This window comes from Dactylosporangium sp. NPDC005572, assembly GCF_040605515.1.
GTDB lineage: Bacteria > Actinomycetota > Actinomycetes > Mycobacteriales > Micromonosporaceae > Dactylosporangium.
On the sequence record NZ_JBEXCY010000040.1, the window covers coordinates 1 to 57,671 of the forward strand.

The 57,671-nt window shown below is 73.6% G+C and carries 35 protein-coding genes, 1 pseudogene and 1 riboswitch (1 of these 37 running past the window's edge); of the genes and pseudogenes, 17 read left to right on the forward strand and 19 right to left on the reverse strand.

All coding sequences use genetic code 11. The features are described from left to right. Window positions 1-199: discoidin domain-containing protein (locus ABZS66_RS21000; RefSeq protein WP_354760035.1), on the forward strand; the 199-nt coding region annotated here is incomplete at its 5' end. Here ABZS66_RS21000 and ABZS66_RS21005 read toward each other — a convergent pair. The 5 genes from ABZS66_RS21005 to ABZS66_RS21025 form a co-directional block, all read right to left on the reverse strand. Next, window positions 187-3,090, reverse strand: coding sequence for an AAA family ATPase (locus ABZS66_RS21005; protein ID WP_354760036.1), 2,904 nt, complete (start codon window positions 3,088-3,090; stop codon window positions 187-189). The two genes, ABZS66_RS21000 and ABZS66_RS21005, sit on opposite strands and share 13 nt — an antisense overlap. 204 nt (window positions 3,091-3,294) lie before the next feature. Next, a complete protein-coding gene (locus tag ABZS66_RS21010; protein WP_354760038.1) occupies window positions 3,295-3,906 on the reverse strand; it encodes an alpha/beta hydrolase fold domain-containing protein in 612 nt (203 codons plus the stop codon). A gap of 147 nt (window positions 3,907-4,053) precedes the next feature. Further along, the gene (locus ABZS66_RS21015; RefSeq protein ID WP_354760040.1) at window positions 4,054-7,080 is read right to left on the reverse strand and encodes a BTAD domain-containing putative transcriptional regulator; all 3,027 of its coding nucleotides are present in this window, start codon (window positions 7,078-7,080) and stop codon (window positions 4,054-4,056) included. 100 nt (window positions 7,081-7,180) lie between these two features. Beyond that, on the reverse strand, window positions 7,181-14,560 hold the full coding sequence (locus ABZS66_RS21020; RefSeq protein WP_354760042.1) for a SpvB/TcaC N-terminal domain-containing protein: 7,380 nt from the start codon (window positions 14,558-14,560) through the stop codon (window positions 7,181-7,183). Between the two features lie 88 nt (window positions 14,561-14,648). Further along, a complete protein-coding gene (locus ABZS66_RS21025; RefSeq protein WP_354760044.1) occupies window positions 14,649-24,398 on the reverse strand; it encodes a neuraminidase-like domain-containing protein in 9,750 nt (3,249 codons plus the stop codon). Window positions 24,399-24,684: 286 nt separating this feature from the next. Here ABZS66_RS21025 and ABZS66_RS21030 point away from each other — a divergent pair, with 286 nt between their 5' ends. From ABZS66_RS21030 to ABZS66_RS21050, 5 genes and pseudogenes are all read left to right on the forward strand, one after another. Continuing rightward, window positions 24,685-27,126 (forward strand): PQQ-dependent sugar dehydrogenase, encoded by a 2,442-nt coding sequence (locus tag ABZS66_RS21030; protein WP_354760046.1) that lies wholly within the window; start codon window positions 24,685-24,687, stop codon window positions 27,124-27,126. A gap of 143 nt (window positions 27,127-27,269) precedes the next feature. After that, a pseudogene (locus ABZS66_RS21035) lies at window positions 27,270-27,519 on the forward strand (cellulase family glycosylhydrolase); the annotation flags it as partial. A gap of 216 nt (window positions 27,520-27,735) precedes the next feature. Further along, window positions 27,736-28,293: an NAD(P)H-dependent oxidoreductase gene (locus ABZS66_RS21040; protein ID WP_354760048.1), complete on the forward strand. Its 558-nt coding sequence runs from the start codon at window positions 27,736-27,738 to the stop codon at window positions 28,291-28,293. A gap of 39 nt (window positions 28,294-28,332) precedes the next feature. After that, entirely contained in the window at window positions 28,333-29,346 is a 1,014-nt protein-coding gene (locus ABZS66_RS21045; RefSeq protein ID WP_354760050.1) for an ATP-binding cassette domain-containing protein, read from the forward strand. Continuing rightward, complete coding sequence (locus ABZS66_RS21050; RefSeq protein WP_354760052.1) at window positions 29,343-30,197, forward strand: ABC transporter permease; 855 nt, start codon at window positions 29,343-29,345, stop codon at window positions 30,195-30,197. Before ABZS66_RS21045 ends, ABZS66_RS21050 begins: the two co-directional genes overlap by 4 nt. Before the next feature lies 1 nt (window position 30,198). On the opposite strand, the gene ABZS66_RS21055 is transcribed toward ABZS66_RS21050, so the two are convergent. The 5 genes from ABZS66_RS21055 to ABZS66_RS21075 all read right to left on the reverse strand — a co-directional run bounded on the left by ABZS66_RS21055 (window position 30,199) and on the right by ABZS66_RS21075 (window position 37,544). After that, a complete protein-coding gene (locus tag ABZS66_RS21055; RefSeq protein WP_354760054.1) occupies window positions 30,199-33,438 on the reverse strand; it encodes an AAA family ATPase in 3,240 nt (1,079 codons plus the stop codon). 105 nt (window positions 33,439-33,543) lie between these two features. Then, window positions 33,544-34,665: a glycoside hydrolase family 19 protein gene (locus ABZS66_RS21060; RefSeq protein WP_354760056.1), complete on the reverse strand. Its 1,122-nt coding sequence runs from the start codon at window positions 34,663-34,665 to the stop codon at window positions 33,544-33,546. 181 nt (window positions 34,666-34,846) lie between these two features. Beyond that, window positions 34,847-35,335 carry a response regulator transcription factor gene (locus ABZS66_RS21065; protein WP_354760058.1) on the reverse strand — a complete coding sequence of 163 codons (489 nt, stop codon included), beginning with the start codon at window positions 35,333-35,335 and terminating at the stop codon, window positions 34,847-34,849. Further along, on the reverse strand, window positions 35,332-35,496 hold the full coding sequence (locus tag ABZS66_RS21070) for a hypothetical protein (protein ID WP_354760060.1): 165 nt from the start codon (window positions 35,494-35,496) through the stop codon (window positions 35,332-35,334). Before ABZS66_RS21070 ends, ABZS66_RS21065 begins: the two co-directional genes overlap by 4 nt. Next, on the reverse strand, window positions 35,493-37,544 hold the full coding sequence (locus ABZS66_RS21075; protein WP_354760062.1) for a histidine kinase: 2,052 nt from the start codon (window positions 37,542-37,544) through the stop codon (window positions 35,493-35,495). Before ABZS66_RS21075 ends, ABZS66_RS21070 begins: the two co-directional genes overlap by 4 nt. A gap of 153 nt (window positions 37,545-37,697) precedes the next feature. On the opposite strand from ABZS66_RS21075, the gene ABZS66_RS21080 reads away from it, so the two are divergent. Continuing rightward, a complete protein-coding gene (locus ABZS66_RS21080) occupies window positions 37,698-38,285 on the forward strand; it encodes a hypothetical protein (protein ID WP_354760064.1) in 588 nt (195 codons plus the stop codon). A 170-nt stretch (window positions 38,286-38,455) separates the two neighbouring features. On the opposite strand, the gene ABZS66_RS21085 is transcribed toward ABZS66_RS21080, so the two are convergent. The 6 genes from ABZS66_RS21085 to ABZS66_RS21110 all read right to left on the reverse strand — a co-directional run bounded on the left by ABZS66_RS21085 (window position 38,456) and on the right by ABZS66_RS21110 (window position 45,733). After that, window positions 38,456-40,027: a bifunctional 3-(3-hydroxy-phenyl)propionate/3-hydroxycinnamic acid hydroxylase gene (locus tag ABZS66_RS21085; RefSeq protein ID WP_354760066.1), complete on the reverse strand. Its 1,572-nt coding sequence runs from the start codon at window positions 40,025-40,027 to the stop codon at window positions 38,456-38,458. Between the two features lie 5 nt (window positions 40,028-40,032). Continuing rightward, window positions 40,033-43,113 (reverse strand): BTAD domain-containing putative transcriptional regulator, encoded by a 3,081-nt coding sequence (locus ABZS66_RS21090; protein WP_354760068.1) that lies wholly within the window; start codon window positions 43,111-43,113, stop codon window positions 40,033-40,035. A gap of 95 nt (window positions 43,114-43,208) precedes the next feature. Next, on the reverse strand, window positions 43,209-43,781 hold the full coding sequence (locus tag ABZS66_RS21095) for a hypothetical protein (protein ID WP_354760070.1): 573 nt from the start codon (window positions 43,779-43,781) through the stop codon (window positions 43,209-43,211). Then, window positions 43,778-44,695 (reverse strand): zinc metalloprotease HtpX, encoded by a 918-nt coding sequence (gene htpX / locus ABZS66_RS21100; protein WP_354760072.1) that lies wholly within the window; start codon window positions 44,693-44,695, stop codon window positions 43,778-43,780. The genes ABZS66_RS21095 and htpX overlap by 4 nt, the downstream gene beginning before the upstream one ends. A 10-nt stretch (window positions 44,696-44,705) precedes the next feature. Then, a complete protein-coding gene (locus tag ABZS66_RS21105; protein WP_354760074.1) occupies window positions 44,706-44,987 on the reverse strand; it encodes a hypothetical protein in 282 nt (93 codons plus the stop codon). Next, window positions 44,984-45,733 (reverse strand): PspA/IM30 family protein, encoded by a 750-nt coding sequence (locus ABZS66_RS21110; RefSeq protein ID WP_354760076.1) that lies wholly within the window; start codon window positions 45,731-45,733, stop codon window positions 44,984-44,986. The genes ABZS66_RS21105 and ABZS66_RS21110 overlap by 4 nt, the downstream gene beginning before the upstream one ends. A 245-nt stretch (window positions 45,734-45,978) precedes the next feature. On the opposite strand from ABZS66_RS21110, the gene ABZS66_RS21115 reads away from it, so the two are divergent. The 4 genes from ABZS66_RS21115 (at window position 45,979) to ABZS66_RS21130 (ending at window position 49,576) form a co-directional block, all read left to right on the forward strand. Further along, window positions 45,979-48,477 carry a DUF4118 domain-containing protein gene (locus tag ABZS66_RS21115; protein WP_354760078.1) on the forward strand — a complete coding sequence of 833 codons (2,499 nt, stop codon included), beginning with the start codon at window positions 45,979-45,981 and terminating at the stop codon, window positions 48,475-48,477. A gap of 91 nt (window positions 48,478-48,568) precedes the next feature. Beyond that, window positions 48,569-48,895 carry a PadR family transcriptional regulator gene (locus tag ABZS66_RS21120; protein WP_354760080.1) on the forward strand — a complete coding sequence of 109 codons (327 nt, stop codon included), beginning with the start codon at window positions 48,569-48,571 and terminating at the stop codon, window positions 48,893-48,895. Next, window positions 48,892-49,248, forward strand: a complete 357-nt coding sequence (locus tag ABZS66_RS21125; RefSeq protein WP_354760082.1) for a DUF1048 domain-containing protein — start codon at window positions 48,892-48,894, stop codon at window positions 49,246-49,248. Before ABZS66_RS21120 ends, ABZS66_RS21125 begins: the two co-directional genes overlap by 4 nt. A gap of 1 nt (window position 49,249) precedes the next feature. Beyond that, on the forward strand, window positions 49,250-49,576 hold the full coding sequence (locus ABZS66_RS21130) for a DUF1048 domain-containing protein (protein WP_354760084.1): 327 nt from the start codon (window positions 49,250-49,252) through the stop codon (window positions 49,574-49,576). An 87-nt stretch (window positions 49,577-49,663) separates the two neighbouring features. Here ABZS66_RS21130 and ABZS66_RS21135 read toward each other — a convergent pair whose 3' ends face one another. Next, complete coding sequence (locus tag ABZS66_RS21135) at window positions 49,664-49,867, reverse strand: cold-shock protein (protein ID WP_354760086.1); 204 nt, start codon at window positions 49,865-49,867, stop codon at window positions 49,664-49,666. A gap of 151 nt (window positions 49,868-50,018) precedes the next feature. Between ABZS66_RS21135 and ABZS66_RS21140 the strand changes: the two genes are divergently transcribed. Together ABZS66_RS21140 and ABZS66_RS21145 are read left to right on the forward strand one after the other, a co-directional pair. Then, window positions 50,019-50,702 (forward strand): 50S ribosomal protein L11 methyltransferase, encoded by a 684-nt coding sequence (locus ABZS66_RS21140; RefSeq protein WP_354760121.1) that lies wholly within the window; start codon window positions 50,019-50,021, stop codon window positions 50,700-50,702. A 67-nt stretch (window positions 50,703-50,769) separates the two neighbouring features. Continuing rightward, a riboswitch (TPP riboswitch) is annotated at window positions 50,770-50,896 on the forward strand. Window positions 50,897-50,946: 50 nt separating this feature from the next. After that, complete coding sequence (locus ABZS66_RS21145) at window positions 50,947-51,375, forward strand: archease (RefSeq protein ID WP_354760088.1); 429 nt, start codon at window positions 50,947-50,949, stop codon at window positions 51,373-51,375. 21 nt (window positions 51,376-51,396) lie between these two features. Here ABZS66_RS21145 and ABZS66_RS21150 read toward each other — a convergent pair whose 3' ends face one another. Together ABZS66_RS21150 and ABZS66_RS21155 are read right to left on the reverse strand one after the other, a co-directional pair. Continuing rightward, window positions 51,397-52,818 (reverse strand): RtcB family protein, encoded by a 1,422-nt coding sequence (locus ABZS66_RS21150; protein WP_354760090.1) that lies wholly within the window; start codon window positions 52,816-52,818, stop codon window positions 51,397-51,399. Between the two features lie 174 nt (window positions 52,819-52,992). Beyond that, a complete protein-coding gene (locus ABZS66_RS21155; protein WP_354760092.1) occupies window positions 52,993-53,805 on the reverse strand; it encodes a hypothetical protein in 813 nt (270 codons plus the stop codon). Between the two features lie 138 nt (window positions 53,806-53,943). On the opposite strand from ABZS66_RS21155, the gene ABZS66_RS21160 reads away from it, so the two are divergent. From ABZS66_RS21160 to ABZS66_RS21175, 4 genes are all read left to right on the forward strand, one after another. Beyond that, complete coding sequence (locus ABZS66_RS21160; protein ID WP_354760094.1) at window positions 53,944-54,126, forward strand: antitoxin; 183 nt, start codon at window positions 53,944-53,946, stop codon at window positions 54,124-54,126. Between the two features lie 34 nt (window positions 54,127-54,160). After that, window positions 54,161-55,498 carry a glutamine synthetase gene (locus ABZS66_RS21165; RefSeq protein ID WP_354760096.1) on the forward strand — a complete coding sequence of 446 codons (1,338 nt, stop codon included), beginning with the start codon at window positions 54,161-54,163 and terminating at the stop codon, window positions 55,496-55,498. Further along, entirely contained in the window at window positions 55,486-56,595 is a 1,110-nt protein-coding gene (locus ABZS66_RS21170; RefSeq protein ID WP_354760098.1) for an amidohydrolase family protein, read from the forward strand. Before ABZS66_RS21165 ends, ABZS66_RS21170 begins: the two co-directional genes overlap by 13 nt. Before the next feature lie 199 nt (window positions 56,596-56,794). Then, on the forward strand, window positions 56,795-57,671 hold the 5' portion of the coding sequence (locus ABZS66_RS21175) for a hypothetical protein (protein ID WP_354760100.1). The gene runs 338 nt beyond the window's last position; 877 of the gene's 1,215 nt are visible here — the first part of the coding sequence; the start codon lies at window positions 56,795-56,797; its stop codon lies off the right edge, out of view.

A 57,671-nucleotide genomic window follows, 5' to 3' on the forward strand; every position in this document is an offset into this window, starting at 1 on the left:
CTACGGACGGGCGTACCAGATCCAGACCTCGCCCGACAACAGCACCTGGACCACGGTCTACTCCACCACGACCGGTGACGGCGGGGTCGACGACCTGAACGTCACCGGCACCGGCCGCTACGTACGCGTCTACGGCACCCAGCGCGGCCTCACCCAGTACGGCTACTCGCTGTGGGAGCTCGACATCTACGGCAGCTGAGTTTGCGAGCTGCGCTCCTGGATGACACGCCGCCCGGCCGGAAGGCCGGGCGGCGTGCCCGCGTCCGGGGTCTCCAGCGCGTCGCGGAGGGCGGCGCGTGAGGTGATGCCGAGCTTCGGGAAGATCCGGTGCAGGTGGCCGCCGACGGTGCGATGGGACAGGTGCAGCTGCTGGCCGATCTGTTTGTTGGTCAGGCCGGTGGCGGCCAACGTGGCGATCTGTCGTTCCTGCGCGGTGAGTGCGGTGCCGGTGTCCGGTGCGGTGGCGGTGGCGATCCCGGTGGCGCGGAGCTCGTTGTGGGCCCGCGTCGCCCAGGGCCGGGCGCCGAGCCGGTCGAGGGTGCCCAGGGCGGCGCGGAGGTGCACGCGGGCGCGGGTGGTCTCCCGGGTGCGGCGGAGCAGTTGTCCGTAGGCGAGCTGGATGCGGGCCTGCTCGAAGGGCCACCGGTCCGCCTCGGGCAGGGACAGCGCGGCCTCGAACAGCGGGCCGGCCCGGTCGTCGTCGGCGGCCAGGGCCGCGGCCCCGGCGGTGATCAACGCGGTGCGGGTGGAGATGCGGTCGATGCCGGCCTGTTGGGCGGCCCGGACGTGCGCGCGGGCCTGGTCCGTCCGCCCGGTACGGACGGCCGCCTCGACCAGGTCCAGCATCGTCCAGCGGCCCGGGACGCCGGAGTTGGGCGCGCCGGGCGGGTTGACCCGCGACGCGTGCGCGTGCGCCGCTTCGTAGTCACCCTGGCCCAACGCCATGAGGGTGCGGGTGTGCCCGGCGGACGCCTGCGTCATCCCGACGCGGCGCGGCGCCGCCCAGGTCATGATCTCGTCGAGGGTCCGGGCGAGCTCCACGTTCCCACGCCCGGCCGCCAGGTATGCCAGATGCACTCGGTGCTGCCCCTCGAGCAGGTGGTAGCCGTGCGCCGCGGCCAGGTCCAGCCCCTCCCGCGCCAGCTCCTCGGCCTCGCCCCACTGCCCGCGGTGGTACGAGTCGATGCAGAGCAGCAGCAACCCGGCAACGACCATGGTGATCGCACCGCCGTCGCGTTCCTGGTCGACCATGCGCTGGACCAGGTACCGGTAGCCGGACATGGCATCCACCGCGACGGCCGCGTAGGCCAGCGGCATGACCTGCCAGGGCGCCGCGTCGGCGGGCAGCGCCGCGAAGGCGCCGGCGAGGCCCTCCCGGACCGTGTCGGCGGTGCGGGCGGGGTCCACGAACGCGTCGTAGCACAGCCGGAAGGGGGTCACGGCCTGCGGGTCGAACCGTGCCAGCGCGGACTTGAGGAGTTCCCACGGCTCGGGCCGGGCCCCGTAGACGCCGACGAGCAGCAGCGTGAACAGGATCCCGTAGGCGTCCCAGTCGTCGGCTCCGGCGGCGTCGCCGACGGAGTCGAGCGCCCGGGCCAGCAGCCCCTGGGCGGCATCGACATCGCCCTCAACAGCGGTCAGGAGGTAGGCCGTGACGGCGAAGACCAGCCCGGTCGGCGTGTCCGGTGCCTGTCCGGCGTCGGCCAGCAACCGGGGCACCTGGTCGAACTGACCCGTCATGTTGGCGAGGAACGCGGCCTCGACCAGCCGGCGGCACCGATCGGCCGGGTGCGGGCTGAGCTCACCGGCGCGGACCAGCGCGGCCACCGCGGCGGACGCGCCGCTCCTGCGGTCGGAGACGGTCGCCTTGTCCAATGCTCGCATCGCCGCGTTGGACGGCGCGCCGTGCCGCCAGGCGGCCAGGGCGGCCTCTTCCAGCGCGCGGGCCACGACCTCGTCCGGTCCGGTCGCGGCCTCGGCCAGATGCCACGCCCGGCGGCGCGGGTCGCCGGTCGATGCGGCGGCCAGTGCCCGGTGCGCCGCCCGGCGCTCCCGCTGCGACGACAGTTGCACGACCGCCGAGCGGATCAGCGGATAGCGAAACGACATGACGCCGGCGTCCAGGTCCACGCGGATGAGGTCCGCCTGGTGTGCCGGGGTCAGGCCATCGACGTCCAGGCGGCCCTGCGCGGCGGTCCGGATGGTGGCCAGCCTGACGTCGGCCTCCAGCGCGGCCAGCAGCAGGAGCTTCCTGGTCGGCCCGGGCAGTGCCCGCAGCTCGGCGGCGAAGATCGCCTTCAGCCGCCTGTTCAGGGGCAGGTACGCGGGGAGCGGGTCCTGGCCGCGGCGCAGCCGGTCGGTCAGCGACGCGGGCAGCTCCCGCAGCGCGAGCGGGATGCCGGCCGCCTCGGCCAGCAACCGCCGGCGTACCGGAGGCGCCAGGTCCGGGTACCGCGCGTCCAACAGCGTGGCCGCCGGCTGCTCGGCCAGCGGCCCGATCTCCCGCTCGGGCAGCCCGACCTGGTCGAACAGGCAGTCGGCATCGGTGCGGGCGGCGACGAGCAACCTGATCGGAGCATCGCCGATGCGGCGGACGCCGAACCCCAGGACCGTGGCGCTGGCGCGGTCGATCCAGGGCACGTCGTCGACCAGCACCAGGAGCGGGCGCTCGGCGGCCGCTTCGCGCAGCAGGGCGCACACGGCCGTCGCGATGACCAACGGGTCCGGCGACGGTCCCGCCGCGAGGCCGAGGATCCGGTGCAGGACATCGCGATGATGGCCGGCGAGCCGATCGACCCGGTCGCTCAGCGGGTAGATCAGCTGGTGCAGCGCCGAGAAGCCGATCCCGGTCTCGAACTCCACTCCGGAGGCGCGCAGCACCCGCATCCCGGCCGCCTCCGCCCGCGCCGCGGCCACGTCCAGCAGCGCGGTCTTGCCCACCCCGGGGTCGCCGCGCAGGAGCAGGCCCGGGCCGACACCGCTGCGCCCGGCGAGCAGTGCGTCGATCAGCTCCAGCTCGGCTGCGCGGCCCGGCAGATGTCTGGCGGCGAGGCGCTGTTCGACTGGCCAGGAAGCGTCTGCACCGATCACCGCGAGGACCCCATGTTCTTGCGGCACCTGGCGTTCCTGAGCAGCTCATGCTCCAGCTGCCGGCGCCTGCGATCGTCGTCCCGCGTCCCTGCCGGGCCGGCGGGACCAGCAATACCGTGATGAGAAGTCTGCCACTCCCGGTGGCCGGAACCGTGTGAGCTGGTGGTGGGTTTGACTGCCGGGCACGGTCGAAACAGCCCGGGCTCAGGCGGCCAGCGCCGCCCGGAGCGCCGCCGTCGCCTGCGATGACCCCCGCACGTGCGCGACCAGCCGCACATCGCCGCGCATCTTCGCCATGAGCATCACCTCGTTGCCCAGGTCGGCTCCGGACGGGTCGGAGGTGAGGGCGATCCGGCGGGCGTCGAGACCGTACTCGTCGCCGTGCTCGGCGACCCACACGGCGGCGACGTAGGTTTCCTCGGCCGCCGCCGGGAAGCCCCCGCTCGGTGCCAGGGTGGCGTCGACGACGACGACCGCCGCGTGCACGTCCGTCGCCAACCGGTACGCCTGCAGGTGCGTGGCGAGGTCGCTGAACGGCGCGTCGTCGCCGCGCACGTAGATGACCACGGGCAGCGGTCCGCTCGCGCCGGCCGGCCGGTACAGCCGGATCCACGTCTCACCGGCAGGGCCACGGGGAGTGACGACATTCTGGATGCGCGGCAGTAGGCGGCGGCACGCCGCTCGCGCCCGGCCGGCCGGCTTCCTGAGTACCGCGTGCGGGAGACCGGGCAGCGATCGCGGCTTCCGCGCGACGGGCGCGGACGTGTCCGGGGTACGCATGCTCGCTGGTCCGATGGTCGTCGACAGGGTGGTCACGGTGACTCCAAATCCTCTGCCCGCCGATCTTCTACGGGGGGCTTGCTGGTCTGATACAGACAGCGTGCAGCCTCCGGACGTCCCGGGACATGAGCCATTTGACCCGGATCGGCGCCCGCCGGCGGCCGGCGCACCGGTCATCAGGTGTCACTCCTTGACCAGGAGTTGCACCGTTCGTCCCGCAGTCCCGCGGGAGCGGGCCGGGCGGCCCTGGTGCAGCCGCTCGTAGAGCGCCGTCGTCGCGGCGGCGGGCCGCACGCCGAGCTCGTCACCGAGCACGGTGACCAGTTCGGTGTACTGCCGCTGGACCCGGCCGGGCTCACCCAGCGCGGCATAGCAGTCCATGAGCGAGCGATGCGCCGCCTCGACGAGCGGGTCCAGGTCGAGCAGACGCCGGTAGGTGTGCACCGCCCGCCCGGGGTCGCCGCCGTCGAACAGCAACCCGCCGAGGCGCATCAGGCTCTCCTCGGCGCGCCTGCGCAGCTCGGTGCGGCGGGCGACGATCCACGGTCCGCCGCCGAGGTCGGCCAGGAAGTCGCCCCGGTAGTGCTCCAGCGCCTGTTCCAGCAGCGGCACCGCACCGGCGGCCGACTCCTCCGCGGCCGCCTTCTCCAGGCCCGCCTCGAACGCGTCGACGTCGTACAGGTGCGGAAGCGCCCGGTTGAACACGTACCGGCCGTTGCCGAACCGCACCCATTCGGCGCCGCCCAGTGCCCGGCGGGCGTGCCGGACCGCGGTGTGGAAGGTGTTGCGCAGCCCGGTGCCGCCGGTGTCGGGCCACAGCGCCTGTCCCACGTGCTCCTTGCTGCCGCCCGGATGTGACAGCAGATAGTGCACCAGCTCCCGGGGCTTCTGGTACGTCCAGTCGGCCGGCCCGAGCAGCCGCTGCCCCGCGTACTCCCGTACCTGCCCCAGCGCGAGGATCCGCACCTGCGCGGGGAGCCGGTCCCCGGTCCGCGCGGAGTCGGCCCGCACCGCGACCGGCGCAACCGGCACCGGCGCCACGACCAAAGCCACGGACGAGGCCACGGACGACGCCACGGCGGCGACGATGTCACCGAGCGGGACGGCCGCCGCGGCCGCCCACGCGCCGGCCGTGAGGGGCGATCGGCGCAGGGAAGCGGCCAGCCCGGCGACGTCGGCGTCCTCGACGGGCGGGCGGGGCGTGCCCAGCGTCGTGCGGACGACGTCGGCGGCACCCAGCAGCCGCGCCGCGAAGGCCGGGTCCCGGTGTGCGGCGGCCAGCGCCTCCAGGCCGCTGGCGGTCCGCCACAGGTCGCCGACGGCGTACTGCGCGGCGACGCTCTCCGCCAGCAGGCTGGCCGCACGCGCCCGGTCGCCGGCGCGCAGGGCGACGCGGCCGAGCAGTTCCAGCGCCCAGGCGGTCCCCTCGGCGAACCGGACCGACCGGGCCAGGTCGAGCGCCTCGGTCAGGACCCGCGCGGCGGTGTCGCCGTCGCCGGCGTAGAGCGCCGCCGCGCCCGCGTTGATGAGGCAGGCGGCGGTGCGGCGCCGGTCGCCGACGCCGCGGAAGTACGCCACCGGCCCGGCCGCGAGCCCGGCCGCCCGGCCCGGGTCACCGCGCAGCCAGGCCAGGAACGCGAGCTGGTTGCGGGTGACGGCGGACCCGGCGGTGTCACCGGTCTCCTCCCGGCGGCGCAGGCACTCCAGCAGCAGGCGTTCGGCGTCGTCGTAGCGGCCGCGTTCCCGGGCGATGCCGCCGAGGACCGACAGGACCGACGCGTGCCCGGCCGCGTCGTCGAGCTCCCGGTACAGCGGCGCCGCCCGGTCCAGCTGGTCGGTGGCCAGGTCGTACCGGCAGTGCAGCATCGCCAGCGACCCCGCCGCGGAGTGGCCGGCCGCACGCAGCCGCTGCGGCCCGGCGCCGGTCTCCAGCGCCGCGGTGAGCCACCGCAGCCCTTCGGCGTACGTGCCGCGCAGTGTCCACCACGGATACAGCGCGACCGACAGGCGCAGCAGCCGCTCGGCCGACGGGGCGCGGTCCGCGCTCGCGTGGCACCAGGCCAGCGCGGCGACCAGGTCGGCGCGCTCCGCGTCCAGCCGGCCGGCCCACGCCGCGCTGTCCGATGCGGAGCCGCCGTGGTCGCCGGATTCGGCCAGCTCGGTCACCAGGGCCGCGTGCCGGTCGCGGACGGCCTGCTCCTCGCCGGCCGCGGTGAGCTTTCGCGCGGCGTACCGGCGGACGGTCTCGAGCATGCAGTAGCGGACCGTGCCGCCGCTGCCGCGGACCTGGACCAGGGACTTGTCCACCAGCGACGGCAGGAGCCACAGGATGCCGGGAGTGTCGTCGCACAGTGCCTCCGCGGCGGCGAGGGTGAACGTCCCGGCGAAGACCGCCAGCCGGCGCAGGACGACCTGTTCGTCCGGCTCCAGCAGGGCATGGCTCCAGTCCATGGTGGACCGCAGGGTCCGCTGCCGGGCGACGCTGCCGCGGCGGCCGGTGTCGAGCAGCCCGAACACCACGTCGAGCCGGTCGGCGAGGTCCTCGATGGGCAGGGCCGCGACCCGGGCGGCGGCCAGTTCGATCGCCAGCGGCAGCCCGTCGAGGTGGGCGCAGATCGTGGCGACGGCGCGGGCGTTGCGCTCGTGGAGCACGAAGGCGGGGTTGACGGCGACGGCCCGGCGCACGAACAGCTCGATGGCGGGCCAGGACGCGAGCTCGTCCAGCGGGGGCAGCGCCGAGGGGTCGCAGACCGGCAGCGGTGGCACCGGCCGGGACCACTCCCCCGTGATCCGCAACCGTTCCCGGCTGGTGGCCAGGACCCGCAGCCCCGGGCAGCCGTCGACGAGCCGGTCGGTGAGGTCGGCGGTCTCGGCGATGACGTGTTCGCAGTTGTCGAGCACCAGCAGGAGGTGCTCGTCACTCAGCCGGCGGACCAGGGACTCGCCGAGTGGTACACCGGCCGTGTCGCGGATCTCGAGGGCGGCGGCCAGGGCGGCGGCGACCGCGCCGGGCCCGGACACCGGGGCCAGCTCCACCCACCGGACGGAGCCGTCGATGCTCGCCGCGACGGCCCGCGCGAGGCTGGTCTTGCCACTGCCGCCCGGCCCGGTGAGCGTGACGACGCGGTGCTCGTCGAGCGCCCGCACGACGTCGGCCACGTCGCCGGCCCGGCCGACGAGCGTGGTGCGTGCGGTCACTGCGACGGTCATCGGGCGGGCCGCTCCTCGCATCGTGGTGAAGGTATGTGCCCAAATCACCACGATGCGAGGCGCGACCGGAACCGGTGAGTCGGTTTCGCGACGCTATGTATCAGAACAGGAACTTGATCCACCCGCGCACGGTCGGATGCTGCCACGCCGTCCCGTTGGCCGGGTCGTGGTAGTTGATCCGGTAGGCGGGCTCGGAGACGACCTCGATCCCCTCGTCGAGGTGCTCGCCGATCGCGGACTCCAGGATCGGGGTGCGCAGCTTGTTCCCGCCCGGTTGCAGCCGGACGCTGAAGTGCTTGGTGCCGATCAGTTCGGGGGTGACCTCGACGTGCAGCGCGTGCAGGCCGCGGTTCGCCCAGTCGACGGTTCCCAGGTAGGGACCGGGCTCCAGGTGTGCCCGGCCGAAGAACGACTCGGCCCGGATGTCACGGACGATCCGGCCCTGGGCCTTCAGCCCGGCGAACCCCGCGTTGAGGAACGACGCGGCATCGTCCAGGCTGGTGATCTTGCCGGTCACCTCACCGACCGGGCGGCCGGCCGCCTTGACGAACTCCTCGTTGGTGACCGGCGTCGTCTCGCCCGGCGCGAGGTGCAGGTTCGCCTGGTGCGCCCCGACGTCGGCGACACAGTGGTCGTTGAGGCGGTTCGGGTTCGTCACCGATCCCTGGTTGTCCTTGCTGCTGCCGATGTGCCGGCCGGCCGTCCCGCGCCGGCCGACCCGCGCGACCGCGGACCGGACCACCTTGCCGGCCACCGCCAGCGTCGCACCGACGGTGGCGCCGCCGACCGCGGCCTCGATCGTCTCCGTGGCGTACTCGCCGACGCTGGTGCTCGTCCCCTGGGCCACGTCCGACACCGCGCGGTTGAGCGGGGCGGCGACCGCGGCGCTCACGGCGCCGTCCGCGGCCGCCGCGGCCACCTTGGACCGGGTCGCCGAGAACGCCGCCGACGCGGCCCGGTTGCCGACCCCGGCGCCCGCGTTGATCGCCACGTGCGCGGCGTACTCCCCCGGTGTGATGCTCGGCGTGGCCTGCGCCGCCTCCTGCGCGTTGCGCGGGGCGTTGGCCGCGCTGTTGACGGTGAGCGCCGTGATGACGACCGCCGCGGCGACCACCAGCCAGGCGATGCGGCCGTCGGGGTCGTGCGCGACCGTCGGCCGGTTCCCGACGTACACGTACGGCTGGTCGGGCCGGGCTCTCCCGGAACCGCGGTCGCCCAGCATCGCCGGGTCGGCGGCGGTCCAGCGGGCCAGCCACGGCGCGTAGTAGCGGGCGCCGTGGTAGGACAGGCCGGTCTCCGCGTCGCGCTCCTTGCCCGTGTAGCGGTACCGCTTCGGCGTCTCGGTCTGCGACCGCACCGCGCGGTACGCGCAGCTGCCGTACGGGTGGTACTCCTCGTAGGAGATGACCTGCGCCGCGGAGTCCAGCTCCAGGACGGCCGAGCCGAGCGGGTCCTGGTACTGGTAGCGCACCAGCTGCGCCGCGCCCGGATCGGTGCCGGCCGTCCGCGTCTCCACCAGCGCCACCCGGGTCCGGTCGTCGGTGACGTGCCGGTGCTCGCGTTCCACGGTCACCGTGGTCCCGTCGCCGGCGAAGCTGCGGTGCACCTCGAACCCGCCGAGATACCGGCGTTCGGCGGCCCGGGTGGGTGAAGCTGCACCGGTGGGTGAAGCCGCGCCGGTGGCTGACCGCTCGGTGACTGCGCGCACCCGTTCCCCGGCGGCGTCGTAGACGTAGTACGTCGTCTCCGGCGTGCCGTCGGTGACCACCTGCCGGGCGACGGCGCGCAGCCGGTCGGCGTGGTCCCACGCCATCAGCGGCAGGTGCGGCATCCGGGTCATGTTGCCGTGCGCGTCATGCTCGTAGGTCTGTTCCGGGCCGGACCCGACGCTGGTGGCGACGAGCCGGTTGCTGTGTTCGGTGTACGTGTGCCGGCGGGTCCACCCGGCACCGGGCTGGGCCGACTGGTGCACCAGCTCGAGCAGGTTCCCGACCGGGTCGTAGCGGTACCGCTCGGTGTAGCGGCCGACCGCGGCCCCGTCGCCGGGGTGGATCGCTGGCCCGGGCAGGTCCGGCCCGGTGCCCGGTGCGCCGGCGAGCTGTTCGCGCCCGCCGGCCTCGACGAGGCGGTACAGCGCGTCGTAGGTGTACTCCGCGCCGGGCTGCACGACCTGGCCCGCGAAGAAGGCGGTCTGCTGGGCCGCGTCCCGTACCGCCGTGATGTTGCCGACCGGGTCGAAGGTGTGGCGGAGGTCCTGCAGCACCTCGGCGGCGCGGCGGGTCAGCAGGCGGCGCAGGCGGCTGGTGGCGGGATCGTAGGTGTACGTGGTGACCGTTGCGTTGCCGTGCACGACGCGGGTGCGCCGGCCGGCGGCGTCGTGGTCGAGCTCGGTGACCGCGTGCAGGTCCGCGCCGCCCGGGTCCAGCAGGCCGGTGGGCACCGGCCTGCGGGTCCACACGTCGAGCCGGGTGAGCCGGCCGCTGATGTCGTAGCCGGGCCGCACCACGTCGGTGCGGTCACCGCCGTACGGGCCGGCCTGCTGGATGGGCCGGTTCAGCGCGTCGTAGCTCGTGTGCGTCGTGTACGTCTCGGTGTCCAGCGGCGGGTCGGCCGACCAGTCCGGGACGTCGCGGTAACCGGCGGTGAACCGGCGGGTCGCGGTGAGCGGGTTGCCCTTGAAGTCCCGGCGTTCGGTGGTGCTGCGCCCGGCGCTGTCGTAGACCGCGTGCACGGTGCCGCGCAGGTTGCGGTCCTCGGCGTCGGGCAGCGTCTCGCCGTGCACGGTCCGGCCGATGACGCGTTCGGGTTCCGTACCGGCGAGCAGGTGCACCTCGACCGGGCGGCGCAACGCGTCGTACATGGTGCGCACCCGGTGCCCGCGGTCGTCCCAGGTGGCCCGCAGCTGCCCGGCGACGTCGGTGAGCACCCGCCGGACACCGGTGTCCATCCCGGCCTGGCGCAGCAGCCGGCCGCCGAACCCCCGGTCGGTGCGCAGGACCAGACGGTCGAGCCCGTCGCGGACCTCGAGCTCGTTGCCGTCGACGTCCAGCGTCAGCCGGGTCAGTTCGGCGGGCTCCGTCCCGCCGGCCTCGGTCCGGGTGCGGAACGGCCGGCCCAGGCTGTCCAGGTGCGTGACCGTGGGCGTGGCGGCGTGCGCGGCCGCCTTGACCGCCGCGTCGCGTTCCTCGGCGCCGAGCCCGCCGTCGACCCGTTGCGCGTACCAGGTCGGCAGGTAGTCCCCGGCCGGGAGCAGCGCGGCGAACACGGCCAGGTCCGGGTCGGTGCGCGGGTCCAGCAGGACGGTGTCGTTGCCGTCCCAGGTCTCCTGCCGCCACGGGTCGAAGACCACCTTGTCCCAGCTGTGGTCGGGCCGCAGCACGGCCACGACCCGCTGTACCGCGTCGTGGCACCGGGTCGCGCTCACCCCGGCGGTACGGTCGGCCTCGAAGCGGTGGGTGCCGGTGAAGAACGGCTCGTACTCGCGGACCGGGCTGCCCTTGGCGTTGAAGACGGTCCAGCCGGTGGCGATCCAGCGCGGCGCGACGACCGGGCCGCCGTCGGTGACCGGGCCGGGCGCGGCCGCCGTCTTCGTCTGCACGATCCGGCCGAATCCGTCGGAGTACGTCACGGTGTGCTGGACCCGGACCGGTTCCCCGGCCGGCTGGTCGGCGGCGTGGGTCTCCCGGACCAGGGTGTGCACGACCGGGCCCTGCGGCTGGGTGTCGCCGCGGGAGCGGTGGTAGGCGAACAGATCGTGGACCAGCCGGGTGGTGGCGCCGCCGAGCAGCCCGTGGAGCCCGGCCGGGTCGGTGACCTCGCCCGCGAGCACGTCCTCGGGCAGGTCGGCGGTGAACCCGTCGAGCGAGTCGCCCACCGGTTCACCCGGCTTGCCGCGCACGGCGGTGCCGACGACGACGCCGTGCACGTCGAACGCGACCTCGCTGCGGTTGCGGTTGGCGTCGGTGACCAGCCGCGGTTGCAGCACCCGGTAGTCGAAGCCGCCCGCGACGAGCTGCCCGGCCGCGTCGCGTTCACCGACCGTGGTGCGGTTGCCGAGCGCGTCGCGGACGTCGACGACGGCCAGGTCGTACGGGTCGTACCCGGCGATCGTGGTGGCGCCGAACGGGTCGGTGAACCGGACCGGGAGGAAGAAGTGCGCCCGGGCCGCCGCCAGCTCGGCCTGCGGGGTGCCGCCGGCCGCGAAGTGCACCCGCCCGGACGGCACCCACCAGCCGGCGTCACCACTGTGGACGTACCCGGCGTCGGCCAGCACCGCGTCGTCGACCCGGTCGCCGTACGCCTGCGTGACCATCTCCGGTGTCAGCGCCAGCGTGTACGACTCGTACGGCAGCGCCAGCGACTCCAGCGCGCCCAGCGGCAGCGGCCCGGTCAGGTCGTCCCGCCGGTACAGGGTGCGGCGGTGCTCCAGCAGCCGGCGCGCCCCGTCGGCGGCGACGCGCAGCTCCTCGGCGGTGAACAGCCGGCCCGGCTGGGCGGGCGGGCCGAGCAGTTCGAAGCGGCGCTGCTCGGCCGGCAGTGGGGTGCGGTAGGCGAGCGGGCCGGTCACCGCCCCGGTCATCCGGTGGTCGGCGGTGGACAGGTACAGCCGGTGCTGTGCCGCCCGGTCGGCCGCGCTCAGGGCCGGGTCGGGATCGGGGTGCCGGCGGCCGTAGGTGACGCTCACGGCGCGCAGCACGTTGCCGAAGCCGTCGACGTCCAGGGTCACGCCGTGGCTGACCCGCGGGTCGGGGACCGTCTGGTCACCGGAGTGGTAGGTGGCGCGGTCGTACGCCGCGTCGACCGTCTCGTGCTCGTGCACGAGGAACACCGGATGGTCGTTGCGCCCGCGCGGCTGCACCAGCCGGAGCGCGGGGCGGTGTTCGGTCACCGTGTACGGCAGCCCTTCCCGGTCGGTGCCGTCCTGCGCGTACACCTCCTGGCGCAGCATCATGCCCCGCAGGGCGCGCAGCGCGTCCCGGCGGTCGGCGTCGGACAGCCCCTCCGGCAGCGTGGTCGCGGGCAGCCGCACGGTCGGGTCGCCGTCCCAGTACTCCTGCCGCAGTCGGCTGGCTGTCGCACCGCCCGGGTCGTGCAGGCCGGTGTGGAACCAGGTGCGGGTCAGCACCGGCGGCGTGGTCAGCACGTCCGCGTCGGTGCCCACGGTCTCCGCGTCGGTCTGCTCGACCAGGCCGAAACCCCGGAACTCCCGCTCCACGCCGTCGTAGGCGCCGTGATGGTAGGTGTACCGGGCGACGAACCGGCTGTGGCTGACGTGGTCGAGGGTCTGTACCTCGGTGACGACGTGCACCGGGAACGGCAGCCGGGTCGCCCACGACCGCCCGGCGGCCCGGTCGGCGAGGAAGAAGCGGGTCGACGAGGCGTACCCGACCCGGGTCTCGGCACCGAGGTTGTTGCGCACGCCGACGAGCAGGTACGGCTTGACCCCGCCCATCAGGTCCAGGTAGCGCAGCCGGTCACCGGCGGTCCCGTGTCGCGGCGCCGGCCACACCAGGCAGGCGGTGCCGTTGCCGAGCAGGTCGGTGACGGTGACCTCGGTCGCGGTGCCGGTCGGCGGGACGTGCGCGATGTGGTGCGGCGCGGCGAAGCCGTTGCCGGACTGGTTCAGCCACACCCGCACGCCGTCGCCGTCGAGGTAGAGCAGGTCGGCCACGCCGGTACCGTCGACGTCGGCGAGCCGGACCCGCCGCTGGTCGAAGGACTCCGGCGGGGCCAGGACCGGGGCGCCGGCCATCGGCACCCGGGCGCCGAAGCGGCCGTGGCCGAGGTTCGGCCAGTACGAGACGTCGCCGTTGCGGACCCGCACCACGTCCGGCAGCCCGTCCCCGGACATGTCGGCCAGGTACACCGATCCGGTCCGGTCGGCGAGCACCAGGCGCGGCCCGGTCTCGTCGTCCAGCGGGTGCGGGTGGCGGCGGGCGTCACCGAACCCGGCGGCGCCCAGCGACGGGTACCACGTGATCGCATCGGTGTCGGTGAGCAGCAGGTCCGCGTGCCCGTCACCGTCGAGGTCGACGAGCCGGGCGTCGGCGCGCTCCACGTCCGCGGGCAGCCGCTCGAACGTCCGGAACGGTCGCCAGCCGTCACCGTCGCGCTCGGTGAACCCGGGGACCGGGCCGCCGAACGCGACGACGTCGAGGGTGCCGTTGCCGGTCAGGTCCAGCAGCTGCCGCCGCGTCCCGCCGAGGGCGTCCAGGGCATCCAGAGCATCCAGGGCACGCGGGACCGGCTGGGCGGCGACCGCGACGGCCGGTGCCAGCCGGCCGTCGCCGTCGTTGCGGTGGTAGCGCCAGCTGCCGCCGGACTCCACCAGCGCACCGCGGATCCCGTCGCCGTCGAGGTCGACCCAGGCCGCCGGTCCGGCGGGAGCGTCGGGCCCGGCCTCGCGCACGTCCCCGGCGAAGGTCGCCGCGCTGTAGTCGCACTCCACCGGTGGCATCGACCGGCGCAGGTAGCCGGTGCTACCCGACCGGCGGTACGCGTGGACGGTGGCCGACGCCAGCAGGCTCACGACGGGCTGCCCGCGCCCGGGGTCGCCGTGGTACCGCAGCTCGGTCGCCCGGACCAGGCAGTCCGCGCCCACACCGGGCTCGTCCGGGAAGTGGTGGAACATCAGCACCCGCCGGCACAGCCGGTACAGGCGCAGGTCGAACCCGGGCCGGTGGTCGGAGAACGGGTCCAGGCGGGCCGGCCACGGCCGGTCGGGCTGCGGCGCCGGGTGTTGCGGGTCGTGGTCGCCGTAGTCGAACACCACCTCGAACGCCCAGTCGGGTGCGGCCGGCTGCGGGTCGGCGAGCCGGGAGACCAGGTTGCCGTAGCGGATGCGTTTGAGGTACCGGTGGGCACCGCGCCCGGCCGGGGTGCGGTTGAGCTCGGCCGGTGCGCCGGTGTCCACGCCGAGGCTGTCCTCGCCCCGGTACTCGAACTCCATCGCGTTGCCCCGGTCGTCGTACCGGCGGCAGACGAGCCAGCTGAACACCCGTTGCGGCGCGGCCGGGTCGGCGATGCGCGACTGCGGAGTCTCCCCGTAGACGGTCGTGGTGCCGTCACCGCCGGCGGTCCGCCAGTGCACGTCGCCGTCGGCGTGGCGGGTCCACCGCTCGACCCGCGCGAACGCGCCCTCCACCCGGGGGCGGTACCGGTCGATGCGGTGGCCCGGCGCGTGTTCCGGCCGGTCCAGCACCACCGGGGCGCCGGCGCCGTCGAGCTCGGGCACCAGGTCCTCCGCCCCGGCCAGGACGAACACGTCGTCCCGGCCGTAGGCCGGCAACCGCCGGTCGGTCGAGCGGGCCACCGCGGGAAGGCCGAGGCTCCAGCCGAGGCCGAACGCGCCGTTGCCGGTCCCGGAGTCGTACCGCAGCGTCAGCGCCGGCCCGAACCCGCCCCGCCCCGGGCTCACCGGGATCGGCACGCTGAGCGAGCCGGTACCGGTGGCCGGGTTGATCGCGAACGTCTCGTCCATCCCGCGGATCGCGCCGCCGCCGGTCGGCACCGTGACCGCCGGTGGATCGGCGAAGCCGCGCGGCCGAGGTGCTGCCTGCGGTACGGCCTCAGAACGTGTAGCCGAAGACGACGCCGACATCAGCGAGCACTCCTTCCTTGAATCGGGTCACGGTCGTGCCGCCGACGGTCACGGTCTCGGCCAGCGCGGCCGGGATCGAGCGGACCTCCAGCCGCCACGGGGACTCGGCGGACACCGGCACCCCCTGGGCGAACGCCGTCCCGGCCGCGGGCAGGCCACCGAGCTCGGCCGGTGACACGGCCAGCGACAGCTCGGCGGGCGGGCCGGCCGGGCCGGTGAGCCGCAGCTCGATCGGGTCGGCCGGGTCGTACGTGAGGCCGGCGGCGAGCCGGACGAACACCGCCGCCGCGTTCACCTTCAGCGCCCGGTCCCGCACGTGTGCCGGGAACCGGTCGCGGCCCAGCGGCACCGTCAGAATGTGCGGCGCGGCCCCGTCGGGGTGCAGGAACCGCGGCCAGCCGTCGCCGAGGTCGGTCCGGCCCGACACCATCCGGTACAGCCCGGCGGCGCCTTCACCGACCGGCATGCTCGTGATGGCGGCCGCCAGGTCGGCCTTCGCGGCGGAGCGCAGCTGCCCGCCGCCGTCGCGGGCGGTGTAGCGCACGTGCAGGATCACGTCGCTGATCGACTCGTAGTCGAACTGCCGGAACGTGTCGGGCAGTTCGATGCGCCACGCCCCGATCGCGCCGGCGCCCTCGAACGGCAGGTACCGCTCGTCGTCGAAGTTGGTCTGGAACATGCCGGCGTCCTCGTGACCGGTGCTGGTCACGATCGACTGGACGCCGCCGGAGTCGCTGCGGAACCGCTGGTCCTCCGGCCCGGTCCAGGCGTAGCCGGGACTGACGGCCGCGCTCACCCGGGTCCGGTTGGCCAGCAGGGTGAGCCGGGCGGTCACGTTGGTGTACGGCCCGGTGGTGCACGGGATGGTCACGCTGACCGACTTGATCCGCCGCATGTGGTGCCCGGGCTGGTCGAGGTCGAACAGCGCCTCCGGCAGCTCCAGGTAGCAGCTGCCCTGGCGGCGCAGCGCCAGCAGCCCCTCGGGGTGCAGGTTCGCCAGCGAGATGTGCTTGGTCATCTCGTGCTCGCGCCGGTTGAGGTCCAGATAGGACACCTGCATCCGCTGGAGGTCGCGGTGCAGCGCCTCACCGGCGAGCAGCCCCTTGCGCAGGCTGTCCCAGTAGCTGTACTGCACGAACGAGCTGCCGTCGACGCCGAGCTCGAAGCGGTACGCCCGCTCGGCGCGCTTGGCCACGTCGAAGGCGAGCTGGTACCCGGCGAAGTAGGCCTGCGCGGTGCGGCCGATCATCCAGTTGTACAGCTCGGCGTTGGTGTACTTGCTGTGCAGGAACTCCTCGGTACCGCGCGCCTGCTCGATCTGGGACCGGTGCGCGGCCAGCTCGTCGGTGGCGATGCGCACGCGCACGGCCGCCTCGGCGAGCTGCTTGTCGATCTGCATGAGCTCCTTGCCGGCGAGGTTCTGCTGGAGCACCATCTCCGTCTCGCGGTGCACCAGACCGGCCACGATGGCGGCCCGGGCCGAGCCGTCGGCGTGCTTGCTCGCACCGGCCCGTTCCCGGCTGGCCATCGCCTGCAGGGCCGGGCCGAGCGCGGAGCCGGAGATGCCGAGCTTGACGCTGCCGCCGACGCCCCAGGGCAGCGTGGCGATGCTCAGGTCGGGGATGTAGTACGACAGGATCGCGGCCGCCTCCCAGCCGTGCGCACTGTCCTGGAAGCGGTGCGCGGTGGCCAGCTCGTCGAGCTGCTGCTGCTCGGACGCGATCATCTTGGTGCCCTCGCCGTTGACGACGGCGGCCTTCGTCGGCGCGGCCACCTCCTGGATCTCCTCGCCCTCGCCCGGCCGATGCAGCTGCGTGACGCCCTGCAGCCGCTGGTAGTGCACGTACCGGACCATCGCCTGGTCCCGCGCGGCGCGCAGGGTCTCCAGCTGCCGGGTGGCGGCCTCGACCTGCTGGACGCGGATCTGCTCCATCGTGCGCAGCAGCGTGGTCTCCTGCCCGGCGCGCAGCGCCGCGAGGTCCTCCGCGTCGCGCTTCTCCAGCACCTGGGTCAGGCTCGCACCGAGCTGCTGGACGTGCTGGGTGAGCTCGGCCGCCTTCGCCGCCAGGGCACGGAACCGGTAGACCGGCTGTGGTGCCGCCGCGTCGGCGATGGCGCCGGCGATGTCGGCACCGGCCGCGCTCGCCTGCACCAGCAGCGCCGGGTCGATCGGCGGTTCGAACAGCGGCAACCGGCGTTCGATCCCGTCGACGTTCATGCAGTGGCGGATCTTGAACAGCCGGTCGGCGACCTTGTCCCAGTAGCCGAGGAGCTTGTCGTTGGCCGGGACGCCGAAATACAGCGTCTTCGGCAGCGGCACCGGCGGGGTGTTCGGGTTGACCACGACCGTGTCCGGCCGGACCGAGCCGAACAGGTACTCGATGTCGACCAGCTCGTTGGAGAGCGTGCCGAGGTCGAGTTCCAGCGTGGAGTACGTCTGCACCTGCGGGACGGCCCGGGGCGGGATCAGCGCCGGGCGCGGGCCCAGGATCTGGGCGGCCAGCACGTACAGCTGGGTGGCCTCGTTGACCGACTCCAGGGTGTCGCGGCGGAACAGCTGGTCGCCCCACGCGATGAGGTTGTCCAGGTAGCGCATCACGACGTTCTTGGCGTACGCGGTCGGCCGCAGCCGGGCGATCGCGTGCGGGTCGAACGGGCTGTCGCGCCACTGGTCGACCTCGTCGAGCAGGTCGTCCGGCGGGTTCCCGCCGGCCAGCATCTTGAGGATCTTGTCGATGCGGTCGTTGAGGATGGTGGTGTTGCTCAGCTTGTGCAGCGGCTTGGTCTGCCAGTACTTCTGCGGTGCCTTCAGGGTCGAGCTGTCGGTCGGGTCGAAGACGAGGTGCAGCCAGCGCTGTGCCTCCTCGAACCGCTGGTTCGCGCTGAGCCGGTCGGCGATCAGCAGCGGCAGGTGGAAGAAGAGCTCCCAGTTGTACAGCGCGTACCCGCCACCGTAGGTGAAGTCGATGTCCTCGACGGGGTACGGCGCGTCCACGACCGTGGTCGGGTCGTACCGGGTGTCGAAGGTGTCGGTCTCGCCGAGCTGGATCGTGCGGCTCAGCGCGTTCGTCGGGCCGCCGCTGCTCATCCCCTGGACCAGGTTGGCGATCCGGCCGTGGAAGTGCGGCTGGAACAGGTACCGCCGCTGCTGGGTGGCCGCGACCACCAGCTGCTGCGGCGCGTCCAGGCGTCCGTCGTCGACGGTGTGCCCGGCCGGGTCCGGCACCGTTGCGCCGTCGACGTCATCGTCCAGGCCCCGGTAGTAGTGCCGCCTTGCGCGATCGATCGCGGCCGGGTCGACGCGGGCCGGGTCGGCGGCCGGGGCGAAGTTCACCGTGACGGTCCGCGAGGTGACGTAGAAGGTGCGCTCGTCGTCGCTGAAGAAGAACGGCCGGTCCGGCCGCAGGCCGTGGTACTGGTGCGGGTAGGACAGCGTGTACCGGCCGGGTGTCTCCTTGAACGCCAGGGTGTACGTCGCGTCCGGGTACGCGGCGTCGTCCTTCGGCAGGTACAGGTTGTCCCAGCCGTTCGGCTCGGCCAGCTGGACGAAGTCGGTGCCGTCCTCGTGCGTGTTGGCCGGCGGGTACACCCGGATCGGCTCGTGTTCGATCGGCTGGACGAAGCCCTCCGGGCCGGAGAACCGCCAGCCGTCCCGCTGGGTTCCGGCGATCTTGCTGTCGAACCAGATCTGCAGGTCCGTCGACCCCTTCTCGGTCCAGAACAGGTGGTCGCCGCGCGGGCCGACCGCGCCGAGGTCCGACCGCACCCGCTGCGTGGTGATGCGCCGGGGCTGCCACTTGCCGTCGACGTACTCGCTCCAGGCCAGCTGCATGTCCAGCTCGTTCGGCGACGGGTCCGCGACCGGCCCGGCACCGCCGTACACCGGCACGGGTGTCTCGGTGTACACCGGCCAGAACAGGAACAGCCGGTCCCTCCACACCACGGGCAGGATGTGCCGCTCGGTGATGTCCAGGTCGACGGGCTCCCACGCGGTCCAGCGCCCGGCGAGGAACCGGCGGTGGTAGAACAGCGGCGTCGGCGTCCCCGGCACCCGGCCGAAGACGTGGATGTCCGACGAGCCGACCCGGTAGATGCCGGCGACCTCCAGCCGGGCGATCATGCTGAGCTTGTGGATGTAGCCGGCGACGACCCGTTCGGCGGCCTCGGAGGTGACGTCGTCCTGCCCCAGTTCGGCCTCGGCGGCCCGGAACAGCGGTGACCGGTCGGCCCGCAGCTCCGGTGCGATCCAGTTCTCCGGGAACAGGAACACCTTCCGGGCTGCCTCCCAGACGCGGTACTGCTTCATCCACGGCCAGTCCCGCCAGCCGGAGCTCGTCATCTTCGGCCCGGTCTCCAGGCCGAGCAGGCAGCGCTGCACGAACTGCTGTGCCGAGCTGATCGCCTGCTTGAGCCTCGACGTGGTGGCGCAGGCGCTCATCTCGGTGTCGATGAGGAAGTGCCCGTACAGCCCGTTCGCGTCCCGCCAGTGCTGCCCCCTGGCCGGGTCGGGGTTCGTGACGAGGTAGCTGACGAGGGCCTTGCGCTGAAGCTCGCGCAGCGTGTCCCGCAGCGGGCGGGCGACCCGCGGCCACTCGTCCACCGTCGATCGGGCGCGGACGAGCTGGACGGCGGCCCGCGCGTCGGCCGCGGTCAGCGACGGCGCGGTGAACGCCACGGTCTGCGCCACGCTCGCGCCGAGCCGGGTGATCCGGCCGATCGCCGGTACCAGCCGGGCCAGCGCGGTCTCGTCGGCGAACCGGTCGACCGCGGTCAGGTCGAGCACGGCCTTGGCGGCCAGCGCCGTGAGGTCCGCCGGGGCCCAGCCGGTCCGGGTGGCCAGCCCGCCGAGCACGGTCGCGGTCGTGGCGCCGGCTGCCCCGGCGTCGGCGAACATGCGCTCGACCGTGTCCGCGCCGCCGGGGACCCGGTCGCGCGCGGCAGCCAGGTCGACCAGCCGCAGCCAGGCCGCGAACCGGGCCGGTGACGGGTCCACCGGTTCGGTGACCGCCAGCTCGTCCGGGTGCAGCCAGCCGGTCGACACCGGCGTGACGCTGAGCCAGGGCGCCGGGCGGACCGGTACCCCGGGCATGCCGAGCCAGTGCAGCTGGCCGGGCTGCAGGCGCAGCAGGCCGGTCAGCCGGTGCGTCTTGGCGAGCCGGCGGACGGTGGCGAACTGGTGCGGGAACCCGGCAGCGGTGATCGTGATCTCCGGCTCGCTGTCGAGGTAGGCCGGTTCGAGCAGGTCGGCGATCGCGAACTGCCCGGGTGCGGTCCCGGCGTGCAGCGTGCCGGTCAGCAGCGCCCGGACCGTGTGCGTCGGCACCGCGAGGGCCTCGGCGAGGTGCTGGACGACGATCTCGGTGCCCTGCTCGACGCGGACGAACGTCAGCACCCGGGCGAGCACGATCGCGTACCGCTGCAGGATCGTGACCGGTTCGTCGAACAACCGGGCGGCATCCACGGTGGAGACCAACACGTTGTCGGGCTCGGGCTGGTACTGCGCCACGGCGGCGTACAGCTCCTCGACCGCGGCCCGGTAGAGCCCCTCGGTGGACAGCGAGTGCAGCAGCCGGCGGTCCGCGGCGGTCATCGCGCCGCGGAAGCACAGCCGCCGGGCCGGTGCGTCGTAGAACACCCGTGCCTTGATCTCGGCGGGAAACACCACACCGGCCGGGAGTCCCTTGAGCGGGGCGTGGAACGTCGGCCAGCGCAGCGCCAGCCGGGTCACCGCCGACCGGGCGGCGGTGAAGATCTGCTTGACCGCGGCCAGGAACGCGCTCGCCGCCGGGGCGGCCGCGCTCAGCAGGTCACGCTCGGCGACGGTCAGCGGCCCGGTCACCCGCAGCACCCCGTGCGCCCAGTCGACCCGTCCGCGCAGGTCCGCCGGCACCTGGAAGCCCGGCGGCAGGCTCGCCAGCGGCGCGGCGTACACCGCGTCCGGCGACAGTGCCACCAGCAGGTCGTCGATCAGCTCGTCCGGCCAGCCCAGCGCGGCGAGCCGGGAGCGCAGCGCCGTGCCGTCGCGGTCGACGACCGCGGTGTCCTGCTCGTGCAGCGCCCGCACGGCGGTACGGACGTCGTCCAGCACCGCGGTGATCGCGGAGTCGGCGGGCGTCGTGGCCGCGCTGCCCCGGTGGTGCAGCAGATGGTCCAGCTCCGCGACCGACGTCCCGGCCGCGGCGACCCGGTCCAGCAGCTCGGCGAGGAACAGGACGTTGTGCGGGTTCTGCGGGAGGAACACGTCGGTCAGGCCGGTCATCGCCTTGAACGTGAGCAGGTCCGCCACGGGCAGGCCGAGCCCGCGGGCGAGCAGCACGTGCCGGTACAGCCCGGACAGTCTGGCCAGGTCGAGCGGGCCGGTCGGGGCGAGGGCGGCCAGCAGGGTGGCCAGTTCGCCGTCGTTCACGCCGAGCGCGGCCGCGAGGGTGGCGCGGTTCGCCTGCGGTTCGGCCGCGACGGACACGGCGCCGTTGACCGGGACGAACGCGGGGTTCACCGGGTCGACGACGGCCGGGTTCGTGAACAGCCGCTGGTACAACGGGTCCGGGCCGGTCACCGGCAGCGGGGACCAGAAGGTCAGCACCTGCTCGCGGGTCAGCCCGAACCGGGTCGCCAGCAGCTGCACCGCCAGGCATCCGCGCAGCACCGTCGGCGTGAACGGCTGGGCCGGTGCGCCCTGGAACACCGCGAGCGTGGCGTCGAGCTCGGTCGTCGTCCAGCCGAGCCGGCGCCACAGCCGCACGAACAGGTGCAGCCGGGCCAGGAACGGCTCGGTGACCCCGGTCAGCTTCAGCTTCCACAGTTCGCCGGTGGTCGGGTCGGTCGACTGGGCGGAGACGATCCGCACGGCCGCGTCCGGGTTGACGTACCGCGTGGTGAGCAGTTCGACGAGTTCCTCGTAGCTGACCGCCAGCCGGTCGATCACCTTCGTCACCCAGGTGAGCGCGGACAGCCAGTCCAGCTGCTGGACCGCCGGCACCGACGAGCCGTTGAAGACCTCGACCGGGTTGCCGGTCTGCGCCAGGCCGTAGAAGTGCCAGGGCATGACCCGCTCGCCGCGGTGGCCGGTCGCCGTCGGCACCAGCCGCCAGGTCGTGGCCTGGTTGACGGTGCCCTCCGCGACGGCCACCAGGCCGGGGGCGTCGGCGCGGCTCCAGGCGCCGGCGCCGACGGTGTAGACCCCGTGCTGCGACTGGTCGGCCTGGTCCTTCACCAGCACCAGCTGCCCGGCGGTCAGTGCGACGCCGTCGACGGTCCGCAGGTCCGACAGTGCGCTCAGCGGGCCCGTGGTAGCCGCCCGCACCGGCGTACCGCCGGTCAGCAGCACCCGTTCGGCGGGTGCCAGCCCGAGCCGCTCGCCGACCACCTCGGGACGGTTGAACGCGGTCCACGGCGACGACGGCGAGAGCTCGGTGAGCAGGCTCGCCCGGTCGGCGCCGAAGTGACCCAGCATCGCGGCGGTCTCCGCCCGCCACAGGTCCAGCGGCAGGTCCAGCGGGAACACCGCGGACCGCAGCACGTCGTACGCCCGGGTGCTCACGTGCTCCGGGCTCGCCGCCAGCCGTCCGGCGTCGGCGCCGGTCTGGTAGGTCATCGCGGTGACCGTGATGGTCGGGCTCGTGGCGCTGCCGCGGACGAGGTCGAAGCGCACCGAACCGTCGGACAGGTGCCAGCGCTGGCCCTTCAGGACCACGTACACCACCTGGCCGGCACTGAGCGGGTACCCCGCCTGGGCGAACGGCGCCCGGATCGGGTCCGGGACCTTGCGCAGATCCAGGTCGGCGGCGAGCGCGGCGGGCACGGTGAACGGCGCGAACGGCGCCACCGCCTGCTCCAGCACCTCGTTGACCAGGTCGATGTAGGGCAGTTCGGTGTTCGTGTTCTCGCACGTCAGCTCGATGTCACCGAGGTCGGGCCGGCGGGCCAGCAGCACCTTGAGCGCATTGCCGAACGGCGGCTCGGCGCCGCGCTGGCTGAGGAACTCCAGGATCTCGGCGTAGTAGGCGGCCGGGCCGGCCACCGACTTGCAGTGCTCGCAGGCGCAGGCGTCCAGCGACCCGAACAGGCTCGTCAGCGTCGGCACGTCCACCGCGTTCGGCGTCAGCACGCCCGCGACGTCGACGGTGTTGTACTGCGGGCTGTAGGCGGCCACGGTCGCCATCGCCGCCGCGGCGACGGTGGCGGCCTGGGCGTGGACCTGCCCGGCCCGCTCGGCGTCGGGGAAGACCTGGCCGTAGCGCTCGACGAAGTCGTCGTGGTTGAGCTTGGCGATGTCGGTCGCCGAGGTGAGTCCGGCGTCGAGGAGGGCTGCCGTCTCGGTGTGACGGCGGGTCAGGTTGAACACCCGCTGGGTGGCCCGCAGTTCCCGGGTGACCGCCCCGGTGTCGGTGACGCCCTGGAGCAGTTCCGGGTGCGCGGCCAGGAACGTCTCGACCTTGACCGCGCCGAGCTCGAAGACGACGCCGCGGGCGGTGACGTTGGTCCAGAAGGCGCGCAGGCCAGCCGAGCGGGTCTGGTCGGCCTGGGCGCGGTGGGCCAGCACCTGCGTCGGCATCGCGTCGGTGACGATGCGCTCCAGGGTCTCGGCGTAGCGGGCGACCCGGGTCGCGTGGTCGGCGCCGGTGATCTCCGCCGGTACCTGGTCGGCCGCCGGGACGGGCTGGCTGGTGATCACCGTCTTCCAGTCGGCGACGCCGAGCCTGGCCAGGTGCCGGAACGTGGGTGCCTCGCCGCCGCTGCGCATCGCCCGCAGCCGGTTCACCAGCGGCGCGTGCCCGCCGGTGAGCGCCGCGACCTGCATCGTGAACTGCAGCTCAGGCACCTTCGGCCCGAGCCGCGGATCGCCGGCGAGCTGGGTCCAGAACCGCGCCGGGTCGGTCTCGGCCCGGTCGCGGGCCGCGTCGTCGACGTGTGCGGCGTACCGGGCGAGGAACGTCTCGCGGTCGGCCGGCTGGTCCAGGACCCCGCCGAGGAGCTTCGCGATCGGTGCCGGGCCCGCGCCGTACTTCGCCGCCGCCGCCCGGAACGCCGTCTCGGTCTGCTCGATGCGGTCGTGCAGGACGCCGGGGACGATCCGCTGCCGGACGGCCTCCTCCAGGGCCCGGATGCGGACCGCGGGCTCGGTGGCGAGCAGCGCGCTGAGGTTCGTCGGCAGCTGCTGGCGGACGTACCCGTAGTGCACCTCCGGCTGCAGCCCGGTGCGGCGGGCCAGCTTGTGCGCCACGACGAGCGCGGCCAGCTGTTCGGCCGGTCGTGCGACCTTCCCGGCGAGCAGGCTCAGGTCGCGCTGACCGGCGCGCTGGGCGAGGTCGGCGAGCTGGACGCCGCCGAGGTGCGGCTGCAGCTCCTGCATCAGCTGCTCGTACTGCGACCAGGTCGCCAGCGGCCCGCCGTCGACGGTCAGCGGCACGGACTCGACCTCGCCGGCCGAGAAGACCACCGGTGACTCGGCCGCCGCCGTGGTGCCGTCCTGGGCGTACACCCGCACGAGCAGGTCCACCGGTGTGCCGCCGGGCGGGTACGTGATCTCGTACCCGCCGTCCGCGCCGGTGACCGTGCGGCCGAGTTCGGACTCGCCGCGAAGTCGTTTGTGCCAGGCGACTACCGTCCGTCCGGCGATGCCACGCCCACCGGCGAACGTGACGGCGCCCCGCACCGTGCGCGTGCCGTCGGCGGGAGCGGCTGCGGCCGGGCCGGTGCGATCCAGTTCGAGCGTCATCGGTACACCCTCATCTCGCGGTTTCGACGAATGAGGCGACTGTGCGCGGCGGGTGCCGGGGGCGGTGCGGGGTGAAACGCGGGGTCCCGCACCCGATGTCGGGAACCCGTCACGTGTCCGCCGCGGATCCACCGCCGCGGCCGAGCCTTGACCAGACTCATCGATATGAATATCGTGCTCTATCTATAAGGAAGCCTAACTAACAACCAAGGTCGGCGACGGCGCGGCGACCGCTGCCCGGCTCCGTCGCCTCGCGGGGGGCCCGGCGTCAGGAACGGAGACCCCGATGAGCTCCCCACCGGTCAGACACGTCATCGCCACCCTCGCCGCCGCGCTCTGCGTCGCCACCGGCGTGGTGGCGGCCGCCGCCCCGGCCGCCGCCGACACCGTCGGCCCGATCACCGGCATCGCCTCCGGCAAGTGCGTCGACGTCCCGGCGGCGACCACCGTCAACGGCACCCAGGTGCAGCTCTACACCTGCAACGGCACCGCCGCGCAGACGTGGACCGTCGGCACCGACGGCACCATCCGCGCCCTGGGCGACAAGTGCCTCGACGTCGCCGGCGGGATCAACGCCAACGGCACCAAGGTGCAGATCTGGGACTGTTCCGCCGGCAACCCCAACCAGCGGTGGACGTACAGCGACTCGGCCCGCACGCTGGTCAACCCGGCCACCGGCCGGTGCCTCGACGTGGCCGGCGGCAGCACCGCCGACGCCGCCAAGCTGCACATCTGGGCCTGCAACCCGGCCGTGGCCAGCCAGCAGTGGGGCCTGGCCGGCGGGCCGCCGCCGGCGTTCACCGACTACCAGGCCGAGAGCGCCGCGGTGTCGCAGGGTGTGGTCGAGTCGAACCACGCCGGCTACACCGGCACCGGCTTCGTCAACTACGACAACGTGGTCGGCTCCTACGTCCAGTTCACCGTCTCGGTGCCCGCCGCCGGCATGTACCCGCTGGCGCTGCGCTACGCCAACGGCACCACCGTCGACCGGCCGATGGACATCACCGTCAACGGCGCGCCGGCCGCGCCCGGGGTGTCCTTCCCGGGCACCGGCGCCTGGCCGACGTGGGTCGAGCGGACCGTCACCGCGAGCCTCACGGCCGGCACGAACACCGTCCGGGCCGCGGCCACCACCGGCAACGGCGGACCGAACCTGGACCGGCTGCGGGTCACCGCGCCGTCGGACGGGCAGCCGCCGAGCGCGCCGGCGAACCTGCGGGTGGTCGGCGCGGTCCGCCCGACCGGCGTCGACCTGGCCTGGAACGCCTCCACCGACAACGTCGGCGTCGCCCGGTACGTCGTCTACAACGGCGGGAACGTGGTCACGGAGGTCGGCGGCAACATCCTCGCCGCCACCGTGCCGTTGCAGCCCAACACCTCGTACGTCTTCAGCGTGCTGGCCTACGACGCGGCCGGCAACCCGTCGCAGGGCAGCAACAACCTGCCCGTCACGGCGCCGCCGGGCACCGACACCCAGCCGCCGACCACGCCGGCCGGGCTGCGCAGCACCGCCGTCACCGCGAGCACGGTGACGCTGGCCTGGAACGCGGCCACCGACAACGTCGGCGTCCGCGGCTACCGGGTGTCGCGCGACGGCACCCAGATCGCGGACGTGCCCGACCTGACCGCGTCGGACACCGGGCTCGCCGCCGCGACGACCCACCGGTACACGGTGGTCGCCTACGACGCCAACGGCAACACCTCGCCGGCCGGCCCGGCGCTGGCGGTGACCACGTCGTCGCAGGCGGGCGGCGGCGACCCGATCTTCGACCGCAACGTCAACACGCAGCTCGACCTGCCGTGGGGGATCGCGTTCCTGCCCGACGGCAGCGCGCTGGTCGCCGAGCGGGACCGGTTCGAGATCGTGCGGGTGACGCCGGCCGGGCAGAAGACGGTCGTCGGCACCGTCGCCGAGGCCGTGACCACCGGCGGCGAGGGCGGCCTGCTGGGCCTCGCCGTCGGCCCGACCTTCGCCACCGACCACTGGGTGTACGCCTTCCACACCGCGGCCGCGGACAACCGCCTGGTCCGCTTCAAGTTCGAGAACGGCGCCATCGGCCCGCGCGAGGCGCTCGTCACCGGGATCGCGAAGAACCGCTTCCACAACGGCGGCCGGGTGCGGTTCGGCCCGGACGGCTACCTCTACGTCACCACCGGCGACGGCCAGGACAGCAGCCGGGCGCAGAACCCCAGCTCGCTCAACGGCAAGATCCTGCGGGTCACCACCACCGGCGCGGCCGCGCCCGGCAACCCGTTCGGCACCCGCGTGTACAGCCTGGGCCACCGCAACCCGCAGGGCCTCGCGTGGGACTCGCAGGGCCGGCTGTGGTCGTCGGAGTTCGGTGACAACACCTGGGACGAGCTCAACCTCATCACCGCCGGCGCCAACTACGGCTGGCCGACCTGCGAGGGCGCCTGCGGCAACCCGAGCTTCACCGACCCGGTGCGGCAGTGGAGCACCGCGTCGGCCTCACCGAGCGGCATCGAGATCGTCAACGACTGGATCTACATGGCCGCCGTCCGCGGCACCCGCCTGTGGGTCATGCGGATCACCGGCGCCACCACCGACACGCCGCGGGCCTTCTTCAACGGCTCCTGGGGCCGGCTGCGCACGGTGGTCAAGACACCGGACGGCGGCCTCTGGCTCACCTCGACCAACAACGACATGAACGGCGGCACGCCGACGGTGCTCACCAACGTCATCGTCCGCCTGCGCTTCGCCGCATGACCCGGTCCACCAGCGAAGGAGATCGTGCATGAAGATCCGCGCACCACCACCGGCAACGGCGGCGTCGACACCGTCACCGGCCTGAACGCCACCGGCCGGTACGTACGGGTGCTCGGCACGGCGCGGGCACGCAGTAGTCCGTCACCGACGCCTCGCTCAACGCCCTGGCGACCGACTGGAACGCCGACGTCCTGCGGGTTGTCGATGTACATCCAGGAGGGCGGCTACGAGACCAACCCGCAGCTGTTCACCGACCGGGTGCACAGCTACATCGAGCAGGCGATCGCGCGTGGCATGTACGTCATCGTCGACTGGCACATGCTCACCCCGGGCGACCCGAACTCCAACCTGGACCGGGCCCGCACCTTCTTCACCGCCATCGCCCAGCGCCACGCGGCCAAGACGGCCGGCGCCTGGGTGCGCGACCGGATCCGCACCCCGGACAGCTTCCCGACGGGCTGACCTCGCAGCACACGGTGGGCCGGTCCGGCGACGGACCGGCCCATCGGCGTGCCTCGACAAAGTGAACCCGAACGCCCGCGAGATTGGATCTCGCGGGCGCCGGGCGGCGTCTAGCGCCGAAGGGGTGAACCACCCCGAGGAGGCAGCATGGCACCGCTCCGGCTCGCCGTGATCATCGGCAGCACGCGCGAGGGGCGCGTGGGCGAGAGCGTCGGCCGCCGAATCGCCGAGGAGGCGATGCGGCGGGACGACCTGGCGGTGACCGTCGTCGACCTCGCCGCGTACGAGTTTCCCGGCAGCCACCCGGCGGAGCCCACCGCGGCGATACGGTCGTTCGTGCAGGACATCAACCGGGCCGAGGCGTTCGTCGTCGTCACCCCGGAGTACAACCACAGCTTCCCGGCCTCGCTGAAGCAGGCCATCGACTACGCGTACGACGAGTGGCAGACCAAGCCGGTCGGCTTCGTGTCGTACGGGTGCCGGTCGACCGGGCTGCACGCGGTGGACGCGCTGCGGACGGTCTTCACCGCGCTGCACGCGGTCACGGTGCGCGATACCGTCGCGTTCGACCTGCTCATCGCGCACAGCGAGCAGGCGGAGTGCCGGGACCGGCTGCGCCAGGACTGCCGGCTGCTGCTCGACGAGCTGTGGTGGTGGGGCATGACGCTCCGCGAGGGCCGCGCAGCGCGGCCCTATGTGAACTGAGGCCGTGACCAAGAGAGACGAAGAGGAAGGTTTGCATCCGTGAGTGAACGCACCACGGGCCTGGCCGTCGAGGCCGAGGGCCTGACGAGGTCGTTCGGCGAGACCCGCGCACTGGACGGCATGGATCTGCGCATCCCCGCCGGCACCGTCTACGGCCTGCTCGGGCCGAACGGCGCCGGCAAGACCACGGCGGTGCGCGTGCTGGCGACCCTGCTGCGCCCCGACGGCGGGCGGGCCCGGGTCTTCGGGCACGACGTCGTGGCCGAGGCCGACGCGGTCCGCGCCCGGGTGAGCCTGACCGGGCAGTACGCGTCGGTCGACGAGGACCTGACCGGCTTCGAGAACCTGGTGCTGCTCGGTCGCCTGCTCGGGCTGCGCAAGCCGGCCGCCCGCGCGCGGGCCGAGCAGCTGCTCGCCGCGTTCGGCCTGACCGACGCGTCCGCGCGGCAGGTGAAGAAGTACTCGGGCGGCATGCGCCGCCGCATCGACATCGCGGCGAGCATCCTGAGCACCCCGGACCTGCTGTTCCTCGACGAGCCGACGACCGGCCTCGACCCGCGCAGCCGCAACCAGGTGTGGGAGATCGTCCGCGCGGTGGTCGCGCACGGCACGACGGTGCTGCTCACCACGCAGTACCTCGACGAGGCGGACCAGCTCGCCGGCCGCATCGCGGTGGTCGACCACGGCAAGGTGATCGCGGAGGGCACGCCCGGCGAGCTGAAGTCGTCGGTCGGCTCCGGCACCGTCCACGTGCGGCTGCGGGACCCGGGACGGCGGTCGGAGGCGGAAGCGGTACTGCGCGCGGCGCTCGGCGTCCCCGTGCAGCTGGACGCCGACCCGGTGGCGCTGACCGCACGGGTCGGCGGGGCCGGCACCGACCTCGACGCGAGCGAACAGGCCGCGCGGGCGCTCGGTGACCTGGCCCGCGCCGGCATCGTCGTCGACGACTTCTCCCTCGGCCAGCCCAGCCTGGACGAGGTCTTCCTGGCCCTGACCGACCACCCCGCGGAGCCGGCCGGCGAGCGGGACGAGCAGCTGGAGGCGGCCCGATGAGCGATGTCGCAACCTCGACCGGCCGCGCGCCGACCGTCTTCGTGCCCTCGGCAGAGGCCCTCGCCACGGTCCTCGCCCCGGGGGCGCGCCCACCCCGCCCGAGCGCCCTGTCGGCGTCGATGACCTTCGGCTGGCGGGCGATGCTGAAGATCAAGCACGTGCCGGAGCAGCTGTTCGACGTGACCGCGTTCCCGATCATCATGGTGCTGATGTTCACGTACCTGTTCGGCGGCGCGCTCGCCGGCAGCCCGAGTGAGTACCTGCAGTTCTTCCTGCCCGGCATCATGGTCACGAGCGTCGTGATGATCACGATGTACACCGGGGTCGGCCTCAACACCGACATCGAGAAGGGCGTCTTCGACCGGTTCCGGACGCTGCCGGTCTGGCGACCGGCCGCGCTGGTCGGCATGATCCTCGGCGACGTGCTGCGCTACGTCCTGGCCGCGTTCGTCATCCTCGGGGTCGGCCTGGTGCTCGGCTTCCGCCCGGACGGCGGCGTGCTCGGCGTGCTCGCCGGGATCGGCCTGCTGGTGATCTTCTCCTTCGCCTTCTCCTGGGTGTGGACGTACTTCGGCCTCGTCCTGCGCAGCGAGAAGTCCGTGATGGGCGTGAGCATGATGGTCCTATTCCCGCTGACGTTCCTCAGCAACGTCTTCGTCAACCCCACCACCATGCCCGGCTGGCTGCAGGCGTTCGTCAACGTCAACCCGATCACCCACCTGGTGGCGGCGGTGCGGGCGGCCATGTCCGGCTCGTCCGACCCGTCGAACACGATGTGGCTGCTGCTGTGGAGCGCCGGCTTCCTGGTGGTGTTCGGCACGCTCACGATGTACCGCTACAACCGCCGCTGACTCAGAGGCGCCACGGCGGCGGCGGGGCCGGGCGGTAGGAGCACGCACTGCCGGTCGACACCGTCTCGCGCAGGTGCGCGGCGAGGGCCGGGTGGCGCTCGTCGAGGCGGCGCAGCGTGTCGCGGATGCGGGCGGTGACCGTCTTGCGGGCGCGCTCGGCCTCGTCGCCGAGGCGGCGGGTGCGCCCGGCCAGGCCGGCCGCCGCCCGCAGCTGCTCCAGCAGCGCCGCGCGCTCGGCGTCGAGGGCGGCGAGCCGCGGCGCGTCGCCCCGCACCGCGGCCCGGTCGATCTCCTCGTCCAGACGACCGAGGTGGTGCCGGTACCGTGCCTTCGCCTCGTCGTCGAGCACCGGGTCGCCGCCGAGTCGGCGGGCGGCGGCCAGCTCGGGCCCGGCGGACGGGTCGAGCAGGTCGGCGACCGGCACGTCCACCCCGGGGCGGCTCAGCAGCAGGCGCAGGTCGTGCAGGCCCTTCGCGTCGGGCAGGTGGACGACGGTGCCGGCGTAGGCCAGCCGCCAGACCGCCCCGTCGAAGCGGAACTCGTGCCCGGCGGGCGGCTCGGCAGGCGGCTCGGCAGGCGGTGGCCCGGCCATCGGTGCCGCCGGCCGCGCGCCGAGGCGATCGGCGACGTGCGGCATGCCGAGCGCCCGCGCCTGCTCGGCCGCCGTCGCCCGCAGCGCGGCCGCCTCCTCCGCCTGGCCCTGGCCCTGGCCCTGGCTCTGGCCCGACAGCGCCTCCACGAGCCCGGCGCGGGCCAGCAGCGACCAGTGCCGCGAACCCATCCGGTCGGCGGCCTCGCCGGCGGCGCGGAAGCCGGCGACGGCGTCGTCCCAGCGCCGCTCGGCGAGGTCGAGGCGCGCCAGCCAGTGGTCCACCGGGCCGCTGACGTCGCAGCCGAACAGCGCGACCAGCCACTGCCCGCGGTAGGGCCGCAGCACCTCGCGCACCTCGGCGCACCGGCCGGGGTCGCCCGAGGCGGCGGCGACCTCGGCCCGGAGGCGGTGCCAGAGCGGGGAGACGGCGCGGCTGTACTGCGCGCCGGCGGCCTCGATGGCGGCGGTGAGCCGGGCGGCGGTACCGGCGTCGCCGCGCTCCGCCGCCGTGAGCGCCCGCAGCAGTTCCACGTAGTCGCGGTCGGACACGTCGAGCCGGTCGAGCAGCTCGTCGATCTCCGCGAACCGGCCCTGCGGCAGCAGCCACGCCCACCGCAGGTGCGCGGTGGTGAACGCGTGGTCGCCGTCGGCCCACTCGCCGAACGACTCCAGCTCGGTGTAGCACGCGTCGGCCTCGGCGAAGTCGCCGCGGAATCCGGCGACGACCCCGCTGTCGATGGCGACCATCATCCGGTACGCCGCGAGGTCCTCCCCCCGGCCGAGGGCTGCCATGGCCGTCAGCTCCCGGTAGTAGCCCGGGTCGCCGAGCTCCAGCAGCGCGACCCAGCGCAGCGAGGTCGCCCACAGCTCGGTCTCCACGTCGCCGCTGCGGCGGGCCACATTGCGGATCTCGGCGGTGAGCGCCGCCCGGTCGGCGGCCGTGCCGAGCCCCCAGGTGGTGTCGTGGCGCGCCCACAGCGTGAACGTGAGCGCCTCGTCGTCGTGGCCGCTGCGGGCGAGCGTCTCGGTGGCCGTGATGAGGTCCGTGACCATTGCTCCGGGCGAGGCGACGCTGCCCGGGTCGCCGATCAGGCGGCGGTGCGCCTCCCGGAGCAGCCGCTCCGGGTCGGCGGCGCTGCCCGAGGAGTTCCGGTGCCGGTACACCGTGATGGCCACGCGGGCGAGGACCACCGGGTCGTCGAGGTCGAGCACGATCGCCGCGGCGTCGGCCATGAGCCGCTCGGCCCCGGCCCGGTCGCCGTGGTGGTGCTGCAGGGTCTGGCCGAGCTCCACCATCGTCTTGGCGCGCTGCGCCGGGTCGGCGACGACGTCGAGCGCGCGCCGGAAGTGCATCACCGCCTCGTCCGACGCGAGCCGGCGCGCGGCCGCCCGGGCGGCCGCGAGCAGCAGGTCGGTGGCGTGCGCCGGGTCGACGCCGGGGCCGGCGAGCCAGGCGTGCCCGGCCAGCTCACCGGGCAGCAGCCGCTCGGCCAGCGCCGCCGAACGGCCGGCGGCCCGGACCACGGCGGCGTGCCGGGCGCGCCGGTCCTCGTCGCCCAGCCCGTCGTACAGGGTCTCGCGGACCAGGTCGTGCACGAAGGCGAACCGCCCGCCGCCGCGGGACACCACGAGCCGCGCGGTGACCGCCCGGCCCAGCAGCCGGTCGGTCTCCGCGGCCGGGCTGGGCACGCAGTCGGCGAGCACCTGGCGGTGGAACTCGCGGCCGAGCACGGCGGCGACGGTGAGCGCCTCGACGACCGGGGCGGGCAGCTGCGCGAGCCGCTGCCGCACGGCCTCCCGCACACCGGGCGCGATGGCACCGGCCTCGCCGTCGGCGCGCCACAGTCGGGCGGTCTGCTCCACGAAGAACGGGTTGCCGCCGGTGCGGCGGTGCACCTCGTCGAGCAGCTCCGGGCCCGGCTCCCGACCGGCCGTGCGGGTGATCAGGGCGCCGACCTCGTCGCGGGACAGGCCGTCGAGGGTGATGGTGGTCGCCTTGGCGGTCAGCGTCAGCAGCAGCGGGCGCAGCGGGTGGTCGGCCGACTCGACCTCGGCGTCACGGTACGTGCCGATGAAGAGCAGGCGCTCGAACCAGGTGTGCTGGGCGGCGAACTGCAGCAGCCGCATCGAGGCCGGGTCGGCCCAGTGCAGGTCGTCGAGCACGACGACGACCGGCCGCCGCTGCGCGACGGCGACCAGGGCGGCGGTGACGGCGTCGTGGAGCGCGAACGCCTCCTCGTCGCCGTCGCCCTGGTCCGCTTCGTCGCCGTCCTCGTCGTCGGCGTCCTCGTCGTCGGCGCCGCGGATCCCGGTGGCCGGTGCCTCGGTGGCCGGGGCCTCGCTCAGCAGGTGCCGCAGGCCCGGCTCGGCCGTCTCGCGCGCGAGCTCCCAGTCGTCGGGCGAGCGGCGCAGCCCGCGCACGACCTGCACCCACGGCCAGTACCCGGGCGCGCTGCCGGACGCCCAGCACGCCGCCCCGAGCACGAGCGCGCCCCGGCGCCGGGCCCCCTCGGCGGCGGCCGTGACGAGCGTCGTCTTGCCGATGCCCGGCTCGCCGCCGACCAGCACCAGCCCGCCGTGGCTCGCGAGGGCGCGGTCGACCGCCGTGCGCAGCAGGCCCGCGGGATGCTCCCGCCCGATGAGGTCCATGACCTCCCCACCGTAGCGGAACGCCCGGAGTCGAGCGGGGATGCCGGAACGGACCGGTCGCGCCGGCGGGCGTGACCGGTCCGTCGATAGCAGTGCTCCCCCGCGTCAGCAGGTCAGATTGCCACCAGCGGGTACACCCAGAACTGCGACGAACTGGTTGTAGAGGTTCACGCGGCTCTGCACCTGTGCGGGGTTCCCACCGTTGCATTCGATGCTGTTGATCGCCCGGATCGTGGTGCCGAAGCCCTGCCCGTTCACCATCGCGTTGTGCGACGTCGTGCCCGCGTTGCCGGTACCGGTCATCCAGTACCACAGTCCGGTCTGCCACGAGATCGACGCGTTCGTCGCCACCAGGTCCGGGTTGTTCAACAGGTCGACGCCCAGCGCGTCGCCCGCCGCCTTGTAGTTGAAGTTCCAGCTCAGCTGGATCGGGCCGCGGCCGTGATACGCGGACTGGCCGGCCGGGCACCCGTACGGCTGGCTCCAGTCGCAGTACGTCGGCCAGTTGGCGGTGTTGATCTCGTGGATGTACACCAGACCGCCGGTCTCGTGACTGACGTTGGCCAGGAACGCCGCGGCCTCCTGCCGCTTGACCGTGTCGCTGCCGGTCGTGGCGAACGCGGGGTACTTCGTCATCGCGTTGGTCAGCCCGGCGTAGGTGTAGAACGAGTTCCGGTTCGGGAACATCTGGTTGAACTGGGCCTCGCTGACCACGAAGCCGCTCCCGCCGCCGCCACCGCCGCCGCCCGGGACCGTCCACTTCTGGTTGGCGCCACCGCCGCAGGACCAGATCTGCAGCGGGGTGCCGTCGGCCGAGCTGGGGCCGGTGGCGTCGAGGCACTTGTTGGCCTGGGGGTTGACGATGTCGCGGGCGGCGTTGGCGACCCACTGCTGGGCGCCGGTGCCGTTGCAGTCCCAGAGCTGGACCTTGGCCCCGTCGGCCGTTGAGCCGCCGGAGACGTCGAGGCACTTGCCGAGGGCCCGGATCGTGCCGTCGGTGCCCACGGTCCAGCTCTGGGCGCCGGTGCCGTTGCACGTCCACAGCTGGACCTTGGTGCCGTTCGCGGTGTTGGCGCCGGCGACATCGACACACTTGCCGCCGTAGCCGGTGATCACTCCGGTACCCGCGGCGGCCGCGGTGCCCGGGACGAGGACGACGGCGCCGAGGACGGCAGCGACCGCCGCGACGAGCACGCGGCGCAGGCGCGCCGATCGTGATCTGTCCATGGTGATGCTCCTGGGTGGGCAGTGGGCGGGACATCGACCCAGATCTAATTTGGGACTTATTTCATATCGCAAACCCAGCCAACTGTAAAGAGTCCTTCCTTTTTTCTGGAGGTGTCGCGGCGGGTGTTCGTGCCGGTTGCGGCACGACGTCGCTGCTGGGCCATCCGGCGTTCGTGGGTGGTCAGCCCAGCCCCGCTTTGCGGGCACGGTCGGCGGCCTCGGCGCGGTCGGCAACGCCGAGCTTGGCGTAGATGGCCGAGAGGTGGTTGCTGATCGTCTTGGGGGTCAGGCGCATCCGGTCGGCGATGGCATGGTTGCCCAGTCCCTGGGCGGCGAGGGTGAGCACTTCCCGTTCGCGTGGGGTCAGCGTGGTCAGCCCGTCGTGCGCATGTGGCGATCCGTCAGTGAGGTGGGCCAGCACCTTGCCGGCGACGCCGGGGCCGAAGACGGCCTCACCGGCGGCGACCGCACGGATGGCTCGGACGATCTGCTCCGGCGCGGCGCCTTTGAGGATGTACCCACGGGCGCCGGCGCGTACGGCAGCGAACAGCGAGTCGTCGTCCTCGAACATGGTGAGCATGACGACGGCGGCGGCCGGTGCGGCCCGGCGGATCTCGCGGGCGGCGTCGATGCCGGACAGGTCGGGCATCTGGATGTCCAGGACGATCACGTCCGGGTTGAGGTGACCGCGGCGCGGATGGCCTCGCGACCGGTGGCGGCGGTGCCGGCCGGTGCTATGCCGGGCACAGAGCTCAGGAGCGCGAACAGCCCGTCGCGGACCACGGGGTGATCGTCGGCGATGAGGACGCGGATGCTGGTGTGTTCGCTCACAGCGGCTGCCGTCGCTGCTGTTGATGCGCAGTAAGCGGCAGTCGGGCGAGTACGTGTCCGCCCTGCGGCCCGGGTCCGGCGGTGCAGACCCCGCCGATCTCGGCCGCCCGGTACCGGATCGACCGGAGGCCGTTGCCTTCACTCCACGGGGTGGCGGAGGTGTTGTTGTCGCACACGCTGATGGTCAGCTCGTCGTCGACGACAATGGTGATGTCCACGGCTGTGGCGGTGGTGTGCCGCACGACGTTCGTCAGGGCCTCCACACCGATGCGGTAGGCCACGACCTCCACGGGTGCGGGCAGCGCAGGGAGGGGCTCGGGGTGGTGCAGGTTCACCGTCAGCGGTGGCCCGGCGGGCCGGTGGGACAGATGCCTCGCGCGTTGGCGCAACGCGTCCGCCAGGCCGAGACCGTCCAGTTCCGAGGGGCGTAGCTCCTCAATCAGCTGGCGCACCTGTTCGATGGCCGACAGCGCTTGGTCCCGGATGGCGGTCAGCAGCGCACTCACTGTCGCATCGGCCGGTTCGATGAGATTGTGAACGGCCTGGGCCTGGAACGAGATCCCGGTCAGGATCGGGCCGAGCCCGTCGTGCAGGTCTCGCCGCAGCCGTTGCCGCTCATGTTCACGGGCGTCCACGATGCGTTCCCGGGAGCGACGCACATCGGTCGAGAGCGCGGTGACGTGGATCGCCAGGGCCAGCGGTGGGGCCAGCGCCCTGAGCACCGCCAGGTCGGCAGGAGCGATACGGGTCTCGCCGGGCCGGAGCCCGACCTCCAGAACGCCGACCTGGGCGCCGGTGTAGCGCAGCGGCAGTCGATGGGTGTGCACCGGGGGCGAGCCCACGTTCACCGGTCGTAGATCATCGTCCCGGTCTGCGATGGACGGCTCGAGGGCAGCGTAGGGCAGGCGCAGCGCGTCGGCCATGGCGACGAGAACGCCGGGCAGGCCGGCGTCGGGGCCCGTGACGAGACGGTCGCCGACCCTCGAGACCGCGCGCAGCGGATCGGCGCGCTGTCCGTACAGTGCGGTGTCGACACGGCGTTGCAGCCACACCCGGACCGGATTGAACCCGATGGCGATGACGACCGTGGCCAGCAATGAACTGCCCAGGCCAACCTGACGGCGGGCGAACGCGTCGAAGACAGCGACCATCCCCACATAGAGCCCGACGACGCCGACGGAGAGCAGGGCGTACGCGACGGCCCGCGACACCACGAGCCGGATATCCAGCAACTGGTACCGCAGGATCGCCACCGTCACCGCGATAGGGATCAGGTTGACGGCCAGCAACGCCAGGACCGGGCCGCGGCGGGCCAGCACGAACGGGGCGATCACCGCTGCCGCGACGACCGCCGCGAGGACCAGCCACAGCAGTTGCCGGCGCACCACCTCGTCACCCCGCCGGTAGCGCACCACCAGGGCGACCGCGGCCAGGACGTTGGCCCCGAAACCGGCCAGGTCGGCGACGGCCCAGAGCCGGTGCCACCCGGCGAACCCGGTGAGGCTCAGATACCCGGCGGGGGCGCCGGCGAGGTGAAACCCGGTCGGGTCCAGTCCGCTGCTCAGCGTGAACAGCACGCCGATGACGAGCACCGCGAGCAACGCCGGGCGCCACCGCCGGCCGGGCAGCCGCCCGTCCGGAAACACGATCAGGGCCACCGGCACGCCAACCGTCACAGTCCACGGCCAGGCGTAGACGCCGATGGCCGTCAGAGCCCGCAGCGCCGGTACCGGCCATGAGTCGCTCATGCCCCACACGATCAGCGGCGGCATCATCGCCGCGGTGCTGTGCCCTATCGCCGAGCCGACGAACAGCCAGCCGATCGGGCTCCGCGGGCGATGCCACGCCAGCGGCCCACCGCAGCACAGCAACGCCAGACCAGCCGCCCCGTGCGTGATCACGAAACTGTCGACGGCCATGTGTGCCGTCATCCCCGACGTCGCCCACGCCGCCACGGTCACGACCGTCTCGGCGGCGACCACGGCGCCCAACACCCACACCAGCGCCGCAGCGGCACGACGTGGGCGGAGCGATCTCACGGCGGTCACGGCACCATCATCCGGCACCGAACCGCGAGGCGTACCGCATCGACCCGGGTCGGGCCGGGAAACAGTCCCGGATCAACCCGGGAAGACCGGCGGGAACCCGGGCATCGACGTTCCGCACCATCCACCCATGTCAACCGGACCGGAAGGACCGCCGTGAACACTCCACGCATCGCCCGCATCGCCGCGACCGCCTTCGCCGCGGGCGCCCTGTGGCACATCATCTCCTGCGTGCGTGCCCTCGTCGACCCAACCGAACCGGGGTCGGTCGCCTTCGCCCGCAGCAACAACCTCGGCTCGGTCGCCCACCTGCTCTGGCTGGCCGGACTCCTGGCGCTGGCCGTCGTGACCTGGCGGACCAACCGCACGCTCGCCCGGGCTGGGTATGCGATCGCGGCCCTCGGCCTCGTTCTGCTCGCCACCGCCGAACTCGTCATTGGCCGGTCCTACGACCTCTCCCAGGCACTGTTCACCCTTTCGGTGCCCGTCAACGCCATCGGCCTGACCTGTCTGGGCCTCGCCACCGCGCGTCACAACACCGGCCGGACGAGATACGCCGTCGTCACTGCCGGCATCTACGTCTTCCTCGTCATGGTGCCCGTCTTCGCCATCTTCGGCGCACCGAACTACCCCACCCTGATCGGATGGGGCATCACCTGGCTCCTCGTCGCCGCGGCCACCTGGAGCGACGCCAACAACCTCGCCGGCCGGGGTGCGCCGATGCCGGTGCGGGCGGCCGCGTAGACGCGACATCCCGGCCCTCCCCTGTGGGATGTCGCCGGCTGACCCGCGACTACGAGCGGACCACCTCCCGGTTGGCGAGCAAGCCACACACAAGGACTATCGGCGAGGACGGCCGGGATGGTTCATCGTGCCCTGATCCACGATCCGGGCAGGGCCGGACCGGGCGCTGACTACACGGTTGCGGGACGCGGCTGCTCGGGGCGCAGCGGCACCGCGTCCGCGGCGGTGCTGTAGACGAAGCGGTCCGGGCGCAGCACGGCCAGGTCGGCCCCGTGCCGGTCGAACCATTCGCCGAGCGCGCCGTTCACGTCGACCACGTTGATGACGTCGTGGGCCGGGGCGCTCGGGGCGCCGGGCGAACCGGCCGGCAGGACCCGGACGAAGGTCGCCGACGGGCCCGCCCAGGTGGCCGCCGTCCGTGCGTCGACGCCCGGGCCGATCACCGTGAAGGCCGGGCCCAGCACGTCGTCCAGCAGGCGCGGGGTCCTCGTGCCCGGGGTCGTGACCTGCGGCTGGGGAAACATCGTGCCGATCGGGCCCTTGCGCACGCCGCCGGACAGCAGGCCCGTACGCAACGCCGGGGCCGGTTTGAACTCGAAGTGGCGCACGAAACGGCGGACCCGGGGCAGGGTCTGGACGGCGCGGAGCACCGCGTCGCGCGCGGCGGCGGCGGAGCGGCTGCGGACCAGGAACACCTTGCCCATGCGGACGCTCGTGACCGCCATCTCCTCGGTGTGCGGGCGCCGCTCGGCCTCGTACGTGTCGAGCAGGTCGGGGGCCGCCTCGCCGGCGAGGACCAGCGCGAGCTTCCAGGTGAGGTTCGCGGCGTCGCGCAGGCCGCTGCACAGGCCCTGGCCCAGGAACGGCGGCATCTGGTGGGCCGCGTCGCCGAGCAGGAGCACGCGTCCGCTGCGCCACCGCTCGGCGACCAGGTGGTGGAAGGTGTAGACGACGGCGCGGGTGACGGTGAAGCGCTCCGGATCGACGTACGGGGCCACCAGCCGGGCGATCGTCTCCGGCCGGGTCATCTCCTCCTGCGTCTCGCCGTCGCGGAGCATGAACTCCAGGCGATGGGTGCCGAAGGCGCCCGGCGAGACGAACGCGGGACGGCGCCAGTCGCAGACGAACCGGGTCCGCGGCTGGCGGACCCCGCCGGGCGCGACGTCGCCGGAGATCGCCAGCCAGGGCTCCTCGTACGACGCCCCGCCGAGCTGGATGCCGGCGGCGGTCCTCGTGGTGCTCCGGGCGCCGTCGCAGCCCAGCACGTACCGGGCGCGTACCGTCGTGGCCTCGCCGGTCGCGACGTCGCGGAGCCCGACCGTGACGCCGTCGCCGTCCTGGGTCAGGTCGGTGAGCTCCACGCCGGTGCGCAGGGTGACGTGCGGGAACCGGTCGAGGCCCGCGCGCAGCGACGCCTCGAGGCGCGGCTGGTCGAAGAAGTGCAGGGGTGCGCTGCCGAGCCCGAAGTCGATCTCGTCGAGGGCGATCGTGGCGAAGGGCCGGCCGTTGCCGTCGACGTAGTCGACGACCGGCGGCGGGTACATGTCGGCGGCCACCTCGTCGCGCAGCCCGGCCTGCTGGTACACCCGCAGCGCCTCGTCGTCGCAGGAGAACGCGCGGGGCTGCTGGTGCGGCGCGGTACTGCGCTCGACGACCAGGGTGCGCACGCCGCGCATGCCGAGCAGGTTGGCGGTGAGCGCGCCGACCGGCCCGCAGCCCACCACGACGACGTCAGGATGCATGCCGCCTAGCGAAGACGTCGGCTGTGGAGATCCTGTGGAGGCCGGTCTCCACAGCGGCTCACCAACAGCCCGGCGCCCTGCTCGGCGGCGATCGCGGCGCCGCGCCGCACGTCCTCGTCGTCGCCGCGGGCCAGGCCCCGCACCCGGCGCAGCTCGGCGGTGAGCACCCGTTCGCCGACGGCTTCGGCCGCGGCGAGTCCCTCGTCGGCCAGCGCCGCCGCGGTCGCCGGGTCGCCGGCCGTGAGGTACGCGTCGGCCATCGCAGCGGTCGTGATCGTGCGCGTGGACCGCAGCCCGTGCCGGTAGATCGCCTCGCCCGCGGCCCGCATCGCAGTGAGCCGGGCCCGGTCGCCGTCGTGCACGGCCGCCCAGTCGGCCAGGAAGTCGCCGATGTCGACGAAGTGCGGCATGTACTGCCGCTCGCCGATCTCACGGCACCGCCCGGCGGCCGCGCGGCCCGCCGGGGCGTCGCGCTCCTGCAGGGCCACCCAGGCCGCGAACAGCACGGCGTTGCCCCGCCCGTACGGATCGTCGGCGCGTTCGGCGAGCTGATGCGCGGCCGCCAGGTCGGCGTGCGCCGCCGCCCGGTCGCCGCGCAGCGAGCGCACCAGCGCCCGGAAGTTGTACGGCGACAGCGTCGGGGTGCGCCCGACCTGCCCGCGCAGCCGTCGCGGCTCGACCGTGCGCAGCCGCTCGACGGCGATGGTGAGCTGCGCGTCGGCCTCGGCGAGGCGGCCCGTGAAGTAGCCGACGACACCGAGCAGGTACGGCCCGGCGGCGGCGACAAGCGGGTCGTCGTCCGGCGCGGCGCCGGTCAGCCGGCGGGCCAGGTCGGCGCCGATGTCGTACTCAGCCCGGTTGCAGGCGACCTCGCCGAGCGTCCACAGTGCCGTGCGCAGGTCGGCGCCGGGGCCCGCGAGCGGGAGCAGCCGCCGGGCCCGGGCCGCGGTCCGTTCGGCCGCGTCGCTGCCCACGCCGACGGTGATCTGCAGCAGCGACGTGCGATGCAGCTGTACCGTGAGCTCGGCCTCGGCCGCGTCCGGCGAGGTGGCGGCGTCGGGGGCGAGCCGGGCGGCGGCGCGGTCGAGGTGCGCGAGAGCGTCCTCGTACGCCAGCCGCCACGTGGCGTCGTCGGCGGCCCGCAGCGTCCAGCGCAGGAAGTCCTCGCCGTGGCCGAGCCCGACCGCCTGCCCGTAGTGGCGGGCCAGCTCCGCCGGGGTCAGCCCGCCCAGGCCCGGCATGCCCGCGGCGGTGCCGGCGAGGCGGGCGTGCAGGACGGCCCGTCTCGGCGCGGCCAGCTCGGCGTAGGCGACCTCGGCGAACAGCGGGTGCCGGAACCGCACCGCGCCCGGACCGGCCCCGGTGATCAGGTGCGCGGCGGTCGGGGCGGTCAGCAGCTCGGCCGCGTCGGTGCCGGTCGCCGAGTTCAGCAGCCGCAGGTCGAGCTCGCGGCCGGCGACGCCGAGCAGGTCGAGACACTCGCGGGTGGCCGGGTCGGGTGCCTGCAGCCGCAGCAGGACCGCGTCGCGCACGCTCGGGGGCAACGCGTCCCGGTCCCGGGCCGGGCCGGCGGACTCGAGCAGCTCGGTGAGGAAGAACGGGTTGCCGCCCGTGCGGTGCACCAGCCGCTCGACGAGCCCGGCGGCCGGTGCCGCGCCGGTCCGGTCGTGCACCAGGTCGGCCACCGCGGCCGTGCCGAGGCCCCCGAGCCGCAGCTGAGCGCCGCCGGGGGCGCGGGCCAGGTCGGCGAGCGTGGCGACGAGCCCGGCGTCGTGGTCGTACGGCCGCGACGTGACGACGACCAGCGCCCGGGTGCGGTGGACGGTGGTGGCCAGGTACCGCAGCAGCAGCCGCGAGTCGGGGTCGGCGGCGTGCAGGTCGTCGACGACGACGACCAGTCCGGACGGCTCGGCGACCGCGTGGACGAGCCCGGCGACGGCCTCGTAGGCCCGGTACCGGGCGGCCGGGTCCGGCCCGTCGGCGCCGTTCGCCGCTTCGGCGGTGAAGCCGGACAGCGCCGTGCTCGCGCCGGGCCCGTCGGATCCCGGCAGTACCGCAAGACCGCGGAGGACCTGCGTCCACAGCCAGAACGGCGGCGCCTCGCCGAGGTCGGGGCAGCGGCCCCACACGACCGGGATCGCGGCCGCGGCGGCCCGGTCCGCGACCGCGGCGGCCAGGCTGGTCTTGCCGATGCCGGGCTCGCCGACGACGGTCGCGATGCGCCCGCCGTCGCGGCCGGCCGCCGCCAGCAGCTGGGCCAGCCGGTCCAGCTCGGCGTCCCGGCCGACGAGCGACCCCCGCCGCGCCCCGCCCGCCGGAGCGGGCGCGGCCGCGGGCGGGACCGTGTGGGTGAGGATCCGGCGGTGCAGTTCGCGCAGCCGTGGGCCGGGCTCCACGCCGAACTCGTCGGCCAGCAGCAGACGGCCCGCGTCGAACACGTCGAGCGCCTCGGTCTGCCGGCCGGCCCGGTACAGGGCGAGCATCAACTGCTCGCGTCCCGCCTCCCGCGCCGGGTGCCCGTCGACGAGGCGCCGCAGGTCGGGCAGCACGGCACCGTGGCGCCCGGCGGCCACGGCGGCGGCGAGCCGGCCCTCCTCCGCGGTCAGCCGGGCCTCGGTGAGGCGGGCGACGTCGGGACGTACGGCGGCGAGGTCGGCGACGGCCGGGTCGCCGCGCCACAGGCCCAGGGCTTCGGCGTACCGCCGCTCGGCGGTGCCGGGATCTCCGTCGGCGAGCGCCCGGGCGCCCTCGTCGGCGAGCGCGGTGAACCGTACGGCGTCGATCGCCTCGGGCGGTACACACAGCTCGTAGCCGCCGGGGTGGGAGCGCACGATCCGGCCCGGCGAGCGTGGCCCGCGACCGGGTTCGAGGGCGCGGCGCAGGCCCGCGACATACGTCCGCAGCGTCACGGGCGCGCTCGACGGCGGTGAGCCGTCCCAGAGGGCGTCGGCCAGCCAGTCGGCCGTGAGCAGCCGGTTCGGCCGCAGGAGCAGCAGGGACAGCAGCGCCTGCTGTTTGGGGGCCCCGACCGCGACCGGCTCGCCGTCGCGGGACACCAGCAACGGCCCCAGGATCCCGAACCGCACACTGTTTTCCCTCGTCACTCCCGGCACGGACCCGGTGATCCTACCCGGGCCGCGCGCATCGCGTTGCCGCCGCTGCCGGCAGTGACCGCAGGCGTTTACAGGGCCGGAGTCGTCCAGATGGGGAACCAGCGGCCGAGGTCCGTCTCCACGGGCAGCTCGCCGCCGAGCTGGGCCCGGGTCTGCAGCTCGAGAGCGTTGTCGCGGGTGTTGGCCCCGGTGGGTGCGAACGGGTAGAACGTGCCGCGTTTGAACAGGTAGACCAGGCCGAGCCGGCGGTTGTCGGCGGCGCCGGCGAACCCGATGACGGTGCACAGCAGGCTGGGCCCGTAGCCGGCGTCGGCGAGGGTGCTGTTGACCGCGTGCAGGTCCGTGACCAGGCCGGCCAGGTCGCTGCGGTCGTGCCGGCTGGCGATCCAGGTGTAGCCGTACTCGTCCTGGCTGACGGCCACGTTCCCCGCGGCGTCCGCGGAGAGCAGCGCGACCGCGTCGGTCTGGGCCTGCGTGGCGGCCTGGCCTTCGGCCGGTTTGAAGCAGACCGCGCCGACGCCGGTCGGGACCAGGTCCAGGGCCGCCTGCAGGGTGGTGGCCGCGGCCGGCACCCCGAACAGGGCGTCCAGGTCCGGCTGGACCGGTCTCGTGCGGCCCAGCAACGCGTCGAGGAATCTCATGCGCTCGGTGCCGCCTCTCCGATCTCGGTCGAGATCTCGGCCAGCTGGTCCAGCCGCTGCTGCAGGCTCGGATGCGTGGACAGCAGGGTCGACAGGCTCGGCCTCGCCCCGACAGCGGGGGTGAAGAAGAACGCGTTGAACGCCTGGGCGGTGCGCAGGTCGCGGGTGGGGATGCGGGCCATCTCGCCGGTCACCTTCGTCAGCGCCGAGGCGAGCTCGGAGGGACGGCCGGTCAGCGTCGCGCCGGCGCGGTCCGCGGCCAGCTCACGGTAGCGGGACAGGGCCCGGATCAGCAGGAAGCTCAGCGTGTACACCACCGCGGAGACGAGCATGACCATCATGACCAGCAGGTACGTCTGGTCGGCCCCGCCGCGGCGGCGCCCGCCGAACAGCTGCGAGTAGAACATGGTGCGCGTGACCATGCCGGCCGCGACGCCGAGGAACGACGCGATCGTCATGACCGCGACGTCGCGGTGTGCGATGTGGGACAGCTCGTGGGCGAGGACCCCCTCCAGTTCGCCGGTCTCGAGGCGGCGCATGAGGCCGGTGGTCACGCACACCACCGCGCGCTCGGTGTTGCGACCGGTGGCGAACGCGTTGGGCAGGTCGGTGTCCGCGACGGCGACGCGCGGTTTGGGCATGTCGGCCGCGGCGCACAGCCGGTCGATGATCCCGTGCAGGCGGGGCTCCTGCTGCGGGTCGACGACCCGGGCGCGCATGGCCGCCAGGGCGATCCGATCGGAGCAGAAGTACTGGACGGCCAGCAGACCGCCCGCGATGACCACGATCGCGATCCACGACCTGAGCAGCGCGACCAGCACGGCGACGAACGCCACGTACACCAGCCCGAGCAGGAACACGGTCAACACCATGCGCGCGGTCAGCTGGCGGTCGGGGCGGAACCGGGTGCGCATCGCCTGCTCCTCAGCCCGGGATGAGGCCCTCGTCGCCCAGCAGCGCGGCCACCTCCGCCAGTTCGCTGTCGGGTGCGGGCAGGACCAGGTCGGAGGCGGTCAGCACGTCGTCGGGCACGTAGGTGCCGCGCTCGCGGACGGCGGCGAGCAGATCGTCCAGCCGTGCGCGGAACGCGATCGTGTCGCCGGCCTCGACGGCCGCCTGCACCGCGGCGTCGAGCGTGTTGAGCTCGGTCAGCGCCGACTCCGGCACGTCGTACTGGCCTTCCCCGAGAATCCGGATGATCATCATTGGGCCTCCCCGTCCGACTGTCTCCCGCCGACGGCACGCGGTTCCGGCCGCCCGGCCTTGAGTGCCGCGAGTTCGCGGTCGACCCCCTGGTCGCCGCGCGCCGCGTCGAGCGCGGCCTGCAGGTCGTCGCGGCCGCCGGTCGTCGCGGTCGCGTCCTGGATCGCACCCGAGGCGAGGAGCTCGTCGATGGCGCCGGCGCGGGCCTGCATCTGGGCGGTCTTGTCCTCGGCGCGCTGGACGGCCATGCCGACGTCGCCCATCTCCTCCGAGATGCCGGAGACCGCCTCACCCACGCGGGTCTGCGCCTCGGCCGCCGTGTAGGTGGCCTTGATGGTCTCCTTGCGGGTACGGAACGCCTCCACCCGGGCCTGCAGCCTGGTGGCGGCGGTGGTGAGCTTGGCCTCCTCGGCGGTCAGTCCGTCACGCTGGGCGGTGATGTCCGCCATCTGGGTGGCGAGGGCCGCCCGGCGGGTCAGCGCCTCGCGGGCGAGGTCGTCGCGGCCGAGGTCGACGGCCTGCGCGGCCTGTTCCTGCAGCCGGTCGGCGGCCTGCTGCAACTGGGCGAGCTGCAGCTCGAGGCGCTTGCGGCTGGTGGCGACGTCGGCCACGCCGCGGCGGACCTTCGTCAGCATCTCCAGTTGGCGTTCGTACGAGTAGTCGAGCACCTCGCGGGGGTCCTCGGCCCGGTCGAGGGCTTTGTTGGCCTTGATCCGGAACAGATCGGCCAGGCGGCGGGAGATACTCACGACACCTGTCCTTCCTCTCGATGCCGTTCGGCTTGGCCTCGCGGCGCACGTGCGGTCACCGCAGGTGCGCAACGCCGGTTCGGCGCCATCTCCAATCTTGCTTCGGCGACGGCGCCGAGTCGCGTACGCGGCCGCCGGACCTCAACTTTCACCACGGCAGCTTCATACTGGAGGTAGCGGTCACCGCGGCTGCCGGATCGACGGCAGCGGCGGGTACGGCCATTCCTGAGTTATGGGAGTGCTCGGTGACAAGGGGCCGGTTGCGGATCTACCTGGGTGCGGCGCCCGGAGTGGGCAAGACCTACGCGATGCTGGCCGAGGGGCAGCGCCGCCGATCCCGGGGCACAGACGTCGTGATCGGGTTCGTGGAACCACACGGCCGGCAGCTGACCGCGGCGATGGCCGACGGGCTGGAGGTGCTCCCCCGCCGTGCGTGCGACTACCGGGATGCCCGGTTCACCGAGATGGACCTGGACGCGGTGCTGGCCCGGCACCCGCAGGTGGCCCTCGTCGACGAACTGGCGCACACCAACGTCCCGGGTTGCCGCAACGCCAAGCGCTGGCAGGACGTCGAGGAGCTGCTCGACGCCGGTGTCGACGTGGTCTCCACCCTCAACATCCAGCATCTGGAGTCGCTCAACGACGTGGTCCGCCAGATCACCGGGGTCACCCAGCAGGAGACGCTGCCGGACGAGGTGGCACGGCGGGCGGAGCAGGTCGAGCTGGTCGACATGACCCCGGAGGCGCTGCGCCGGCGCATGGTGCACGGCAACGTCTATCCGCCGGATCGGATCGAGGCGGCGCTGACCCACTACTTCCGGCCCGGAAACCTGACCGCGCTGCGGGAACTGGCCCTGCTGTGGCTGGCCGACCGGGTCGAGGAGGGCCTTCAGCGGTACCGCGCCGAGCACGGCATCGCCACGCGCTGGGAGACCCGCGAGCGGATCCTGGTGGCGCTCAGCGGTGGCCCGGAGGGCGAGACCCTGATCCGGCGGGCCGCCCGGGTCGCGGAGCGCATCCAGGGCGCCGATCTGCTCGCCGTGCACGTGATGCCGTGTGACGGACTGACCTCAGGCAGCCATCCGGCGCTGGCGGCGCAGCGGGCGCTCGTGGAGTCGCTGGGCGGCCGCTACTACCAGGTCGTCGGTGACGACATCGCCAAGGCGATACTCCAGTTCGCCCAGGCGGAGAACGCCACACAGATCGTGCTGGGGGCCAGTCGCCGCAGATGGCCGGCGTTGACGGGCGAGGGAGTGGGCGCCCGGGTCACCCGCCTGTCCGGACCGATTGACGTCCACATGGTCACGCACGAGGCCGCGGCCCGCCCGCCCGCGCTGCGGCTGTCGGGCGCGGGCCGCGGATTCGGCGTGCGCCGGTACCTGGCCGGCGCCGCCTTGGCGGTGCTGCTGCTGCCCGCCGTCACCCTGATCGGACAGTACGGCCACTTCGCGCTCTCCAGCCTCCTGCTGGGCTACCTACTGCCCGTGATCGTGGTGGCGCTGACCGGCGGGATGTACGTGGCGCTGGCGACAGCGGCGGCGGGCGCCCTGCTGGCCAACTACTACTTCACGCCCCCGCCGCACAGTCTGACCATCGCCAGTGCCGACGATGTCGTGGCGCTGGTCGTCTTCGTCGTGATCGCGGCGCTCGTCAGCTGGGCGACCGAGACCGCGACCTGGCAGACCCGCCGCGCCGCGCGCGCGTCGGCGGAGGCCGGCGCGCTCAGCACGCTGGCCGGGGCCGAACTGGGCGGGCCCAGCCTGCCGGCGTTGCTGGAACAGGTACGGCAGCTGTTCGGGCTGGAGGCGGTCAGCCTGCTCGACCGGCAACCTGACGGCGTCGGACACCGGTGGCACGTGGTGGCCTCGTGCGGCGACCGGCCACCGGAGCATCCCGCCGGAGCCGACACCAGCGTGCCGGCCGGGCCGACGGTCACCCTGGCCGGGCGGGGCCGCGCCCTCGGCGACAGCGACCAGCGGGTACTGGTGGCGTGCGCCGTGCAGATCGCCGCCTGCCTGGATCGCCAGCAGCTGGCCGAACGCACCGCCGACGCCGACCAGCAGATCGCCGCCGATCGCGCGCGGACCACGATGCTGCGGATCACCCAGCAGGAACTGCAGGCGCCGCTGGCGCAGCTGCAGGACACGCTGGACGGACTGGGAGCCCGGGATCCGCTCAGCGCAGCCCAGCGGCACGAGCTGGCCGCCACCGGTCAGGCGAGCCTGGCCCGCATCGCAACCTGCCTCACCGACCTCCAGCACCTCGGTCAGGCCCGGGCGGGAGCGCTGGACATCCATCTCCGCCCCGTCGAGCTCGACGACGTCCTCTCCGCGGCGCTCGACGATCTCGGGCCGGGAGGGCACGACATCGTCGTGGACACCCCCGAAGACCTGCCGGACGTCATCGCCGATGCCAATCTGCTCACCCGCGCGGTCACCAGCCTCGCGACCAACGCCCTGTACCGCAGCCCGCGCAACGCACCGGCCACGGTGACCGTGAACGTGCTGCCCGCCAGCCTCGCGATCAACGTCATCGATCACGGTCCTCGCGTGCCGGGCCCGGACGAACCGGGCCCTCGGGAGCCGGCTCGCGGCACCACCGGCCCGACCCCGGACGGCAGCCTTCCGGTGCGCACCGCCCGGGCGCTCACCGAAGCGATGGGCGGCACCCTGCGGTCCTACGACACCCCCGGCGGCGGGCTCACCATCGGCCTGCAGCTGCCCAGGGCCGCCATCCGTTCCTGACACCGCGACCGCTGGGCATCTCCGCTACTCGGTGATACGGTGTACCGGTACTCAGTAGTACACAGTACCGGGGGGACCGAAGAGGACCGCGATGGACGACCTGACGGAGATGCTCAAGGGCACGCTCGAGGGCTGCGTGCTGGAAATCATCGGCGGCGAGGAGACCTACGGGTACGCGATCACCCGTCGGCTGAACGAGCTCGGCTTCGCCGACGTCATCGAGGGGACGGTGTACACCATCCTGCTGCGACTGGAGAAGAACGGGCTCGTCGAGGTGACGAAGCGGCCGTCCGGGGTGGGTCCGCCGCGCAAGTTCTATGCGCTCAACGACGCGGGGCGCGAAGAACTCGTGACGTTCTGGACGAAATGGGAGTACCTCTCATCGCGAATCGACAAGCTCAGGAAGGGCGGGAGATGAACTTCTGGGAGACCATCACGGGCAGCGACCTCACCAGGGAATGGAAGGCGTTCGAGGCCCGGGCCGAGGCATTGCCGGCCGACTACCGGGCGGCGTGGGAACAGATCAAGGTGCACCTCTCCCCCTACTCGGGCTTCACGGGCCGCAACCTGATGCCGATCCTCGACGGCGCCCTGGGGCTGCTCGAAGAAACGGCGGCGGACGGGCAGAGCATCGACCAGGTGCTGGGCGACGACATCGCGGGCTTCTGCGCCGCGCTGGCCGGCGGAGAAGGGGCCCGCACCTATCGCGACCGGTGGCGCGAGCAGTTGAACAGGAACGTCGCAAGGAAACTGAGCCGGCTGGGAGGCTGACGTGGGCATCCAGGACATCATCGAGGGCAAGAGGCAGTGGCGGGCGCACCTGGCGCGGGTCAAGGCGCTCCCACCGGACTACCAGATCGTCTACAAGGAGATGCAGCGGTACCTCTTCAAGGTCGGACCGGTCGACCTGCCGGACGGGCGCCTGCTCTCCGGGATCGTCGACTTCTTCGAAGAGGGCGTCGCGGACGGCAAGGGAGTCCTGCAACTCACCGGCAAGGACGTCGCCGCCTTCTGCGACGACCTGGTCAAGGACTCGCGCACCTACGCGGACCTCTACCAGGAGTCCCTCAGCCGGGAGCACGGCACGGCCGAGCGCTGACGCCCGTCGCGACCGGCCGCCTCGCCGTCGGGCAGAGGATACGACAATGCCCGTGCGGCTCGGCGGACTCCGACGCGTGCCGAATGGTCAGACGGCTCGAACGTTCTCCGCCTGGGGGCCCTTCTGGCCCTGGGTCACGTCGAACTCGACCTTCTGACCCTCGTTGAGCTCACGGTAGCCACCGCTCGCGATCGCCGAGTAGTGCACGAAGACGTCCGGGCCTCCGTTGTCCTGCTGGATGAAGCCGAAGCCCTTTTCCGAGTTGAACCATTTCACGGTACCGCTTGCCACGCGTTCCTCCTGGACAGTGTTACGCCTGATCGAGACGCGTATACCCGGCTGGTGACGACAGAAACCTGCGGGCTCCTGCCGGGTGACGTGCCGGTCAACAATGGGCGGAAGACCGGAAGCCGCCCCGTAGATCCGTCATGCTTGATCGATGATGAGTCGGGTCGGGCAGGCGTTGGCCGAGCTACGCCATGAGGTGACGACACCGGGCACCGGCCTGGACCGGCTCCGCCTCGTCGAGGTGCCGTCAGTACCCGAGGTACGGCTGTATCTGGCTGAGGACGCCATCGTGTGGTGGGCCAGGATGGAGGCGCAGGCCGGTGCGAAGCTACCGCCTCCGTTCTGGTCTTCCGCGTGGGCCGGGGGCAAGGCGATCGCCCGATATGTCCTGGACCATCCGGCGGCAGTGGCCGGCCGGCGGGTCCTGGATCTGGCTGCCGGCTCCGGCCTGGTCGCCATCGCGGCAGGAAAGGCCGGCGCGGCCGCGGTAACCGCGAACGACGTCGACCCGTACGCGGTCGCCGCGATCACACTCAATGCGAAAGTCAACGCCGTGCTCGTCACCGAGTGCCTCGCGGACCTGCTCGACGGGGACGGCGGCGACGCCGAGACGGTCCTGGCCGGTGACATCTTCTACACCGGGCCCATGGCTCAGCGCGTGCTGGCCTTCCTGGAACGCGTTGCGGCGCGCGGCGCCCAGGTGCTCGTGGGTGATCCGGGCCGGGAACACCTGCCCCGCGACCGCATGCAGACCGTCGCCACGTACCAGCTGCCGCTCGGGGACGGTTTCGCAGACGCCCAACTGACCCAGATGAGCGTGCTGCGCCTGCGCCGGTAGCACAACGATGCCTCTTTCGCTCACCCTCCATCGGCGCGCCGCCGGCGTAGCTTGGGCGGTAGGCCTACGAGACGTGCGGGAGAGCCCAGCTGGATGACAGTTGAGCTGAGAGGTTGAACGACCGAAAGGCCGAACGGCGATCCCCACTACCTGATCCGGGCAATGCCGGCGAAGGGAAACCGCCTCGTAGGTCTTTTGGCTGCCCGCCAGCCGGCCCGCGGTGCGGACGAGGCAGGGGATCCCGATGACCACCGGCCCCGCAGCGGGGTACGAGTTGCTGCCGCACACCGCCGACGTCATGCTCACGGCGTGGGCGCCGACCGCCGAGGAATGCATCGAGGCGGCGGTCCGGGCACTCGTCGCCTGCTTCGCCGACGTCCGTGCGGTCGGACCGGCCCGCCTGGTCGGCTTCGCCTGCGAGCCGGCACCCGACGACGAGCTCCTGGTGGAGGTGCTGGAGGAGGCCATCTACCTGCTCGACACCGAGGACGTGGTGCCGGTCCAGGTAGCGCTCGCCCGGACCGCGCGGGGCGGCCTGGCCGGTGACTTCGGCGTCATCGCGCGCTCGGACGTCCCGCTGGTGGGCCCGTTGCCGAAGGCGGTCACCCGTCACGGGTTACGGTTCGCACGGCACGGCGGTCTGTGGCGCTGTGCGGCCGTCATCGACGTGTGAACCGCTGCGATCCGCGCCGGCTCAGCCCTTCACAACACCGACCGGCACGAGCCGGGCCACCGGGTCGGCGAGACGGGCCCGCCGGCACGTCTCGACCACCTCGTCCACGTCCTTGTACGCCTCCGGCGCCTCCTCGGCCAGCCCACGGGCGCTCGCGCCGCGGACCAGGACGCCGGCGGCGGCCAGCTCGCGACGGACCGCCTCGACGGGGGCCTGCCGGACGACGGCGTGCCGGCTGAGAGTGCGTCCGGCGCCGTGGCACGCGGAGTGGAACGCCTGCCCACCGGCCACACCGACGAGCACATACGAGGCGGTACCCATGGAGCCCGGCACCAGCACCGGCTGGCCCACCGACCGGATCGCGTCCGACAGTTCAGGGTGGCCGGGTGGGAAGGCCCGTGTGGCGCCCTTCCGGTGTACGCACAGCTCCCGGGCCACCCCGTCCACGGTGTGCGTCTCCAGCTTGGCGAGGTTGTGCGACACGTCGTACAGCAGCCGCAGCTCCCCCAGGCCGGCATCGCGGAAGCAGCGCCGGGCGGCGTGGGTGAGCAGTTGCCGGTTCGCGCGGCCGTAGTTGGCGGCCGCGGCCATCGCGGCCAGGTAGCGCCGGCCCTCCGCAGACGCCACCGGGGCGCAGGCCAGCTGCGGATCGGGCACCCGGATGCCGTACCCGTCCATCGCGGACAGCATGACGCGGACGTGGTCGGAGCAGATCTGATGGCCCAGTCCCCGCGACCCGCAGTGGATCATCAGGCAGAGCAGGCCCGGCCGCAGGCCGACCGCGCCGGCCACCCGCTCGTCGTAGACGTGGTCGACCGCCTGGACCTCCAGGAAGTGGTTGCCCGAGCCGAGGCTGCCCACCTGGCCCCTGCCCCGGGCCAGCGCCCGCGGACCCAGGGCGCCGGGGTCGGCACCGGCAACCGCACCACCGTCCTCGCAGAAGGTCAGATCCGCCGGTACCCCGAACCCTCGCTCGACCGCATACGCCGAGCCACCGAGCAGGATCTCGTCCAGCTCGGTCGGGCGGACGGACGGCAGCACGCCGCCGCGGCCCATGCCCCGCGGCGTCGCCGCCCCGAGCAGATCCATCAGGCGTCCCAGGTGCGGCGCCGCGTCGGCACGGGTCACGGTCGAGGTGAGCAGCCGCACGCCGCATGAGATGTCGAAGCCCACCCCACCCGGGGAGATCACCCCGCCACGGGCCGGGTCGGTGGCCGCGACCCCACCGATCGGGAACCCGTATCCCCAGTGGATGTCCGGCATGGCGTACGACGCCTCGACGATGCCGGGCAGCGTCGCCACGTTCGCCACCTGCTGTAACGCCTGATCCCCCGGCGCGTCCGGCAGCAGGCGCGCGGTGGCGAAGACCACCCCGGGCACCCGCATCGCCCCGACCGGCTCGATGCGCCACCGGCAGACCCCGGCCGGCATGACACTGACCATGACGTTCTCCTCGACACTTCCGGCGGACCGCTTCGTCCGCCGACCGGCAGCGGCGTGCCCACGGCGCTGCCGGTCGTTCCGGTTGTCTCCCTCCATTCTGGTCCGCGTTCCGGTCCGCACCCGCTCGCAGAGCGCCGGCCGGCCAATCTGCGGCAGCTGCGGTGGCCAGTTCGATCAGCGGCGCAATGCCGCCACGCGATCGGCGAAGTCGGTCAGCGCCGTGACGCCGTCCAGGTACCAGGCGAGGGCGCCGAGGACCGCCGGATCGGCGTACGGGTTGACGGAGAAGCGAATCTCCGGAATCCGGCTGGTGGTCGACGAGTACATGGCGCCGAGGGCCAGGAACGCGTCGGCCGGTTGCCACAGCGGATCGAAGGTGGTGCTCCAGGAGCGCACGTCCGGCAGGTCCGTGCCGCTGATGTCGACGATCAGGACGGTCGGCATGATCCGCGCCTGCCGGACCTTCCGATCCTCGCGAAGCACGCCGGTCGCCACGTGCCGAGCCAGGGCCACCATGTGTGGGCTCATGTGCGGGCTGTTGTCCGGCCCGGTGGACGTCGCGAGGTGCGACAGGCGCTTCGGGCGCCGGGAGCTGATCTCGATGCCGAACCTGGGCGGGTCCCCGACGAGCAGGTCCGGGCCCGCTTTGGTGTTGAACCGGAACGGTCGGCCCGCGGCAGCCAGCATCGATGCGACGACGAGCTCCGTCCGCATCGGCATGAACTGCTCGAACGCCACGAGACCGCGGCCACGGTACGCCCGGAACGCCCGTCGTTTCGCGCTCAGCCCAGCTGGACCGGCCGCCTCGAGGATCTCCAGCGTCTGCTCGACCACGATGAGGACCGGGTCGTTCCACCAGTCGTAACCCGCACCTGGTGGCACGAACCCCTCAACTCGGTGCTCGAAGAACCACAGCAACGGGTGCTCGTCGATGCCGTCGAGCCAGCGGGACAGCGTCGGCAGGTCCTCGTTCTCAGCCCGCTCCATGCCAACCGACGGTAGGCACGGTCGCAGCGCACCGCCAGCGCCTTTCCCGCGCCGCCACAGCAGACACCGTGGCTCGCGGTTCAGCGGGTCCGGCGCGGGTACAAACAGATGTCCCCTGACGACGAGAGGAGTCCGGCCGTGAGCAAGCTCGTGGACAAGGCCAAGGAACTCTTGGGCAAACACGACGACAAGGTGGACCAGGGGCTGGACAAGGCCGCGCAGCAGGCCGACCAGCGCACGGGCCAGCAGTACACCGACAAGATCGACAAGGGCAGCCAGGTGGCCAAGGAACGCACCGGGGAGGGTGACACGACCCAGTAGGTGGTTGCATGTCGCTTCCGGGAAGGACGCGCCGATGGATGACGCCGCACGGGCCGACCGGATCGCCGCCGACCTGGCGGCCCGCGACGTCCATGCGGTCGCCCTCACCTGGGTCGACAACGCCGGTGTCACCCGGGTGAAGGCGGTGCCGGTCCGCCGGCTCGCCCACGCGGCCTGCTGGGGTGTCGGCATGTCGCCGGTCTTCGACGTGTTCCTCGTCGACGACTCGGTCACCACCAGCGAACACGTCGGCGGGCCGGTCGGGGACCTGCGGCTGTTCCCCGACCTGGACCGCGTCACCGCCCTGGCCGCGCAGCCCGGCTGGGCCTGGGCGCCGGCCGACCGGCGCACCCAGGACGGCGAGCCGTGGCCGTGCTGCCAGCGGACGCTGGCGCGCACCACCGCCGCCCGCGCCGCCGCGCTCGGCCTCGAGCTGCGGATGGCGTTCGAGGTGGAGTGGTACCTCGCCACCGCCGGCGGCGGCCCGGCCGCGACCGGCCCCGCCTACGGGATGACCCGTGTCGTCGAGGTGTCGGCCTACCTCGACGAGCTGTTCCAGGCCCTCGACGCGCAGGACGTGCCCGTCGACCAGATCCACCCGGAGTACTCGCCGGGTCAGTTCGAGGTGTCCGTCGCCGCCGCCGACCCGGTGCTCGCCGCCGACCGGACGGTGCTGGTCCGCCAGACCGTCCGGGCCGTGTCCCAGCGGCACGGCCTGCGGGTGTCGTTCGCCCCGGTCGTCAGCGCCGGCCAGGTCGGCAACGGCGACCACCTGCACGTCTCGGCCCGCCGCGACCTGCAGGCGCTGTTCAGCGGAGGAGGCGGCCCGTACGGGCTGCGCCCGGCGGGCGAGGCCGCCATGGCCGGGCTCCTGCGGCGGCTGCCGGCGCTCGCCGCGCTCGCCGCCCCCGGCGTCACCAGCCGGCTCCGGCTGGAGCCGCAGCGCTGGGCCGCGCCGTACCGCTGCTGGGGCCACGAGAACCGGGAGGCCGCCCTGCGGCTGGTCACCGGCAGCCCCGGCGAACGCGACCGGGCCGCCAACGTCGAGGTCAAGTGCTGCGACGGCGCCGCCAACCCGTACCTCGTCGTCGCCGCCGTGACCGAGATCGTCGCCGCCTCCTGCGGGCAGGACCTGCGCCTGCCGGCCGAGGTGCCGGGCGACCCGGCGCTGCTGCCCGCGGACCGTCGCCCCGAACGGCTGCCGGAGACGACCGCCGCCTCGGTCGCCGCGCTGCGCGCCGACGACCTGCTGGCCGGCCTGCTCGGCCCGCCGCTGCTGGAGGCGTACTGCGCGGTCCGCCTCGCCGAGGCCGACCGGTTCGCCGGCGCGGCCCCGGAGGAGATCGTCGAGGCGACCCGATGGAGCTACTGATCGACGGGCACTGCCACCGGGTCCTGGCCCGCGACCTGGACCGCGCCGCGTTCGAGACCGCCTGCACCGAGACCGACCTGCCGCCCCCGCCGGGCGTGTCCTACCTCGACAGCCGGGTCGGGCTCGCCGTGCGCCGCTGGTGCGCCCCCGCCCTCGGCCTGCCGGCCCACGCGTCGGCCGACGACTACCTGGCCCGCCGCGCCGAGCTCGGCTGGCGGGCCGCGACCGAGGCCCTGCTGCGCGCCGCCGGCCTCGCCGAACTGCTCGTCGACACCGGCCTCGACGACCCGGCCCTGCTCGGCGACGCCGGCCTGGCCGCGGCGTCCGGCGCCAGCGTCCGCGAGGTCGTCCGCCTCGAACGCGTCGCCGAGACGCTGCCCGACGACACCGGCGCCGCCGGGTTCGCGGCCGGGTTCGCCGCCGCCCTCGCCGGTCGGGTCCGCACCGCCGCCGCCGTGAAGTCCGTCGCCGCCTACCGCCACGGCCTCGCCGTCCCCGCGGAACCGCCCACGCCGCGGGCCGTCCAGCGGGCCGCCGATGCCTGGCTGCGCGCCGGCCGCGGCCGGATCAGCGACCCGGTCCTGCTCGGCCACGTGCTGTGGGCCGGCGTCGGCACCGGCCTGCCGCTGCAGCTGCACACCGGATTCGGCGACCGCGCCCTCGCGCTGCGCCGCGCCGACCCGGCCCTCGCCCAGCCGTTCCTCGCCGCGCTCGGCCCGCGGGCCGCGCCGGTCGTCCTGCTCCACTGCTACCCGTACCACCGCAACGCGGGCTGGCTCGCCCAGGTCTACCCGCACGTGTACGTCGACGTCGGCCTCACCGTCACCCACGCCGGCGACGCGGTCCTGCCCGAGTTCTTCGAGCTGGCGCCGTTCGGCAAGCTGCTGTTCTCCACCGACGCCTACCTGCTGCCCGAGCTGTACCTCGTGGGCGCCGCCCGGTTCCGCCACGCCCTGCGCCGCCTGCTCGACACCTGGCGCTCCGAAGACAGCGTGAGCATCGCCGACGCCGACCGGATCACCGCGCTGGTCGGCGCCGGCAACGCCCGCCGGCTGTACGGCTCCGGGAACCACGACGTCCGGCCGTCGGCACCGTGACGACTCGATCGCTGTAAGTTTCCGGGTCCGGCGCAGGCCGGCGGCGGCGCGGTGCCCGCGGCGTTGCCCTCCGTGACCGGGCGACCGTAGCGTCGCCCGGCGTGAGGCGCACGGCCGCACTGACAGGTCACCGGGGATCCGCCAGGGGCAGTGCCGCGATCACGGTTCAGGCATCGAGGTCGTCGAGGGAGCACACCACATGAGCGGATTTCAGGATGGCCGGCTGCGCGCTCGATGGCGGCGCTCGATCGCCGCGGCGGCGGCCGTCGCGAGCGTCGTGCTCGGCATCGCGACCGTCGCCGGCCCGGCCGCCGCAGCCGCCGGTCCCGCCGGACTGAGGGCCGCCGCACTGGCCGCCCCCACCGTGTCCGGCGTCGCCGCGGGCTACGCCCACACCTGCGCGATCCGTACCGACGCGACGCTGTGGTGCTGGGGCAGCAACTGGAGCGGCGAGCTCGGTGACGGCACCAACACGACCAGGACCACGCCCACCCGGGCCGGCGACGCCACCACCTGGGCCGGCGTCGACGCCGGCAGCAGCCAGACCTGTGCGGTACGGACGGACCACACGTTGTGGTGCTGGGGCAGGAACAACCGGGGCCAGCTCGGCGACGGCACCACCACGAACCGCAACGCCCCGGTCCAGGTCGGCACCGCCACCACCTGGGCGAGCGTCAGCGCCGGCGACAGTCACACCTGCGCGGTCCGCGCCGACGGCAGCCTGTGGTGCTGGGGCTTCAACCGGCTCGGGCAGCTGGGCACCGGCACCGACGACTACTACCTCACGGCCCCGGTCCGGATCGGCACGGCGACCACCTGGGCGAGCGTCACCGCCGGATACGCGCACACCTGCGCGACCCGCACCGACGGCACGCTGTGGTGCTGGGGCGACAGCTCGAGCGGGCAGCTCGGACTGGGCACCCTGAGCTACTCGACCACCCCGGCGCAGGTCGGTACCGCCGCCACGTGGACCGGCGTGACGGCCGGATTCAGCTTCACCTGCGCGACCCGCACCGACGGCACCCTGTGGTGCTGGGGCGAGAACGGCTACGGCCAGCTGGGCGCCGCCGTCACGT

What these genes read in the sequence shown, in the direction of transcription:
- ABZS66_RS21015 (WP_354760040.1), bottom strand. Translation starts at nt 7,080, where the DNA reads ATGACCGTCGCAGTGACCGCACGCACCACGCTCGTCGGCCGGGCCGGC.
- ABZS66_RS21020 (WP_354760042.1), bottom strand. Translation starts at nt 14,560, where the DNA reads ATGGACGAGACGTTCGCGATCAACCCGGCCACCGGTACCGGCTCGCTC.
- ABZS66_RS21025 (WP_354760044.1), bottom strand. Translation starts at nt 24,398, where the DNA reads ATGACGCTCGAACTGGATCGCACCGGCCCGGCCGCAGCCGCTCCCGCC.
- ABZS66_RS21030 (WP_354760046.1), top strand. Translation starts at nt 24,685, where the DNA reads ATGAGCTCCCCACCGGTCAGACACGTCATCGCCACCCTCGCCGCCGCG.
- ABZS66_RS21040 (WP_354760048.1), top strand. Translation starts at nt 27,736, where the DNA reads ATGGCACCGCTCCGGCTCGCCGTGATCATCGGCAGCACGCGCGAGGGG.
- ABZS66_RS21050 (WP_354760052.1), top strand. Translation starts at nt 29,343, where the DNA reads ATGAGCGATGTCGCAACCTCGACCGGCCGCGCGCCGACCGTCTTCGTG.
- ABZS66_RS21055 (WP_354760054.1), bottom strand. Translation starts at nt 33,438, where the DNA reads ATGGACCTCATCGGGCGGGAGCATCCCGCGGGCCTGCTGCGCACGGCG.
- ABZS66_RS21060 (WP_354760056.1), bottom strand. Translation starts at nt 34,665, where the DNA reads ATGGACAGATCACGATCGGCGCGCCTGCGCCGCGTGCTCGTCGCGGCG.
- ABZS66_RS21085 (WP_354760066.1), bottom strand. Translation starts at nt 40,027, where the DNA reads ATGCATCCTGACGTCGTCGTGGTGGGCTGCGGGCCGGTCGGCGCGCTC.
- ABZS66_RS21095 (WP_354760070.1), bottom strand. Translation starts at nt 43,781, where the DNA reads ATGAGATTCCTCGACGCGTTGCTGGGCCGCACGAGACCGGTCCAGCCG.
- htpX (WP_354760072.1), bottom strand. Translation starts at nt 44,695, where the DNA reads ATGCGCACCCGGTTCCGCCCCGACCGCCAGCTGACCGCGCGCATGGTG.
- ABZS66_RS21105 (WP_354760074.1), bottom strand. Translation starts at nt 44,987, where the DNA reads ATGATGATCATCCGGATTCTCGGGGAAGGCCAGTACGACGTGCCGGAG.
- ABZS66_RS21120 (WP_354760080.1), top strand. Translation starts at nt 48,569, where the DNA reads ATGGACGACCTGACGGAGATGCTCAAGGGCACGCTCGAGGGCTGCGTG.
- ABZS66_RS21125 (WP_354760082.1), top strand. Translation starts at nt 48,892, where the DNA reads ATGAACTTCTGGGAGACCATCACGGGCAGCGACCTCACCAGGGAATGG.
- ABZS66_RS21140 (WP_354760121.1), top strand. Translation starts at nt 50,019, where the DNA reads ATGAGTCGGGTCGGGCAGGCGTTGGCCGAGCTACGCCATGAGGTGACG.
- ABZS66_RS21145 (WP_354760088.1), top strand. Translation starts at nt 50,947, where the DNA reads ATGACCACCGGCCCCGCAGCGGGGTACGAGTTGCTGCCGCACACCGCC.
- ABZS66_RS21150 (WP_354760090.1), bottom strand. Translation starts at nt 52,818, where the DNA reads ATGGTCAGTGTCATGCCGGCCGGGGTCTGCCGGTGGCGCATCGAGCCG.
- ABZS66_RS21155 (WP_354760092.1), bottom strand. Translation starts at nt 53,805, where the DNA reads ATGGAGCGGGCTGAGAACGAGGACCTGCCGACGCTGTCCCGCTGGCTC.
- ABZS66_RS21165 (WP_354760096.1), top strand. Translation starts at nt 54,161, where the DNA reads ATGGATGACGCCGCACGGGCCGACCGGATCGCCGCCGACCTGGCGGCC.
- ABZS66_RS21170 (WP_354760098.1), top strand. Translation starts at nt 55,486, where the DNA reads ATGGAGCTACTGATCGACGGGCACTGCCACCGGGTCCTGGCCCGCGAC.